The organism is Mycobacterium sp. NPDC051804 (genome assembly GCF_044452905.1).
GTDB lineage: Bacteria > Actinomycetota > Actinomycetes > Mycobacteriales > Mycobacteriaceae > Mycobacterium.
This window is the reverse complement of sequence record NZ_JBITCD010000008.1, coordinates 113,478-171,148: the sequence shown is the minus strand read 5'-3', so window position 1 is coordinate 171,148 and position 57,671 is coordinate 113,478. Positions and strand designations below refer to the sequence as shown.

Sequence of the window (57,671 nt, the reverse complement as noted above, 5' to 3'; positions counted from 1 at the left end):
ACGATCGGTGACGTCCAGCTCGTGCTTGTACCGCACCTGGCCGGCGAGCCGATCGGCGCCAAAGCGCTCGGCGAGCTGCTCGACGCCGCACGCAAGCGCGACGGTTCGCCGCCCCCGGGTCCGCTGCGGCCGATCGTGGACCGGGAATCCGGATCCGGTCTCGAAGCCGTCTACCGAATGCGGCTAGAGTTGCCGCAGGTCGACTCAGCCGCCCTTTCGCTCGGGCGCGTCGACGACGACTTGATCATCGGTGCCGGCGGAATGCGGCGCCGTGTTCGGCTGGCTTCTGTACTGCGTCGTTGCATCGTGATGGACGCGCAGCTGCGGGGCAGCGAGCTGACAGTGCGGTTCCGACCGAATCCGGAGGTGTGGCCTAAGTGAATGGCGAACACTCCGATATCGGTCCGGAGCTGCGTCAGTTGGCGCAGACCATCCTGGACCGGCTCGACCCCGCGCTGCGATTGGCCGCGGCGCGCGCGGCAGCCGCCGGGTCCAGTCCTGGCAAGTGCCAGCAGGTGTGGTGCCCGGTGTGCGCACTCGCCGCGCTGGCGTCCGGAGAGCAGCACCCCTTGCTGACGGTCATCGCTGATCACAGCGTCGCCTTGCTGGCGGTCGTGCGGGCGCTGATCGAGCAGCCGGAGTCGGGGCAGTCGGGTGGTGCACCACCTCCGCCGCCGGACGGACCGCCTCCGCCGCCACCGGAACCGCCTAACGGGGACGGGCCCACACCACCGGGTCCCGGGCGATATCAGCACATTCCGGTAACGGTCGAGGAGTAGCTGAGTTCATTCTCGCGTCGCCGAGGCTGTGTTGTGGTCGCATCCTCCAGTGCGTGGGTACAGTTGTCGCAGAACACCGGGGTGTGTTCGATCATCAGGAGGGGCCCATGTGGTATTGGCTGTTCAAGTACATCTTCATGGGTCCTTTGCTGTCGCTACTAGGCCGACCGAAAGTCGAAGGGCTGGACTATGTTCCGCGCTCGGGGCCGGTGATCCTCGCCAGCAACCACCTCGCCGTCGCAGACAGCTTCTACCTTCCGCTGGTGGTGAGCCGACGGATCACCTTCCTGGCCAAGTCCGAGTACTTCACCGGGACCGGGATCAAGGGCTGGTTTCAGCGCTGGTTCTACACAGTCGCGGGCCAGGTCCCGATCGACCGCTCCGATGCCGACAGTGCACAGGCCGCGCTGACCACCGCCGCCCGCGTCCTCGGTGAGGGCAAGCTCCTTGGCATGTACCCCGAGGGCACCCGCTCGCCCGACGGACGGCTTTACAAGGGCAAGACGGGCCTGGCGCGAGTGGCGCTGGAGACCGGTGTTCCGGTGATTCCAGTCGCGATGATCGGAACCGACGTCGTCAACCCACCCGGCAGCAAGATGTGGCGGTTCGGTCGGGTCGCCGTGAAGTTCGGCAAGCCCATGGATTTCAGCCGGTTCGAAGGCCTGGCAGGCAACAGGTTCATCGAGCGCGCGGTCATCGACGAGGTGATGTACGAGCTGATGCGGCTGTCCGGTCAGGAGTACGTCGACCTCTACGCCGCCGATATCAAGGGCGGCAAGGCCGAACTCACGGCCAAGCCGTCGGCCAGGATGCCCGAGGTCGCCGCGGGCTAGCTGACTGCAGGGACGCGCGCCTGATCGACCGCGGGGTCGTTGCGCAGCGCAGGGCGTAACGACACCGTGCCCGTCACGATGATCACCGCGATTGCCCACCACACGTAGGAACCGCCGACCAGCTGCCGCCATAGCGACGCCGCGGTTTCTTCGTGTTCGGGCATCAGCGCGATCGGCGTCCAGATCATCAGGGCGACGCCCGCCGCGGCGACGACACCAAGCGCCACGTGCCGTTGGCGATAGGCCACGATGCCGGTGACCAACACGGTGGGCAACACCCATACCCAGTGATGGGACCAGGACACCGGCGAGACCACCAGTCCGAACATCGCCACACAGATCAGCGCGAGGACCGGTTGCTCGGCTTTCAAGAGCCTCCGCACGGCCCACACTGTCAGCGCGAGCACCGCGAAACAGGCGACCGTCCACAACACGAACCGCACACTTTCGCCGAGGCCCAGCCGGGCGAGGGCTCCCGCGATGTTCTGGTTGGTGTTCAACGTCGCTGTGCCGATGCGATCGGTGTTGCGGACCGTCTCCGTCCAGTACTCGAACGAGTCGCGCCAGGCGAACGCCACCCCCGCCAGCGTGGCAACGACAGCCGACGCCGCGGTGACGAGCACCGCGCGGGTGTCCCGGCGGAGCACGAAGTACAGCAGGAACACCGCGGGGGTGAGCTTGAGGGCGATCGCCAAGCCCAGCAGCAAGCCGCGAGGCCACGGCGTCTTACGCGGGACGCAATCGGCGATGACCAGCGTCATCAACACGACGTTGATCTGGCCGAAGTCGAAGTTCGATCGGATCGGCTCGAAGTAGATGACCGCGGGAGCCACGATCGCGGCGGCCAGCCAGGTCCGGCGCAGCCAGGCCGGCTCGGAGGTGACGGCGCTCTTGCCTTCTGCCGGGTCCGGCCACACGTCCAGGCGGGTCAGCAGGATGGTCGTGGCGACTATCAGCAGGATCAGTGTGGAGAGCGTGATGGCGATGCTGGCCCCGTCCAGCGACAACAGCGCGAAGGGCGCGAACAGGACGGCGGCCAGCGGCGGGTACGTGAACGGCAGATCAAGCCCGCCGCGGGTGTGGAACATGACGCCGTCGGCGTACAGCGGCCTGCCGTCGAGCCAGGCTTGCCCGCCCATCCGATAAACGTCGATGTCGATGCGGTAGGGGACGTGCCCTAGCAGCCGCCAACCTGCCCAGACCAACGCCGCCACGGTGAGCACCTGAAACAGCCGCCAGGCGAGCATTCGTCCCCAATCAGGCCTGCTGGGAGACCGCCGAATACTCATTTGCCGACCAGACTATCTGTGGCCATCGGCGCGTCGAAGGGTATCCCGGGCGTGGCATGCGCAGGTCGGCGTAAGTTTTCGACCGTGCGCGCGACCTTCGATCTTGACATCGGCATCCCACATGGCCGCCTGCCGCTGGTGTTCTGCCTGGTCGCGTTCATTCTGACGTTCTTTGTGACACGCACCATCGTCCGGTACATCCGCAGCCATGCGGACTCCGACGCGCCGCGCAAATGGTGGCAGCCGCGCAACATTTCCGCGGGCGGCGGGTTACACATCCACCATGTGGTCATCGGCGTGATCCTTGTCATGATCTCCGGGGTATCGATGGTGACGTTGGGGGTCAACGGGGGAGTACCCGAATTCACGGTCGCGGCAACCTTTTTCGGAGTCGGGGCTGCGTTGGTGCTCGACGAGTTCGCGCTGATCCTGCATTTGGAGGACGTGTACTGGGCCGAAGACGGGCGAACTTCGGTCGATGCGGTGTTCGCCGCGGTCGCCGTCGCCGGACTGCTCGTTCTGGGGTTCAACCCGTTGTCGTTCTTCGATATCGGGATCTGGCAGAACGATCATTCGTTCGAGGCCAGGGCCAGCGTGATCGCCCTCGCGGCATTCACCCTGATGCTCGCCGTCATCGTGCTCTTGAAGGGCAAGGTATGGACGGGCCTGGTCGGAATGTTCATCACCCCACTGCTCTTCATCGGGGCGATCCGGCTGTCCCGCCCACACGCGCCGTGGGCCCGCTGGCGGTACGGTGATCGACCCAAGAAAATGCACCGAGCGCTCGAGCGCGAACGACGATTGCGGAGGCCGGTCGTGCAGGCCAAGCTGTGGTTGCAGCACGTGGTCGCGGGTGAGCCGCGCTTCCCCGAGGACAGCGAGGTCGATAGAGAACTCGATCGCGAGATCCACGCCGCCCCGGCGCCGGGGGGAACGCCGGCGGGAGTGTCGGGAGCGTGAGGTACTTCTACGACACCGAGTTCATCGACAACGGCAGGACGATCGAGCTGATCTCGATCGGCGTCGCGGCCGAGGACGGCCGCGAATATTACGGTATTTCAACGGAATTCGACCCTGAGCGCGCGGGCAGCTGGGTGCGCAAACACGTGCTGCCCAAGCTCCCGTCGCCGGCATCGCAGCTATGGCGGTCCCGGCGGCAGATCCGGTCGGACCTGGAGGATTTCTTCGGCGTCGACGGTGACGAGCCGATCGAGCTGTGGGCCTGGGTCGGGGCTTACGACCATGTCGTGCTGTGCCAGCTGTGGGGCCCGATGACCGATCTGCCGCCCGCGATTCCACGGTTCACCCGTGAGTTGCGGCAGTTCTGGGAGGAGCGGGGATCGCCGAGAATGCCGCCGCGGCCACGTGATGCTCACGATGCCCTGGTCGACGCACGTCACAACCTGATGCGGTTCCAGTTGATGACCACGGGGGAAGTGCCAGTCCAGCGGTAAAAACCGGTATCGGCGTCCAGTTACCATTGACGGGTGAACTGGACCGTCGACGTACCCATCGATCAGCTGCCATCGCTGCCGCCGCTGCCTGATGAGCTGCGGCAACGCCTGGACACCGCACTCGCCAAGCCCGCCGCACAGCAGCCCAGCTGGGACGCCGAACAGGCCAAGGCGATGCGGACCGTTCTGGAAAGCGTTCCGCCCATCACCGTGCCGTCTGAGATCGAGCGGCTCAAGGGCCTGCTGGCCGACGTCGCCCGCGGTGAGGCGTTCCTGCTGCAGGGTGGCGACTGCGCCGAGACGTTCGCCGACAACACCGAACCCCACATCCGGGGCAACATCCGGACTCTGCTGCAGATGGCAGTGGTGCTGACCTACGGCGCGAGCATGCCGGTGATCAAGCTGGCCCGCATCGCCGGGCAATACGCCAAGCCGCGTTCGTCGGACACCGACGCGCTGGGGCTGAAGTCCTACCGCGGCGACATGGTCAACGGTTTTGCACCCGATGCCGCGGTGCGCGAGCACGATCCGTCCCGGCTGGTCCGCGCGTACGCCAACGCGAGCGCCGCGATGAACCTGACTCGCGCCCTGACGGCAGGCGGACTCGCGTCACTGGATCTGGTGCACGACTGGAACCGTGAATTCGTCCGCACGTCGCCTGCCGGCGCCAGGTACGAGGCACTCGCGGGTGAGATCGATCGCGGTCTGCGCTTCATGAACGCCTGCGGTGTCAACGACCCCAACCTGCAGACCGCCGAGATCTACGCCTCGCACGAGGCGCTGGTGCTCGACTACGAGCGTGCGATGCTGCGACTGAGTGAGACCGACGAAGGTGAGCACGCGCTGTTCGACCTGTCCGCACACTATGTGTGGATCGGTGAGCGCACCCGCCAGCTCGACGGAGCCCACATCGCTTTCGCCGAAGTCATCGCGAATCCGATCGGCGTCAAGCTCGGCCCGACGATGACGCCGGAGCTCGCCGTCGAGTACGTCGAACGGCTGGATCCCAACAACGAGCCGGGCCGGTTGACTCTGGTGACGCGCTTCGGCAACAACAAGGTTCGCGACCTGCTGCCACCGATCATCGAGAAGGTGCAGGCGACCGGGCATCAGGTGATCTGGCAGTGCGATCCGATGCACGGCAACACCCACGAGTCGTCGACCGGCTACAAGACTCGCCACTTCGACCGGATCGTCGACGAGGTGCAGGGCTTCTTCGAGGTGCACCGCGCGCTGGGCACGCATCCGGGCGGCATCCACGTCGAGATCACCGGTGAGAACGTCACCGAGTGCCTCGGCGGCGCTCAGGACATCTCCGATTCGGACTTGGCCGGGCGCTACGAGACGACCTGCGACCCGCGGCTGAACACCCAGCAGTCGCTGGAGCTGGCCTTCCTCGTCGCGGAGATGCTGCGCGACTAGCTACAGCAGCGCACCGATGTTGCTGCCGATCGTCCACGCGCCCGCGGCCACCAGCCCGGTCAGCGTGACGACGGCGATCATCCAGAAGAGCAACACACGCTTGGCCCGTTGCCGCGCCCAGTAGAACTCGTCGAGATCGACACCGGCGAATTGTCCTGACACCGGCTGATATTCGGGTTCCTGGGGGCCGATACTGCCCAGCGTGAGTTCGCGCGTGTGCTGTGGTGGCACCTGGGACGCCGGCCTGGGCTTCCTGGCGGCGGTGACGACGGTGGCCGCCGCGGTGTGCTGGGCCGAGTTGCTCGGCGCCGGAACGCGGAAGGCGGGCAGGCCGAGGTCGTCGACGATCTCGGCGAGGTCGTCGGCCATGTCGCGGGCGTCCGTATAGCGTCGCTGCGGATCGCGGGCGGTGGCGTGCAGCACGAGCTCGTCGAATTGTGTTGGCACACCGGCAATCACCGTGCCCGGCGCGGGTACGTCGTGGTCCATCCGCTGGTATGCGATCGTGAGCGCGCTGTCACCGGTGAACGGGGTGACGCCGGTGAGTAGCTCATAGGCCAGGATGCCGACCGAGTACACGTCGCTGCGAGGATCGGCGTCGCCGGTGCTGACCTGTTCGGGTGACAGGTACGCGGCGGTGCCGAGGATGACGCTGGTCGATGTGATCTTCGCTTCGGCAACCGCGCGGACCAGCCCGAAGTCGGCGATCTTGACCTCGCCGTCGTCGGAGATCAACACGTTCTCCGGTTTGATGTCGCGGTGCACCAGACCGGCCGCGTGTGCGACCGCCAGCCCGCCAAGCACCGGTGCGAGTACCGCGGCGACGGCATGTGGTGGCATCGGCCCGCGTTCACGTAACAGCTCCCGCAGGGTTCCGCCTTCGACAAGCTCCATCACGAGATAAGGGGCCTGCCTGCCCGGTGTTCCAGCGCCTTGGTCGTAGACCGCGACCAGGCCGGGATTCTTGAGCCGGGCCACCGCGCGCGCTTCGCGCTGAAACCGCGTGAGGAACTGTTCGTCGCCTGCGTAGCGGGATTCCATGACCTTCAGCGCCACCGGTCGGTCGAGGCGGAGGTCCAGTCCGCGGTACACAGAGCTCGTCCCGCCGGTGGCGATCATGGTGTCGACGCGGTACCTACCGTCCAGGACGGTCCCGACGAGCGGGGCCGACTGCTGGGAGGTCTCCACGAAACACATGTTACGAGTCGGCCCCGTCGACTTAGACTCGATGGGGTGAGCAGCATTCCGGCCGCCGACGATGTTCTGGACCCCGGCGAGGCCGTCTACGACCTGCCCGCTGTCGCCGATTTACTTGGTGTCGCGGTGACCAAGGTGCATCAGCACCTGAGGGAGGGACACCTCATCGGCGTGCGCCGTGACGGCGCGGTGGTGGTACCGAAGATCTTCTTCGACGACTCCGGTCACGTGGTGAAAAGCCTGCACGGCCTGCTCGTCGTGTTGCACGACGGCGGATACCGCGAAACCGAGATCGTGCGCTGGTTGTTCACCCCGGATTCGTCGCTGACCATCAGCAGGGACGGGGAGACCGACAAGCAGGCTAATGCCCGGCCGGTTGACGCGCTGCACTCTCATCAGGCTCGTGAGGTGGTGCGTCGGGCCCAGGCCCTGGCTTATTGACCGCGCCGCGGTCGGGCTTGCTAGCTTCCGGCGCCCTGTACAGCGAATACCACGCCCCTGCGGCACATGCCGTGGCCAGCAGCACGTGCGGCCACGAGTACATGCCGTGTGCTCCGTCGGGTTTCCAGATCACCGTGATCCAGGTCGACAGGCCCGCGATGATCGCGATCGACTGTCTGCTCTGCGTCAGTGCCGAGATGACCGCCAGCGGCCAGGTGTAGTACCAGGGCAGTGCTGCGGGGACGAAAAGCACCACGACCGCCATCACCAGGGCGATACCAACGAGTGCCTCGCGATCGGTATGACGAAACCGCCACCACAGCAAGGGAAGTGAGATGGCGATGATCGCGATACCGAAGATCCGGGTGGCGTCGAGCACGGCGTAGAAGTTCACCTGCATGAAGAGGCTGCCGATGACGTTGATCAGGTTGGCTGCCGCGGTCGGCAATGTCAGCCAGTTGATGATCTTCACCGAACCGGCCAGCGCCGTCAGCCAGCCCAGGCCGACGCCTGCGGCCAGTGACAACACCGCGAACACCGCGACGAAGATGAGACCGGAGGCGACGGTCGCCGCCGTGAACGCTTTCGCGGGTCCGTAGCCGCGCCGTTGCCGTAGGTCCCGCGTCCACACCCACACCATGAACGGAAGGGCAAGCCCCGCCGTCGCTTTCACGGCGACCGCGACGGCGATCAGGCTGACTCCCCAGAAGTGGTGGCCGCTGAAGGTCAGCGCGATCGCGGCCATCATCAGCCCGACCATCAGCATCTCGTTGTGCACGCCACCCATCAGATGGATGATCACCAACGGGTTCAGCACGCATATCCATAGCGCCGCAGCACCGTTGGCGCCGACGTGCCGCGCCACCCGCGGCGCCGCCCAGATCAACAGCGCCAGACCGGGGAGCATGCACAGCCGCAGCAGCATCGTGCCCGCGACCACGTCCTCGCCTACCACCAACGTGACGAACTTGGCGACCAGGATGAAGGCGGGTCCGTACGGCGCCGTTGTGGTCGTCCAGATGGGACTGACGTTCTCCAGCAACGAGTTCGGATTCTCGATCGGGCCGACGACATAGGGGTCGAATCCGTCGCGCAGCAGTGCGCCCTGTGCCAGATACGAATAGGTGTCGCGGCTGAAGACCGGAACGCTCAACAGCAGTGGAGCCAGCCAGAACGCCGTCGTAGCGATCATGGTGTATTCGGTCGCGGTGCGGTCGATCACGCTGCGGCCCAATCGCAGCCAGGCCACCAGCATCAGCGCCACACCGACCCACAGCAGCACGGACGACAGCACCAGACCGTGACCGAAACGCAGCCACGACAGGTGTAGCGATTCCAGCAGCGGATCGTGCAGCCGCGTGCTGCCCGCGCCGAGTCCACCGGCGGCGATCAGGACAGCACCAAGCGCGCCCAGTCGTGCGGGTTTGGCCTCCGGTGACGTTGCAAACGTCGCGAGCCGCGAAATGCGTTGCACAAGAGCTGATTTCTTCGACGGTAGCGCCGTTGACGAGGGTGTCATTGTCAGGCGGACCGGTTGGCGGCCAATCTGGCGAGCTCGGAAAGACCGATCTTGGCCTGGTCGTCGATCGATGCGACGTTGAGTATCGCCAGCGCTCGACGGGTCAGCACGTCGATCCGGTTCTCGACGGCGGCGAGAGCGCCGACCGATTCGATGAGCAGGCACAGATCTTTGACCTGCGCATCGGAAAGCTCTGTACCGATCGATGTGCGGAGCATCTTGGCCCCTACCGGATCGTGTTTCTCGGCCAGCTCGACCGCCTCCGCCAGCAGCACCGTCCGCTTACCCGAACGCAGGTCGTCACCGGAGGGCTTACCGGTCACGGCGGGGTCGCCGAACACGCCGAGTACGTCGTCGCGCAGCTGAAACGCGACGCCGAGGTTGGTGCCGAGTTCGTGGAAGGCGGCCTGCACGTCCGGGCGGTCGGCCGCCGCGGCGACGCCCAGCTGCAACGGGCGCGAAATCGTGTACGACGCAGTCTTGTAGATGTTCACCGTCATTGCCGACGCGACCGATTCGGCACCGCTGGCTTCGGCCACGATGTCGAGGTATTGGCCGCCGAGGACCTCGGTGCGGATGGCGCCCCAGATCCGGTGCACGCGGCGGTGCGCCTCGATCGGCAGCTCTACCGTGGCGACGATGTCGTCGGCCCACACCAGTGACAGGTCGCCGAGCAGGATCGCCGCCGACAGTCCGAATTGGTCCGAGTTCCCGTGCCAATCGCTGGTGCGGTGTTTCTCCGAGAAGAGCCGATGCACCGTGGGCAGCCCGCGGCGGGTCGCCGATGCGTCGATGACGTCGTCGTGGACGAGGGCGCAGGCATGCAGTAACTCGAGCGCGGAGAACAGGCGCAACGCCTGCTCCTCGGCCCCGTCATCGGGGTCATCGGCCACGGCTCGCCATCCCCAGTATGCGAATGCCGGCCGCAGGCGCTTGCCGCCACGCAGTACGAACTCTTCGAGCGCCGCAGTCAGTTCGCCGTAATCGGTGCCCATGTAGGCACACTCGCTGCGACGCTCGGCGAGATAGGCGCGCAGTTGCTCGGTGACGGCTTTGGCCAACTCGACGGCTGACGGTGCCGCTGCGTACACGCTCAGCGGGCGCCCCTTTCTCTGTGCACTACTCGCCCCGAGTGCATCCAGAGTAGAGCCTGCGCCTGCTGGTTTAGCAAGTCAGAGCGTTGGATCACCGGGACTCTGCGGGGCGCTCGCCGACGCGCGGCGATTGGTCGCGGTTGTAGTAGGCGAGTCCGCCGATGATTCCGGCGACCAGGAATGACCCTATGGCGAGCCAGATCGCCGCCCCGGTGAACGAGCGGGCGCTCGGGTCGGTGTATCGGGCCTGCGCGTTCATCGTGCTGACCACGCCGGGCCGCAGTTTCCACTCGACGATCTCGGCGGACACCTGTGTCCCGTTGGTTGATGTCACCTCGCCGGGAAAAGACACCGACAGCGAGACGTCGGCTTCGGAGTCGCTCAGCGAGGTCAGGTCGACGCGGCCCTCGAGTATCACCAGGTCGCCGGCGCGCCGGAGCGCGATGTCCACGCCCGCGGCGTCGCGGTTCATATTGGCCAGCTGGGGGAGTTCGGCGAACGTGAGATCGGAGAACACTGCCTGTGAGCCGACGTAGTCGTCGCGGCTGTATTCCGATACCGCCACTTTGTTGGCGAACGTGAGGTTGTTGAGCAGTTGTGGGCCCTTGTCATCGGCGTCGCGCGGTTTGGCCGCCGCGATGATCTGCCCCGACACCCTGTCGTCGGGTGAGACCGTCATCGACGCTCTGATCCGAACGCATCCGACGAGCGACGGAAGGGCAATGAGGATCAGCAACATCACGGCGAGCAGCCGACGGTTCCGGGAATGCTGGGCGCGCACGTGGTCATCGTGCCAGACCGGAGCAGCCCAGAGAGGGGCAAAGAGGTTCAGAGAGGCAGAGACCGCCCGAGGATGGCAAACGCCCGCGGGTCGCCGGCGAAGTGGTAGCCCCGGATGATGTCGGCGAAGCCGAGGCGGCGGTACAACCGCCAGGCTCGGTTCGCTTCGCCGTTGATCTCCGGTGTCGACAACAGCACCTGCGATTCGGCGCGGTCGGCAAGCAACCTGCGGGCGAGTGCCTCGCCGAGTCCGCGCCCCTGGGCGCGGGGATGAATGTGCAGTTCGGTCAACTCGAAGTAGCTGGTCATCAGCTCGGCGATGCGTGCGGTGTCCGCGCCGACGCGGTGCAGACCGGCGACCACCTGCTGTTGCCACCACTGATCTGGCGCACCGCAATAGCCGTACGCGATGCCGAGGAGCGATGCCGAGGCCAACTCAACGTCCGAGAACGGAACCGCGTCGGGTCCGTCTCGGTCGGGGGCCTCTGGGACTTCGACGGCGGCAACCGCCTTCCAACCGCCGCGTCGGGTGTGCTCGAGCCACATCGATGCGCGTTGGTCTTCGGTGCCACGCGGGTATCGCATGGCGTCGACGTAGACGGCGAGCGCGTCACCGAGCCGGCGTTGCATATCGCTCGGCGACAGATCGACCAGAAATGTCGCCAACTTGCTCCTGTCCTGAGAACAACTTCGTGCGGTCACGTGCCACCCATTATCGAATGAGCACGGTGTTGCTCATCGGCGGCGGTGCACGTCATACAATCGGGCGTCGAACAAGGTGGTACGGCTCAGATTGACCTCGTATCATGACTGTTAGGCGCCCGTGATTGCGGGCGGACATCAGTTTGAACGATAGAGACCGGTCGCATCGGCTCCAGGGCCCCGAGGGAGGGACGAATGCCACTCTCCGATCATGAGCAGCGCATGCTCGATCAGATCGAGAGCGCGCTCTATGCCGAGGACCCGAAGTTCGCTTCGAGCGTCCGCGGTGGAACGCTCCGCGCGCCCTCCACCCGGCGTCGACTGCAGGGTGCAGCGCTTTTCGTGATCGGACTGGCCATGCTGGTCGCGGGTATCGCGATCCCGGCCACCCGGATCGGCGACTTCGCGATTTTGTCCGTGATCGGGTTCATCGTGATGTTCGGTGGCGTGGTCTTCGCGATCACGGGTCCGCGCGTGTCGGGCGGCCGTGACCGTTCAGCCACCACCGACCAGGTTGGACAGCAGCGGCAGAAGAAAGCCAAGGGCTCCGGCGGATCGTTCACGAGCCGCATGGAGGACCGGTTCCGGCGTCGTTTCGACGAGTAGCCCATACCGACCAACCCCAGGGGTAGCCCGCACCGGGCTACCCCTTATTTGTGCGTGTCGCGAGCTCACCCTGCTGGGTTGACGCCCCACCGCGCCCCACCAACTGTCACGGGCGTCCTACCTGGGGTTTTATCGTCGGCGCGACACCCCGATATCGGACCGTGTCATTGCGGTGACCTCGATTTCCCTGCTAAGTGGGGACGCGTGCACAAATCTTGTTATCAAATGGAGTGATGTGGGGGATTGTGGGGTAAAGTGGCGGTCAACGGAGCAACCGGGGCTCCGGAGTGGCGCGGGAGGTGGCGGGATGTTTCTCGGCACCTACACGCCAAAGCTCGACGACAAAGGGCGGCTCACACTGCCCGCCAAGTTCCGCGACGCACTGGCAGGAGGGTTGATGGTCACCAAGGGCCAAGATCACAGCCTCGCCGTCTACCCGCGCGCGGAGTTCGAAAAGCTGGCACGACGGGCGTCGCAGGCGTCCCGGAGCAATCCGGAGGCTCGGGCATTCCTGCGGAACCTGGCCGCGGCCACTGACGAACAGCACCCCGACACACAAGGCCGGATCACGTTGTCGGCCGATCACCGGCGCTACGCCAACCTCTCGAAGGACTGCGTGGTGATCGGATCGGTTGACTACCTGGAGATCTGGGATTCGGCCGCGTGGCAGGAATACCAGCAGACCCACGAAGAGAACTTCTCCGCGGCCACAGATGAAGCTCTGCACGACATCATTTGATGTTGCCGCTGATGCGGCGGCTGACCGGCTCGTTGCCCGTGCAACGTGGCCTCTGTCCGATTCGGCCCTGGCGTACTTCCCCGACGCCAGGTCCGCACACTCGGACAGGGACCTCGATGCATGGGCCTTCACCGGAGGGCTGGAGGGATTCACCGCGATGCCTGATCACATTCCCGTCCTGCTCGACCGCTGCGTCGAGCTCCTAGCCCCCGCGCTGACTCGCAACGCCGCAGACGGCAGCGGCGCTGTGCTCGTCGACGCCACACTCGGTGCGGGTGGGCATGCGGAGCGCTTCCTCACTCAGTTCCCCGCCCTGCGGCTGATCGGGCTGGACCGCGATCCGAATGCGCTGTGGATCGCCGGTGAGCGGCTGTCCGGTTTCGGCGACCGCGTGCTGCTGGTCCGTACCCGGTACGACGGGATCGAAGGCGCGCTCGAGCAATCCGGTTACTGGGTGGGCAGCGACGACTTCTCCGTGGCGGGCATCCTGTTCGACCTCGGGGTCTCCTCGATGCAGCTGGACCGCACCGACCGCGGCTTCTCCTATGCGTCGGACGCGCCGCTGGACATGCGGATGGACCCCGACGCGCCGCTGACTGCCGCGGAGGTCGTCAACACCTACGACGAACGGACGCTGGCGCGGCTGCTACGTGAGTTCGGCGAGGAGCGGTTCGCCAGCCGGATCGCCTCGCAGATCGCCCGCAGGCGCGCCAACCGGCCGTTCACGACCACCGGTGAGCTGGTCGAGCTGTTGTACCAGGCGATTCCGGCACCGGCCCGCCGGACCGGGGGACATCCCGCGAAGCGGACGTTCCAGGCGCTGCGCATCGCCGTCAACGGCGAACTGGACTCGTTACGCGACGCGCTGCCGGCCGCGCTCGGCGCGCTGTCGCCCGGCGGCCGGATCGTGGTGATGGCCTATCAGTCCCTGGAGGACCGCATCGTGAAGAACCAGTTTTCGGCGGCCACGGCATCCAGGACGCCGCAAGACCTACCCGTCGAATTGCCCGGTCATGAACCGGAATTCGTCGCCTTGACCCGTGGCGCCGAACGCGCCGCGGATGAAGAGATCGCATTGAACCCACGTAGCGCAAGTGTGCGGCTACGGGCGCTGGAAAAGGTGGGGGCACGTCGATGAAGAGCAAGCAGCAGGCCAAGCAAGGCAAGCCGGGCAAGCAGGTCAAGCGTCCAGTCAAGGCGCGTGGCAACGACGAGCGTCGCCGCAACCCCAGAAGCGGTGGTCGACCGGCGGAGGCGCCATCGCGCCGCAAGCCCACCCGTGACCAGCGCCCGCGCCGGTCGGCGCCCCAGACCAGCCCGATTCCACGGCCCACTAGTGCTCCGGCCCGGCCGAAGAACGCCAGCCAGGCCAAGGCTCGCGCTAAGGCACGTAAGGCCAAGGCGCCCAAAGTTATTCGGCCTCCGTTACGCGAGCGTATCCTCGTCAAGCTGTCCTCGGTGGACCTGCGCCCTCGCGCGCTGATCGCGCGGGTGCCGTTCGTCGTCCTGGTCATTGGATCACTCGGCGCCGGCCTGGGGACCACGCTGTGGCTGTCGACCGACGCTGCCGAACGCTCATACCAGCTCGGCACCGCTCGCGAGACGAATCAGGCTCTGCTGCAACAGAAGGAAGCGCTGGAACGGGATGTGCTCGAGGCCCAGGCCGCGCCCGCGTTGGCCGAAGCGGCCCGCGGCCTTGGGATGATCCCGTCCAGGGACACGGCGCATCTTGTGCAGGATCCCTCGGGCAATTGGGTCGTCGTCGGCACTCCCAAACCCGCAGAAGGTGTTCCGCCGCCGCCGCTGAACACCCCGCTGCCCGATGAGGTGCCCCCCGCACCCCCGCAGGCTCCGGCCGCGCGGGTGACGGAACCGCGCGAGCTCACCGTGCGTATCCCGGAGCGACCCGCCCTGATGCCGACGCCCGGTGCGTCCCAGCCGATCCCCGGCATAAGCCAGCCGATACCGATCCCCGCGGTCCCGCCGGTAGCCGCGCCCGGAGTCGAGGTGCCACACGCGGTACAGGGCACGCTGCCGGCGCTGGGGCCGCTGCCCGCCACGCCGGCCGCACCGTCGGCTCCGGTGATCCAGCAGCCGCTCCAAGTCCCACCCGCGCCCGGCGCCCCGGCATGAGCCGCGGCAAGGGCTCGGCACCCCGCAAGTCGACCGCCACTGCAAAGACGGTCAAGACACAGGAGCGGTCCGCACGGTCGCGGCGCACCCGCACGCCGTCGTCCGAAGGTGGCCTGCGCAGCGCGTCGTTCGTGTTCCGGCACCGCGTCGGCAACGCCGTCATATTCCTGGTGCTGACCGTCGCTGCCGCGCAGTTGTTCAACCTCCAGGTGCCGCGGGCCGAGGGTCTGCGCGCCGAGGCCGCGAGTCAACTCAAGGTCACCGACGTCGATCAGGCGGTACGCGGTGCGATCGTCGACCGCAACAACGACAAGCTCGCCTTCACCATCGAGGCCCGTGCGCTGACGTTCCAACCGGTCCGGGTGCGTAAGCAACTGGAAGAGGCGCGAGCCAAGACGTCGGAGGCGCCGAGTCCGGAAACCCGGCTGCGCGAGATCGCCGCCGAGGTGGCGCTGCGGATGAACAACAAGCCCAATGCGGCCGCGGTATTGAAGAAGCTCAAGAGCAACGAGACGTTCGTCTATCTTGCTCGCGCTGTCGATCCGGCCATCGCCGACGCCATCACCACCAAGTTCCCCGAGGTCGGCTCTGAGCGTCAGGATCTGCGCCAGTACCCCGGTGGTGCGCTGGCGGCCAACATCGTGGGCGGTATCGACTGGGACGGCCACGGTCTGCTGGGAATGGAGGATTCGCTGGATGCGGTCCTGGCCGGCACCGACGGTTCAGTCACCTACGACCGCGGCTCCGACGGTGTGGTGATCCCCGGGAGTTATCGCAACCGCCACGACGCGGTGGACGGGTCGACGGTCGTGCTGACACTCGACGACGACATTCAGTTCTATGTCCAGCAGCAGGTCCAGCAGGCCAAAGACCTCTCCGGTGCGAAGAACGCGTCGGCGGTGGTGCTGGACGCGAAAACAGGTGAAGTGCTGGCGATGGCGAACGACAACACGTTCGATCCGAGCCAGGACATCGGCAGGCAGGACAACCGTCAGCTGGGCAACCTCTCGGTGTCATCGCCCTTCGAACCGGGATCGGTGAACAAGATCATCACCGCGGCCTCGGTGATCGAATTCGGCCTGTCGAACCCCGACGAGGTACTGCAGGTGCCGGGCTCTATCGACATGGGTGGCGTCACCGTCGGTGATGCCTGGGAGCACGGCGTCATGCCGTACACCACCACCGGAATCTTCGGGAAGTCCTCGAACGTCGGCACGCTGATGCTGGCCCAGCGCATCGGTCCGGAGCGCTACGCCGAGATGGTGCGCAAGTTCGGCCTCGGCCAGCGCACCAACGTCGGCCTACCGGGTGAGAGCGCGGGCCTGGTCCCGCCGATCGACCAGTGGTCGGGCAGCACATTCTCGAACTTGCCTATTGGACAAGGTCTTTCGATGACGCTGCTGCAGATGACGGGTATGTATCAGGCGATCGCCAACGACGGGGTGCGCATTCCGCCGCGCGTCCTCAAGTCCACCGTCGCTCCCGACGGCTCCCGCACCGATGAACCGCGGCCGGAAGGTGTGCGGGTGGTGTCGGCTCAGACCGCGCAGACGGTGCGACAAATGCTTCGGTCGACGCTCCAGCGCGATCCCATGGGCGTACAACAGGGCACCGGGTCGCAGGGCGCTGTCGAGGGCTACCAGCTCTCCGGAAAGACCGGCACTGCGCAGCAGATCAACCCGGCATGCGGCTGCTACTACAGCGACGTCTACTGGATCACCTTCGCGGGCATCGCCACGACAGACGATCCCCGATACGTCATCGGCGTGATGATGGACCACCCGCAGCGCACCGCCGACGGGCGGCCAGGGACCACGGCGGCCCCGCTGTTCCACAACATCGCGTCCTGGTTGCTCCAGCGGGAGAACGTGCCGCTCTCGCCCGAGGGTCCGCGGCTGACGCTGCAAGCGGACTGAGCGCCCGAAGGGGCCGCGCACCGGGCCGGTAGGTTGTTTCTCGCTATGAACTTGCGTCCCAGCCACCCTGCCGGAAGCGCGCTCGGACTGCTTGCCGAGCAGGTCGCCGCGGTGCCGGCACGCGGAGTCGGGGTCGCTGACATCCGAATCACCGGGGTAACGCTGCGCAGTCAGGACGTGCGAGCTTCCGACCTGTTCGCCGCGTTGCCGGGCGCCTCGTCGCACGGTGCCCGCCACGCCGCCGAGGCCGTGTCGCGCGGGGCCGCCGCGATCCTCACCGACGCCGCCGGAGTCGCCGAGATCGGAGGTGACCTCGATGTTCCTGTCCTCATTCACCCCTCGCCGCGCTCGGTGCTCGGCGAGATCGCGGCCACGGTCTACGGACATCCGTCGGAGAAGGTGCGAGTCATCGGGGTCACCGGAACGTCGGGCAAGACGACCACCACGTATCTCGTCGAGTCCGGCCTGCGTTCGGCCGACCACATGCCAGGACTCATCGGCACGGTCGGCATCCGGATCGATGGCCGCGATCAGCCCAGCGCGCTCACCACACCGGAAGCCCCCGACTTGCAGGCGCTGCTCGCTGCGATGGTCGAACAGGGCGTCGACACCGTCGTCATGGAGGTGTCCAGCCACGCGCTGACCCTAGGGCGCGTCGACGGTGTCCGCTTCGCAGTCGGCGGGTTCACCAACCTGTCCCGCGACCATCTGGACTTCCATCCGACGATGCAGGACTACTTCGACGCCAAGGCTCAACTGTTCGACCCGCAATCCCCAACGCATGCAAGCGTTTCGGTGGTGTGCGTCGACGACGAGGCGGGTCGCGCGATGGCTGCGCTCGCACACGATCCGGTGTCGGTGAGCGTAGCCGGGGGAGAGGCCGACTGGCGGGTCGAAGACATCCGCACGACCGGTGGCGGCGCCCAGGAATTTCTGGCCGTCGACCCCGCGGGCGTGCACCACGGCCTGAGGATCGGCCTGCCGGGGCGCTACAACGTGGCGAACTGTCTGCTCGCGGTGGCTCTGCTGGACGCCGTCGGGGTGTCTCCGGAGCAGGCCGCGCACGGGCTGCGCACCGCGAGCGTGCCCGGACGCCTGGAATCCATCGATCGCGGGCAGCCGTTCCTTGCGCTCGTCGACTATGCCCACAAGCCGGGGGCTTTGGAAGCGGTGCTGCAGACGCTGCGGAGGCACGGCAAAGGCCGGCTAGCCGTGGTGTTCGGTGCGGGCGGCAACCGGGATGCCGGCAAGCGTGAGCCGATGGGCCGGGTCGCCACTGCGCTGGCAGACCTCGTCGTGGTCACTGACGACAACCCGCGCGACGAGGAGCCCGCGACCATCCGTGCCGCGATCGTCGCGGGGGCGACGGGCGCCGCAGAAGTCGTCGAGATCGGCGACCGTCGCGAGGCCATCGACTTCGCCGTCGCGTGGGCGCAGCCCGGTGACATCGTGCTCGTCGCGGGTAAGGGGCACGAGCCGGGGCAGACCAGCCATGGCGTGACCCGGCCGTTCGACGACCGCGTCGAGCTCGCCGAAGCCCTCGAGGCGCTGGGTCGTCGCGGGTGATCAACCTGACCATCGCCGAGATCGCCGACATCGTCGGTGGGCAGCTCGCCGACATCAGCCCCGAGCAGGCGGCCGCGACCCGTGTCACAGGAACCGTGGAGTTCGATTCGCGCGCCGTCGGGCCCGGCGGACTGTTCCTGGCGCTGCCCGGGGCACGCTCCGATGGCCATGACTTCGCGGTCGGAGCGGTCGAACGGGGAGCGGTCGTGGTGCTGGCAGCGCGGCCCGTCGGGGTGCCCGCGATCGTCGTCGAACCGTCGGCGGGCGATGTCACCGCCAGCGTGCTCGAACACGACACCGACGGATCGGGTGCCGCGGTGCTGGCCGGCCTGGCGCGTTTGGCCGGGGCCGTGGCCGCGCGGCTGGTCGAGGGCGGGCTCACGATCGTCGGTGTCACCGGTTCGTCGGGCAAGACGTCGACCAAGGATCTGCTGGCCGCTGTGCTCACTCCGCTGGGTGAGGTCATCGCGCCGCCGGGCTCCTTCAACAACGAACTCGGCCACCCGTGGACGGTGTTGCGTGCGACGGAGTCCACCGATTATTTGGTGCTGGAGATGTCGGCGCGGCACCGCGGCAACATCGCGGCCCTGGCCGCCATCGCACCGCCGTCGATCGCCGTCGTGCTCAACGTGGGCACCGCGCACCTCGGAGAGTTCGGATCGCGGGAGGCGATCGCGGAGACGAAAGCCGAACTGCCCCAAGCTGTTCCGTCCTCGGGAGCGGTGGTCCTCAATGTCGATGACACGGCGGTGGCCGCGATGGCGGATGTGACCGAGGCGCGCGTGGTGCGGGTCTCTCGGTCCGCGGAAGTCGATGTGTGGGCGGACTCCGTGACGCTGGACGAACTCGCCCGGCCGCGGTTCACGCTGCACGCCGGCAGCAGTCAGGTCGACGTCACGCTTGCCGTGCACGGCGACCATCAGGTGTCTAACGCATTGTGCGCGGCGGCCGTCGCGCTCGAATGCGGTGCGACCCTCGAACAGATCGCGACGGCGCTGGCCGCGGCGGGCCCGGCGTCTCGTCACCGCATGCAGGTCGCCACGCGACCTGACGGTGTGACAATCGTCAACGACGCCTACAACGCCAACCCCGACTCCATGCGCGCCGGGCTCAAGGCGCTGGCCTGGATGGCGCGGAGGGGACGTCGCAGCTGGGCGGTTTTGGGCGAGATGGCCGAACTCGGTGACGACGCGATAACGGAGCATGACAACATCGGCCGGTTGGCCGTGCGATTAGATGTGTCACGACTGATCGTCATCGGAACCGGGAGGGCTATGAGCGCCATGCACCACGGCGCGGTGATGGAGGGATCGTGGGGGCCCGAGGCCACCATGGTCGCCGACGCCGACGCCGCGCTAGCTGTGCTCAGGTCCGAGCTACGGGCCGGTGACGTGGTGCTGGTCAAAGGTTCCAACTCGGCTGGCCTGGGTGCGCTCGCCGATGTCCTGATCGCCGATCAGGGGGACCCGATCGCATGAGGCAGATCCTCATCGCCGTCGGAATCGCCCTGACGGTCTCGATCCTGCTGACTCCGGTACTGATCCGGCTGTTCACCAAGCAGGGCTTCGGTCACGAGATCCGCGAGGACGGCCCGCCCAGCCACCACAAGAAGCGCGGCACACCGTCGATGGGCGGCGTGGCCATCGTCGCGGGGATCTGGGCCTCCTATCTCGGCACCCACCTTGTCGGTGTGGTGATCGACGGCAGGGGCCCGTCGGCATCGGGCATGCTCGTGCTCGGCCTGGCGACCGCGCTCGGCTTCGTCGGGTTCGTCGACGATCTGATCAAGATCCGGCGGTCACGCAACCTGGGCCTGAACAAGACGGCCAAGACCGTCGGCATCCTGTCCGCCGCGGTGATATTCGGTGTGCTCGCGCTGCAGTTCCGCAACTCCGACGGGCTGACTCCGGGCAGCCCCGACTTGTCCTATGTCCGTGAAATCGCCACGGTCACACTGCCGCCCGCGTTGTTCATCCTCTTCTGCGTCACGATTATCTACGCATGGTCCAACGCGGTGAACTTCACCGACGGGCTGGACGGGCTCGCTGCGGGCGCGATGGCGATGGTGTGCGCGGCTTATGTGCTCATCACCTTCTGGCAGTTCCGCAACGCGTGCGCGATCAGTCCTGGGCTGGGCTGCTACAACGTGCGAGATCCGCTGGACCTCGCGATCGTCGCCGCTGCGACGGCGGGGGCCTGCATCGGCTTCCTGTGGTGGAACGCCGCGCCAGCCAAGATCTTCATGGGCGACACCGGATCGCTCGCGCTGGGCGGCATCATCGCCGGCCTGTCGGTGACCAGCCGCACCGAGATGCTCGCGGTCGTGCTCGGCGCCCTGTTCGTCGCCGAGGTCACGTCGGTCGTAGTGCAGATCCTGGCGTTCCGCACGACTGGGCGCCGGGTGTTCCGCATGGCGCCGTTCCATCATCACTTCGAGTTGGTGGGGTGGGCCGAAACCACGGTGATCATCCGCTTCTGGCTGCTGACCGCGATCGCCTGCGGGCTCGGTGTCGCACTGTTCTACAGCGAGTGGTTCACCACTGTCGGCGGGTGACGTGAGCGCTCTCTCGCTTCTGGTGCCGGGCGCGCGCGTCCTCGTGACGGGCGCGGGTATCACCGGCCGTTCGGTGAGCGCCGTGCTGGAGCCGACGGGTGTACGGCTGACGATCTGCGACGACGACCCACTGGCGCTGCAACGCCTCATTACACCTGCACGTGTGGTGACGACCGTCGACGCTCAGGCGCACATCGCCGACTACGACCTCGTCGTGACGAGTCCCGGATTTTCCCCGACCGCACCGGTGCTCGCTGCCGCGGCGACCGCCGGCGTGCCGATCTGGGGTGACGTCGAATTGGCCTGGCGGCTGGACAGTTCCGGCCACTTCGGCCCGCCGCGGCAATGGCTCGTCGTCACCGGAACCAACGGTAAGACCACGACGACGTCGATGCTGCACGCCATGCTGGTTTCCGGGGGACGTCGCGCGGTGCTGTGCGGCAACATCGGCAATCCCGTGATCGACGTGCTCGCCGAACCCTCCGAGATGCTGGCGGTCGAGCTGTCCAGCTTCCAGCTGCACTGGGCGCCGTCGCTGCGGCCTGCGGCGGGCGTGGTTCTCAACGTCGCCGAAGATCATCTCGACTGGCACGGCAGCCTGGCGGCCTATGCGAGCGACAAGGCCCGGGTGCTCACCGGTGAGATCGCAGTCGCCGGGCTCGACGACCCGATTGCCGCGGATCTGCTGGAAAAGGCTGCGGCCCCGGTGCGGGTCGGCTTCCGGCTGGGCGAACCCGCGGCGGGGGAGCTCGGCGTGCGCGACGGCATGCTTGTCGACAACGCGTTCGGGGAGCGGGTACCGCTGGCCCCAGTCGCATCAATTCCGGTAGCGGGCCCGGTCGGGGTTCTTGACGCGCTGGCGTCGGCGGCGCTGGCCCGCGCGGTCGGGGTGGCGCCGGAGTCCATCGCGGATGCGCTCGCGAGATTCCAGGTGGGCAGGCACCGCGCCGAGGTCATCGGCACGCATAACGGCGTGACGTACATCGACGACTCCAAGGCCACCAACCCGCACGCCGCGCAGGCCTCGATCGCCGCGTATCCGCGTGTGGTCTGGATCGCCGGCGGGCTGCTCAAGGGCGCCTCGGTCGACGAACTCGTCGCCGCGGTGGGGAATCGGCTGGTCGCAGCGGTGCTGATTGGCCGTGACCGGGAGCTGATCGCGAACGCGTTATCGCGACACGCCCCGGATGTCCCCGTCGTTGCGCCTGTGACGGGGGAGGATTTTGGGGTGCATGGGAAAGATGAGACTGGTGTGACTGGCGAGGCGGTGATGACAGCCGTCATCGAGGCCGCGTCGCGTCTCGCCGGACCTGGTGACACCGTCCTGCTGGCACCGGCCGGGGCATCCTTCGACCAGTTCAGCGGTTACGGCCATCGCGGCGACGCGTTCGCCGCGGCCGTGCGCGCCCTGTCCCGGTAGCAGCGATGAGCAACATCCTGACCCGATTGCGGCTCCGCAGGACGGGTGACGACCAACCGGCCGCTGCGGTCCCAACCGAGCCGGCGCCCCGCACCCGCTTCGGCGCTTGGCTGGGTAGGCCGATGACGTCGTTCCACTTGATCATCGCTGTGGCGACGTTGCTCGTGATCCTGGGCTTGACGATGGTGCTGTCCGCATCGGGCGTGTACTCCTACGACACCGACGGGTCGCCGTGGATGGTGTTCGCCCGGCAGGTGCTGTGGACCGTGATCGGCCTGTTCGCGTTCTACATCGCGATGCGGATGCCGATTCACCTGATGCGCAGCCTGGCGTTCTCCGGATTCGCCATCTCGATCGTCCTGTTGATCCTGGTGCTGATTCCGGGAATCGGCAAGGTAGCCAATGGTTCTCGAGGCTGGTTCGTCGTCGCGGGCTTTTCGATGCAGCCGTCGGAGCTGGCGAAGATCGCGTTCTTGCTCTGGGGCTCGCACCTGCTGGCCACCCGTCGTATGGATCGGGCTTCGCTGCGCGAGATGTTGATCCCGCTGGTGCCCGCGGCGGTCATCGCGCTGGCGCTCATCGTCGCCCAGCCCGACCTCGGGCAAACGGTGTCGTTGGGCATCATTCTGCTCGGGCTGCTTTGGTACGCCGGCCTGCCGCTGCGGGTCTTCCTGTCGTCGCTGGCCGCGGTGATCGTGTCGGCGGCCGCACTGGCCATGGCCGAGGGCTACCGCTCTGACCGCGTCATGTCGTGGCTCAACCCCGGCGCTGACTCCCAGGGGTCGGGCTACCAGGCGCGTCAGGCTCGATTCGCGCTGGCCAACGGCGGTTTCTTCGGCGACGGGCTCGGGCAGGGCACCGCGAAATGGAACTACCTGCCCAACGCGCACAACGACTTCATCTTCGCCATCATCGGCGAGGAGCTCGGCTTCATCGGGGCGGCGGGACTGCTCTGCCTGTTCGGCCTGTTCGCCTACACCGGCATGCGGATCGCTCGTCGCTCGGCAGACCCGTTCCTGCGACTGCTGACCGCCACGGCCACGCTGTGGGTGATGGGTCAGGTGTTTATCAACGTCGGCTACGTAGTGGGCCTGCTTCCGGTGACCGGGCTGCAGCTGCCGCTCATCTCCGCCGGCGGAACATCAACGGCGACAACGCTGTTGATGATCGGGGTCATGGCCAACGCGGCGAGGCACGAACCCGAAGCCGTTGCCGCGCTGCGCGCCGGGCGTGACGACCGGGTCAACCGGCTGCTGCGGCTGCCCCTGCCGGCGCCGTACGTGCCCAGCCGCACCGAGGCGCTGCGTGACCGACTGCGCACGCGCGGTAAGGACACGGCGGGGGCCAAGAAGGAACCGCGGCCGCGCCCGGCGGCGCGCACCAGGGGAGCGAGGGCGACCAAAGCCTCTAAGCCCGGTACCAGCAGAGCACGCACGCCCGCCGGGGAGAACCGGCGTCAAACCGCGACGGCTGCACGGGCCGTGCGAGCCCCAAGGCATCATGGAGACGGCCGAGATCGCAAGGGCCGACGGGTTCGCACATTGGAAGGTCAGCATTACGGGTGAGCAAAACGGTATCGGTGGTACTCGCGGGTGGTGGTACCGCGGGCCACGTCGAACCGGCGATGGCGGTGGCAGACGCGCTGCGCGCGATTGATCCCGACGTGCGGATCACCGCGCTGGGCACCGAACGTGGTCTCGAGACACGGCTGGTGCCCGAACGCGGTTATGACCTGGAACTGATCACGCCGGTCCCGCTGCCACGCAAACCATCCGCCGATCTGGCCCGGCTGCCGATGCGGATCCGACGGGCGGTGCGCCAGACCCGCGCGGTGCTCGACGACGTCGACGCCGACGTGGTGATCGGCTTCGGGGGCTACGTCGCATTGCCTGCATATCTGGCCGCCCGCAGGCGGGTTCCGGTGGTGGTCCACGAGGCCAATGCCAGTGCGGGCTGGGCGAATCGGGTCGGCGCTTGGTCCGCGCGACGGGTGCTTGCGGCGGTGCCGAATCCTGGCCTGCGTGACGTCGAGGTCGTGGGGGTGCCGGTGCGCGCCGCAATCACGTCGCTGGACCGCATCGCACTGCGCGCCGAGGCGCGCGCCCACTTCGGGTTCGACGACGACGCCAGGGTGTTATTGGTGTTCGGCGGTTCACAGGGTGCGCAGTCACTCAATCGCGCGGTCTCTGCCGCCGCCAAAGATCTTGCCGCGTCCGGTATCTCGGTGTTACACGCGCACGGTCCCAAGAACACCCTCGACTTGCGCGAGCCTGCTGACGGCGATCCGCCCTACGTCGCCGTTCCGTACCTCGACCGGATGGACCTCGCCTACGCGGCAGCCGATCTGGCGATCTGCCGGTCGGGCGCCATGACGGTCGCCGAGGTGACCGCGGTCGGACTGCCCGCGGTGTATGTGCCGCTGCCGATCGGCAACGGGGAGCAGCGACTCAACGCGCTGCCTGTCGTCAACGCCGGCGGTGGCCTCGTCGTCGACGATGCGGACCTGTCACCGCAATTCGTCGCCGATACCATCGCCGGCTTGTTCACTGAGCCAGGGCGATTGCAGGCCATGACGGCGGCTGCCGCCCTCGCGGGCCACCGCGACGCCGCGCAAAAGGTCGCCGAAGTCGCGCTCGACGTTGCGCGCGCTTCCTCCCGAAAAGGTGTGCGGTGAACGCGAAGTCGCTCCCGGAGGAGTTGCAGCGGGTGCATATGGTCGGCATCGGCGGAGCCGGCATGTCGGGTATCGCCCGCATACTGCTGGACCGAGGCGGCATGGTGTCCGGTTCGGATGCCAAGGAATCGCGCGGGGTGGTGGCGCTGCAAGCCCGCGGCGCCTCGATCCGCATCGGCCACGACGAGTCCTCGCTCGATCTGCTGCCAGGTGGACCGACGGCCGTCGTCACCACGCATGCCGCGATTCCCAAGACGAATCCAGAACTGGTCGAGGCGCGCCGTCGCGGCATCCCGGTGATCCTGCGCCCGGTCGTGCTGGCCAAGCTGATGGCCGGCGACACCACGCTGATGGTGACCGGCACCCACGGCAAGACGACAACCACCTCGATGCTGATCGTCGCCCTTCAGCACTGTGGGTTCGACCCGTCGTTCGCCGTGGGCGGGGACCTGGGCGAGGCAGGCACCAACGCACACCACGGCAGCGGCGACTGCTTCGTCGCGGAGGCGGACGAGAGCGACGGCTCGCTGCTGGAGTACAGCCCCGACATCGCGGTGGTCACGAACATCGACGCCGACCACCTCGACTTCTACGGCAGCGTGGAGGCCTACCGCGCGGTGTTCGACGACTTCGTCGAGCGCATCAAACCCGGTGGCGCACTTGTGGTGTGCGTCGACGACCCGGGTGGTGCCGCGCTCGCAGAGCGCACGGCCGCGTTGGGCATCCGCGTCCTGCGCTACGGCAGTGATCCGAACCTGGCGACCGACGCGGAGCTGTTGAGCTGGGAACAGTACGACACCGGCGCCGTCGCCCATGTCAGGTTGGCCGGTGACCCGCAGCCGTGGGTGCTGCGGCTGGCGGTGCCCGGCAGGCATATGGCGCTCAATGCGCTGGCCGCCCTGCTCGCCGCGGTGAACGTGGGGGCACCTGCCGACGCCGTACTGGACGGCCTGGCCGGCTTCGAAGGTGTGCGCCGACGTCTGGAGTTGGTCGGAACCGCCAGCGGTGTGCGGGTGTTCGACGACTATGCGCACCATCCGACCGAGGTGCGTGCCAACCTCAACACATTGCGAGCGGTGGCGGGGGCGGGCCGTTCGATCGTGGTATTTCAGCCCCACTTGTATTCGCGGACAGAGGCTTTCGCACGCGACTTCGGTGAGGCACTCAGCACGGCCGATGAGGTGTTCGTGCTTGATGTTTACGCGGCGCGTGAACAGCCCATCGCAGGCATCAGCGGTGCGAGCATCGCCGAACACGTGACCGTTCCGGTCACCTACCTTCCGGATTTCTCGGCCGTCGCGCAACGCGTCGCCGATGCTGTTCGCCCCGGCGATGTCGTCACCACCATGGGGGCCGGAGACGTCACGATGCTCGGCGCGGAAATCCTTGCGGCACTGCGGGTCAAGGCCAACCGCGGTACGCCCGGCGGGTCGGTGTGATGTCCGAGCCCCCGGAGCCCCCGGAGCAGACCGAGCCGCCCGCACCCGGCGAGCCGACGGAATCCGGCGACGAGACCGAGGCTGACGCCCCGGCGGAAGCTGAGGCCGAGCCGAAAGAAGCCGATTTCGAGGGACCGCGGCGCCGGGCTCGCCGGGAGCGCGAGGAACGGCGCGCTGCTCAGGCCCGCGCCACCGCCATCGAAGAGGCCCGTCGCGAGGCCAAGCGACGCGCCACCGGCGTCGTCAGCACGAAAAAGGTTGGGCGCGGAACGGTTCGGGGCCTGAAGGTACTGATGTGGTCGGCCCTGATCAGCGTCATCGTCGTCGGGCTCGGTCTGTTGCTGTACTTCACGCCGGTCATGTCCGCACGCAACATCGTGGTCGTCGGACTCGGCGCGGTGACGCAGGAAGAGGTGACCAGCGCGGCGGGCGTAGCGCCGGGTACGCCGCTGCTGCAGATCGACACCGATACGGTCGCGGAGAAGGTCGCCGCGATCCGGCGCGTCGCCAGCGTGCGGGTGCAGCGGGAGTATCCGTCGACGCTGCGCGTGACCGTCGAGGAGCGGGTGCCGGTGGTGGTCAAGGACTATCCGGATGGACCGCATCTCTTCGACCGTGACGGCGTGGATTTCGCGATCGGGGTGCCGCCGCCGGGCGTGCCGTACCTCGATACCAAGAATCCCGGACCCAACGATGCCCCGACGAAGGCCGCGCTCGAGGTCATGACGTCCCTGCGTCCGGAGGTCGCCGCCCAGGTGGCCCGCGTCGACGCGCCCTCGGTGGCAGCGATCACGCTCCAGCTCACGGATGGCCGCCAGGTGATCTGGGGGACTACCGACCGCACGGACGAGAAGGCGCTGAAGCTCGGCGCGCTGCTCACCCAGCCGGGGAAGACCTACGACGTCTCCAGTCCGGATCTGCCGACCGTCAAGTAATTGCGCAGAATTCTTTGCGTGCGTGTCGGCGCGCCTGCACGGATCGTCCGCGAGCGCGCCCTACCGTTCTGGTTGCGCGGAACAACTTGACATAACTATAACCCTCTGGTTGAGGTTGAGAGTTTGCCAAGCCGTCCCGCGTGTCGACAGCCAACCTGGGAGGAAAGGGCGTTCCGATGACCCCCCCGCATAACTACCTCGCCGTGATCAAGGTCGTCGGCATCGGCGGCGGCGGCGTGAACGCCGTCAACCGGATGATCGAACAGGGCCTCAAGGGCGTTGAGTTCATCGCCATCAACACCGACGCGCAAGCGCTGTTGATGAGCGATGCAGACGTCAAACTCGACGTCGGTCGCGATTCCACGCGTGGGCTCGGCGCCGGTGCCGACCCGGAGGTCGGGCGCAAGGCGGCCGAGGACGCCAAGGACGACATCGAGGAACTTCTGCGCGGTGCCGACATGGTGTTCGTGACCGCGGGCGAAGGCGGTGGCACCGGTACCGGTGGTGCGCCTGTCGTCGCCACCATCGCGCGCAAGCTCGGTGCGCTGACCGTCGGCGTGGTCACGCGGCCGTTCTCGTTCGAGGGCAAACGCCGGAGCAATCAGGCCGAGACCGGCATCACCGCGCTGCGCGAGAGCTGCGACACCCTGATCGTGATCCCCAACGACCGACTGCTGCAGATGGGCGATGCCGCGGTGTCGCTGATGGACGCGTTCCGCAGCGCAGACGAGGTACTCCTCAACGGCGTGCAGGGCATCACCGACCTGATCACCACGCCAGGCCTGATCAACGTCGACTTCGCCGACGTCAAGGGCGTCATGAGCGGAGCGGGTACCGCGTTGATGGGTATCGGGTCGGCACGCGGCGACGGCCGGGCGCTCAAAGCAGCCGAGATCGCGATCAATTCACCGCTGCTCGAGGCATCCATGGAGGGCGCTCAGGGCGTGCTGTTGTCGGTGGCCGGCGGCAGCGACCTCGGTCTGTTCGAGATCAACGAGGCAGCCTCGCTGGTACAGGAAGCGGCTCACGCCGAGGCGAACATCATCTTCGGCACCGTGATCGACGACTCGCTGGGCGACGAGGTTCGTGTCACCGTGATCGCCGCGGGCTTCGATTCCGCGGGGCCCGGCCGTAAGCCGGTGGTAGGTGCCGGGCAGGCCATCGCTCCCGCAGCCGCGGGCAAGGTGACCTCACAGCTGTTCGAGCCGGCCGACGCCGTGAGCGTGCCGGTGCACACCAACGGCGCGACGGTCAGTATCGGCGGGGACGACGACGATGACGTCGATGTGCCGCCGTTCATGCGCCACTAAGACCGCGATACTGGCGGACGTGACGGTTCGTATTCGGCGTGTGACCACAACCCGCGCCGGTGGTGTCTCTGCGCCGCCGTTCGACACGTTCAATCTCGGCGACCACGTCGGCGACGATCCGGCCGCGGTAGGGGCCAACCGCAAGCGACTCGCCGCCGCGGTCGGGCTTGGCGACGACGGTGTGGTGTGGATGAACCAGGTGCACAGCGATCACGTCGTCGTGGTCGACGAACACCAGGCCGCACCCGTGGACAAAACCGACGCCTTGGTAACCACCCGGCCGCGTTTGGCTTTGGCCGTGGTGACCGCCGATTGCGTTCCGGTTTTATTGGGTGACGCGCGTGCCGGTGTGGTGGCCGCCGCACACGCCGGTCGGGTGGGGGCGCAGAACGGCATCGTGGTGCGGACGGTCGAGGCGATGCTCGAGGCCGGTGCGCACACCGAGGACATCTCGGTGCTACTCGGCCCGTCGGTCAGCGGACGCAACTATGAGGTCCCCGAGGCCATGGCCGCTGAGGTGGAGGGGATGCTGCCCGGCAGCCGGACGACGACGACCAGGAACACGCCCGGACTGGACCTGCGGGCCGGAATCGCCCGGCAGCTAACGGATTTGGGCATCAGGGCCATCGACGTCGACCCACGCTGCACCGTCGAGGATCGCAACCTGTTCAGCCACCGGCGCGATGCGCCGACAGGACGGCTGGCATCCCTGGTGTGGATGGAATGACCCTCATGATGGCGACCACTCGCGAACGGGAGCTTGCCGAGGCGCTGGCTGCCGTCCAGGCCCGGCTCACCGCGGCAGCCGAGGCCGCCGGCCGCAATTCAGACGAAATTGAATTGCTGCCTATAACCAAATTCTTTCCGGCATCGGATGTAACAATTCTGCACCATTTAGGGTGCGCGGCTTTTGGCGAATCTCGCGAGCAGGAAGCGGCGAATAAAGCGGCCGAAGTCGCCAATAGTGTGGGCGATGCGCCCATTCGCTGGCACATGGTTGGACGCATCCAGCGCAATAAGGCGCGGTCGATCGCGGGCTGGGCGTACGCCGCGCACTCCGTCGACAGCGTGCGGCTCGTCAACGCGTTGAACCGCGCGTCTGCCCAGGCGCTCGCCGACGGCGAGCGGTCCGCACCGCTACGTGTCTACATACAGATCAGTCTGGACGGTGACACCGAGCGCGGAGGTGTGGACGTCGACGACCCCGATTTGATCGATGAGGTCTGCGCCGCGGCCCAGGCGGGCGAGGGTCTTGAGTTCGTTGGGCTGATGGCGATTCCGCCGCTGGGAGCGGACGCAGACGAGGCCTTCGGGCGTTTGCAATCCGAGCTCGCACGGGTACAACTCGACTATCCGCAACGCCTCGAACTGTCTGCCGGGATGTCCGGCGACCTCGAGGTGGCGGTTCAACACGGCTCGACCTGTGTGCGTGTCGGTACCGCGCTATTGGGACAACGTCCTCTAACGTCACCAGGAGTAGTCACTCCAGTCACATCTTCATCACAGACACCAGAGCGATCATGAGAAGGGTCGAGCGATGAGCACACTCCACAAGGTCAAGGCCTACTTCGGGATGGCCCCTATGGACGACTATGACGACGAGTACTACGAAGACGACGACCGCGGCACTTCGCGCGGCGGGTACTCGCGCCGTCCGCGTGAGGATCGGTTCGACGACCGGTTCGAGGGCGAGAGCTACAGCCGGGGCGGCTACGACGAGTACGACGAGGCACCCGCCGGATACCGCGGTGGATTCCGCGACGAGGAGCGGTTCGAGCCGAGGATGCGCGGTCCGCGCGACTTCGAGCGCGCATCCTCGCGGCTGGGCGCGCTGCGTGGGTCCACGCGCGGAGCACTCGCGATGGATCCCCGCCGCATGGCCGAGCTGTTCGAGGCGGGCAGCCCGCTGTCGAAGATCACCACGCTGCGTCCCAAGGATTACGGCGAGGCCCGCACCATCGGCGAGCGCTTCCGCGACGGCACCCCGGTGATCATGGACCTGGTGACCATGGACAACGCCGATGCCAAGCGGCTGGTCGACTTCGCGGCCGGGCTGGCGTTCGCCCTGCGCGGCTCGTTCGACAAGGTCGCCACCAAGGTCTTCCTGTTGTCACCCGCCGACGTGGACGTCACTGCCGAGGAGCGACGCCGGATCGCCGAAGCCGGGTTCTACGCGTATCAATAGGCGCAACCAGCGCGGTGATCGGCGGTAGCGCCGGCACTGAACGTGGCAGGTAGGCTGGCGGCGTCGCGCCAGCGCCCCGGCTTCAGGCGTGCGAGGCCTTGTGCCTGTATCGAATGTCACACCTGTAGTGAGGTCGGCTCCGTTGTCGCAATTCTTCTCGATCCTGGGCTTCGCCCTGTTCGTGTTCTGGCTGCTGCTGATCGCCAGGGTCGTCGTCGAATTCATCCGTTCGTTCTCCCGGGATTGGCAACCCAAAGGGGTGACGGTGGTGATCCTGGAGCTGATCATGACCGTGACCGATCCGCCGGTGAAGCTGCTGCGCCGGCTGATTCCGCAGCTCACGATCGGCGCCGTCCGGTTCGATCTGTCGATCATGGTGCTGCTGCTCGTGGCGTTCATCGGCATGCAGCTGGCATTCGGCGCAGCGGTTTGAGATCGGCCAGCGCGCCACGGATTTGGCGTTAGCGGCGGCCGCCACCGAGGGTTTGCCGGGGTCGTTATTCGTTCACCGAATCGCTGCGAACGTGCGCGTTGAACTTGCGCGGGCACTTGGGTAAAAGTTGAAATTCGCTCTTAATTATTGGGCTCTCCCGCAACCGCCGGGTCAGGTGTGACAGGATGGACGCCAGTTACGTTCCAGCGAGGCTCTACACTTTGAGATCGGTTTACGGTCCAGACTTCAAGGGGGCAGAGAATGCCGCTTACACCAGCCGACGTTCACAACGTCGCGTTCAGCAAGCCGCCCATCGGCAAGCGCGGCTACAACGAGGACGAGGTCGACGCCTTTCTCGATCTGGTTGAGAACGAGCTGACCCGGCTCATCGAGGAGAACGCCGATTTGCGCCAGCGTGTCGCCGAGCTGGACCAGGAGCTGACCTCCGGTGGCGGCGGTGGCGGCCAGTCGACTCAGTCGATTCCGCAGTACGAGGCCCCCGCTCCCACACCCCCGCCCGCACCGGAGCCGGCCCCGCAGCCCGTTTACGAGGCCCCGGCCCAACAGCAATCGAACAGCGAAGAGCAGGCCATCAAGGCTGCCCGCGTGCTGGCGCTGGCCCAGGACACCGCCGACCGGTTGACGGGGACCGCCAAGGTCGAGTCCGACAAGATGCTCGCCGACGCCCGCGCGCAGGCCGACGCCATGGTCAGCGAGGCGCGGCAGACCGCCGAGACCACGGTCGCCGAGGCCCGTCAACGTGCCGACGCCATGCTGGCCGATGCCCAGACCCGGTCCGAGACCCAGCTGCGGCAGGCCCAGGAGAAGGCCGACGCGTTGCAGGCCGACGCCGAGCGCAAGCACTCCGAGATCATGGGCACCATCAATCAGCAGCGCACCGTGCTGGAAGGCCGCCTCGAACAGCTGCGTACGTTCGAGCGCGAGTACCGCACCCGGCTCAAGACCTATCTGGAATCGCAGCTCGAGGAACTCGGACAGCGTGGTTCTGCGGCCCCGGTGGACTCCAGCGCCAACAACGAGTCCGGCAGTTTCAACCAGTTCAACCGCGGCAACAACTAGCCAACGGCCATTTGTCCCGTCGACCCAGGGTTGATCCATGTTGATCGTTGCGCTCGTGCTCGCAGTCATCGGTCTGGCGGCATTGGTGACGGCGGTTGTCACCAGCAATGAGCTGATCGCGTGGGTGTGCATCGCTGCCAGCGTCATCGGCGTGGTGCTGCTGATCGTCGATGCGATTCGGGACCGCTCCCGCAACGACGCGAGCGAAACTGAAAGCCGGCACGACGCGGAATTCGACGAGGAGTATCCGGACGAGTCGGGAGCGCCCCAGGGGCAACCCACCGACGAGCCCGATTACGAAGCGGAGACGACAGTCGTCGAGCAGGCCGACGATTTCGGAAGCGACGACCGCAACCGCTAAACCGTTCCGGACGAGAGCAATTCGCGTACCTCGTCATCGGTGACCTGGTGGAAGTCTTCATACACCTGGCCGACGGCTTCGAACCCCGGCGGCGTCATCGCGCACACCACATCATCGGCTTCGGTCGCGAGTTCGCGGCATGTCGACTGCGGCCCGACGGGCACCGCGACCACGACGGCAGACGGGGCATCGGCACGCACCGCACGCACCGCGGCGAGCATGCTGGCGCCGGTGGCGATACCGTCGTCGACCAAAATCACCGTTTTGTCGGCCAATTCGAGCGGTGGACGGTCGCCGCGGTATGCGTGTTCGCGCCGGTGTAGTTCGTTGGTTTCGCGTTCGATCGCGGCCTGCACCTGGGTGTCGCTGATGCCGAGACTGCGGACCAGGCTTTCGTTGATCACCACGCCACCCCCGGAGGCCAACGCGCCCATCGCCAGTTCCTCCCACTGCGGGACGCCCAGTTTGCGGACCAGGAAGACGTCCAGCGGTGCGCGCAATGCGAGCGCGACCTGCGAGCCGACCGGTACACCGCCTCGGGCCAGCCCCAAGACCTGCACGTTGCTCCGGTCGCGGTAGGACGCCAACTTCTGCGCCAGGACGTCGCCGGCCTCCCGGCGGTCCCGGAACACACGACCCGCGTCTCGGCGGGTCAGCCCGCGCATTCCGCTCATCGAAATCTCCGAAATTTCAGCCTACGACCGTGGATACCCAGCCGGTGGGGCAATCCGTCACCGCAGCGGGTACGAATATCGGTATATGGGCATCGAGCTGGAAACCGTCGTCGACCATCCGCTGGCCGAGGTATTCGATTGGCACTCGCGAAGCGGTGCAATGCGGCGGCTCGTGCCGCCATGGCAGCCGATGACGGTGGTGAGCGAGGCCGACTCCCTGGCCGACGGCCGCGCCGTACTCGGACTGCCGGGAGGGTTGCGCTGGGTGGCGCAGCACGACCCCGACCAGTACGAAGCGGGGCGCCGGTTCGTCGACGTGCTGTCGTCCGACGGCGTGCGATCGTTGCCGCCACGCATCGTCGGACGCTGGACACACACCCACGAATTCGGTGAGGTCGCTTCGGGGACGCGGGTTTACGACCGCATCGACGCGCCTGTGCCCGCGGCTGCCCTGCGCCCGATGTTCACCTACCGGCACCGACAGCTCGCCGACGATCTCGCCGCCCACCGCGACGCGCGGGAGGCGGGCCTGGGTCCGCTCGTAGTCGCGGTCACCGGCGCGAGTGGCCTGGTCGGCACCGCACTGTCGGCGTTCCTGAGCACCGGCGGGCATCGGGTTATCCGGTTGGTGCGGCATGCGGCGCAGTCACCCGACGAGCGGCACTGGGATCCCGACCGTCCCGCGCCGGATCTGCTGTCGGGTGTCGACGCCGTGGTGCACCTGGCGGGGGCGTCGATCGCGGGTCGGTTCACGGCCGCGCACAAGAAAGCCATCCGCGACAGTCGGATCGGCCCCACGCGCCGGCTGGCCGAAGTCGCCGCCAGAAGTGCGTTCGACGGGCCGTTCGTCAGCGCCTCCGCGGTCGGCATCTACGGCTATGACCGCGGCGACGCCATCCTGTGCGAGGACAGTGTGCGCGGCGACGGTTTCCTCGCTGACGTCGTCGCGGACTGGGAGGCCGCGACCGCGCCCGCGGCCGAGGCGGGACTTCGGGTGGTCAACGTACGCACCGGAATCGTGCAGTCGGCCAACGGCGGAACGCTGCGGTTGTTTCGTCCGCTGTTCGCCGCCGGTCTGGGCGGCCGCGTCGGCGATGGCCGCCAGTGGCTGTCCTGGATCGCGTTGGACGACCTGCTCGACGTGTACTACCGCGCGCTGTACGACGACCGGTTGTCCGGTCCCGTCAACGCCGTCGCGCCCGCGCCGGTGCGCAACGCCGACTACACCAAGGCGCTCGCCGGGGTGCTCCACCGGCCAGCGCTGCTCCCGGTGCCGTCGCTGGGCCCACGGCTGTTGTTGGGGCAGCAGGGGTCACGAGAACTGGCCGAGGCCGATCAGCGGGTGGCCCCAACCAAGTTGGAGACGGTCGGCCACCGCTTCCGGCACCCGCACATCGAGGGTGCGCTCGCTCACGAACTGGGGCACGGCTGACGGACGACATGCGTGACGAAGCCGCGCACCAGATCGCGCACCCGGGAGGCCGCGCTTTCGGCAAGTTCCGTTGTACGGGAACGCAATTCATCATGCGTGCGACCGATGCTCGCGACTTCGCCGTCATGGTCGTCGGCCAACCACCGCTCGAGTAACTCGGCGTCGACCTCCGGGTGGAACTGCAGCGCGAGTGCGCGGCCGAGCACGAACGCCTGCGACGCGTTGGCGGTGTGGGCGATCTCGATCGCGCCGGGAGGCAGGGTCCAGCGGTCGAAGTGCCACTGAAACCATGGCCCGCCAGGGATCAGATCCGGTCTTTCGCTCGCGATGTCGTACCAGCCGATCTCCGGATCCGACGAGCGCGCCACCGATCCGCCGAATGCCTGCGCCAGCAATTGGCCGCCGAAGCACACGCCCAGCAGTGCCACCCCCGCATTGGCGGCAGCGCGCACCAACTGTGTCTCCTCGCCCACCCAGCTGCGACGTAACGCATCGTCGTACACCGGCCACCGCGCACCCAGCGGCACGATGACGTCGTAGCCGCCCGGAGCGGGGAACGTCACGTCAACGGCAGGATCGTCGACGCGCGCTTCGGGTACGACCGCGAACACCTCGACGTCGAAACCCTGGTCGGTGAACGCCTCGCCGAGTAGGGCTTCGGTCGCGAGGTGCTCGTTGCGGAGGAACAGAACTTTCGGAGCCACACCACACCCTATTTCGGCGCGGGCGTCGGTGGCGCGTCGTCAGGGGCCATCACGGCGCCGATCTTGCGGAACAGGGTGTCCGCGGCGTTGGTGTAGATCCCCTGATCGTCGAACGCCTCGGGAAGATAGGTGGTGGCGACGGCGATCGAGATCTTCTGCGACGGCAGGTAGGCCGCGACCGCGGAGTACCCCGACATCAACGGGTTCTGCAGGAGCCAGTTGCCCGAGATGACGATGCCGAGACCGTAGGTGTACCCGTCGGTCATCTCGTCACATGTGGTGCACCCGGGCTGTTTACGCGTCTTGCCGCGCAGATCCGTCGAGACCATCTTTTTGTACGAATCAGCGGACAGCAGCTTGCCCGACCCGATGCCGGCAGCCGTCGCCTCCATGTCGTAGATGTTGGTCGTCTGGATCGCACCGTGGGTGATGGTCCACGAGGGATCCCAGAAGGTGCTTTCCTCGTAGAACGGGGTGCCGGACGGGATCTTCAGGAATTCGCGACGCTCTGAGCTGAACGCGTGCAGCACGGGTGCCGGAATTTCGGGTGTCAGCGAGTTGACGGTGTTGGTAAGTCCGAGTGGGCGAAGCACCTTCTCGGACAACAGCTTCGACATCGGTTGGCCGGTCGCCTTCTCCAGCGCCAGCCCGAGCAGCAGGTAGTTGGTATGCGCGTAGTTCCAGTTGGTTCCCGGCTCGTAGAGCAGCGGCTTGTTGACAGCGAACTGCAGCAGCTCGTGAACCGTCCAGCGCCGGAACGGGTTGGCGTACAACGCGTCGTTCATCTCGGTGTTGCCGATGACGTAATCGACATAGCCTGAGGTCATCTGGGCCAGCTGGCCCAGTGTGACGCGGTCCGCGTGCGGGATTTCGGGCAGGAACTCCGAGAGCTTGTCGTCGAGAGTGACCTTCTGTTCGTCGACAAGCTTGAGAAGGAGCGTCGACACATAGGAGATAGCGACCGCGCCGTTGCGAAAGTGCATGTTGGTGTCTGCGGGTACCCCGGTCATTGACTCGCCGACAGCGTCGGTGACGACTTCCTGCCCGTTGATCGTGACCCGGACGATCGCCGACTTCAGGTGTTCTGAGGCCATCACGTCGCGCACGACACGCATCACCTCGTCGGCTTTGGCGGTATCGGTGCCGGCGCTTGTCGCAGGCGGTTCGTCCGGCAACGCACCGGGAGTGCACGCCGGGGCCAGGGCTATGACGCAGAGCGCGATGAATAGGCGCCGTAGAACAGGCATGCCCGGATTTTTGCATATTGGCGTTGTGCGTAAATAACCGCGGAAGTGGGCATCCAGGTGCGTGTCTGTGCTGGCCGAATGGTTCCTCACGTCGGGTGAACGTGGCAATCCGGATTGGGATCTGTCCGCCTGGAGTGAGGGCAACGAGGCGGAGGCGCTCATTCATGGGGCCTCCTACTTCGAACGCCTCGTCACCGAGGTGGAGCAGCTTGGACCAGGTGATCACCTGTTCTTCGCCGACTGGCGGGGCGATGCTGACCAGCGGCTGCGCGAGGACGGCCCCACGGTTGCCGAACTGTTCCGTGGCGCGGCCGAGCGTGGTGTGCTCGTCAAGGGACTGATGTGGCGGTCGTACCCGAACAGGCTGCAGTTCAACGAGGAGCAGAATCGCCATCTCGCCGAGACCATCGAGCGCGCGGGCGGGGAGGTGCTGCTCGACCAGCGAGTGCTGCTGGGCGGGTCCCACCATCAGCGACTGGTGCTGTTGCGTCATCCCGAAGCGCCGGAACGCGACGTCGCCTTCCTCGGCGGCATCGACCTGTGCCACTCGCGCCGCGACGACGAGTCGCATCTCGGCGATCCGCAGGCGGTGCAGATGTCCGCTCGCTACGGTGAGCACCCGCCGTGGCATGACGTGCAGCTGCAGGTGCGCGGTCCCGTCGTCGGCGCGCTGGACACCACGTTCCGCGAGCGCTGGACGGCCAGGGCGCCGCTGGACCTCTTCAATCCGCTGGCCTGGCTGCGGGACAGGTTCGTGGGCCCGACCGCCGATCGGCATCCGTTGCCGGAGCAGCCCCCGGATCCGCCGCCGTGCGGATCGCACGCCGTGCAGGTACTTCGGACCTATGGCGACGCCTTGATCCAGTACGAGTTCGCCAAAGACGGCGAGCGCACCATCGCCCGCGGCTACACCAAGGCGGTGCGGCGGGCCCGGCGCCTGATCTACCTCGAGGATCAATACCTGTGGTCGGAGGAGATCGCCACCTTGCTCGTCGAGGCGCTGACGTCGAATGAGAATCTGCATCTGGTAGCAGTCGTCCCGCGGTATTTCGATCTCGAGGGTGGCCTTGGCCGGCCGCCGACCCTGGTGGGTCGCCAACTGGCTGTGGACGCGTGCCGGCGCGCCGCGCCGGGCCGGGTGCACCTCTTCGACGTCGAAAACGGCGAGGGCACACCGGTGTATGTGCACTCCAAGGTGTGTGTCATCGACGACACCTGGGCTTGCATCGGCAGCGCCAACTTCAACCGGCGCTCCTGGACCCACGACAGCGAGCTGGCGGGCGCGGTGTTGGATTCCGACAATGTGTTTGCGCGCGATCTCCGGTTGCGCCTGCTGCGTGAGCATCTGGACCGCGCCGCCGATGGCAGCGAGGATGGCGAGCTCGTCGACCCTGCCGCAGCCATCGGCGAAATCACCGCCTCCGCACAGACTTTGGAGGACTGGCACCAATCCGGCTGTCACGGACCTCGTCCGCCAGGTCGGCTGCGTCCGCACGAGGTCGAGAAGGTCGATCCGCTGACCCGGCTGTGGGCCGAGCCCGCCTACCGGGTGATCTTCGATCCGGACGGGCGCTCCTATGCCGATCGACTGCTGGGCCGGAAGCCATGAATCTCGCGGACTGGTTCCTCACCGACGAGGAACGCGGCAACCCGGACGCCGCGGTGCCTGCCTGGTGCGAAGGCAACCTGGCAGAGCCGCTGATTCACGGCTCGACATACTTCGATGCGCTCGTCACGGAAGTGGAAGCACTGACCGCGGGCGACCATCTGTTCTTCACGGACTGGCGCGGGGATCCCGACCAGAAGATGCGTGACGGTGGGCCGACCATCCGTGAACTGCTCTGCCACGCCGCCGAACGCGGTGTCGTCGTAAAGGGTCTGGTCTGGCGATCCCACCTGGACAAGCTCGCGTACAGCGAAGAAGAGAACCGGCATCTCGGCGAGGCCATCGAGGATGCAGGCGGTGAGGTTCTGCTCGACCAGCGTGTCCGCATCGGCGGATCACATCACCAGAAGCTGGTCGTCATCAGGCATCCCGGTGCGCCTGAGCGTGATGTCGCGTTCGCGGGCGGCATCGACCTGTGTCATTCGCGTCGCGACGACGCGTCGCACCACGGTGACCCACAGGCCGTACAGATGGCCAAGCGCTATGGCGAGCACCCGCCGTGGCACGACGTTCAACTGCGGGTGCAAGGGCCTGCAGTCGGCGCGCTCGACACGACGTTCCGGGAGCGCTGGAACGACCCCGCGTCGCTGGACATGCTCAACCCTCTGGCCTGGCTGCGGGACAAGTTCGGGGGCGCCGACATGGACGCGGATCCGTTGCCCGAACAACCGCCGGATCCGCCACCGTGCGGGCCACATGCGATTCAGGTGCTGCGCACGTATCCGGATGCGCATTTCGCGTATGACTTCGCGCCGCGCGGTGAGCGAAGTATTGCCCGTGCCTACAACAAGGTGGTGCCGCGCGCTCGCCGGCTCATCTATGTCGAAGACCAGTATCTGTGGTCCAAACGTGTGGCCAAGCTGTTCGCCCAGGCGCTGACCGACAACCCGGACTTGCATCTCGTCGCCGTGATTCCACGCTATCCGGACGTCGACGGACGACTTGAGCTGCCGCCCAACCTCATCGGCCGTTGGCAGGCGCTCGAGACCTGTCACGCGGCGAGCCCGGAGCGGGTGCATATCTTCGACGTCGAAAACCTCGAAGGCACGCCGGTGTATGTGCACGCCAAAGTGTGTGTCATCGACGACATCTGGTCGTGTGTCGGCAGCGACAATCTCAATCGACGATCCTGGACTCACGACAGCGAACTGACGTGCGCGGTACTCGACACCGAAGGCGAGTTCGCGCGTGATCTGAGGCTGCGACTGCTGCGTGAACACCTCGATCGCGCCGATAACGGCAGCGAGGATCGCGGATTGGCCGATCCGGCCACGGCCGTTGACGAGATCGTTGAGGCGGCAGAGGAATTGGAGCGTTGGCACGAGTCCGGCCGGCACGGATCACGGCCCCCGGGGCGCCTTCGGCCGCACAAGGCCGAACAGCCGAGCCTCTTCACGCGACTGTGGGCCGAACCCGTGTACCGCTTGACCTACGACCCGGATGGCCGGTCCTACCGTGATCGTCTCAGTGGCAGGTTGTGAACTCGATCGGCAGGCTGGCCGGGCCGCTGATACCGGTGATGGACTTCCACGACACGGCGCCGGCGAGACGCATGTCGGGCATGCGGCGCACCATTGTCGTCAGGGCCTCGGCGAGTTCGATCCGCGCGAGGTGTGCGCCCAGGCAGTAGTGGATGCCGCCGCCGAATGTCAACATGGTCGGGGCGTTATCGCGGGTGATATCAAACCGGTCAGGATCCGTATAGACATCCGGATCACGATTGGCCGCAGTGGTATTGGCGATCACCATCGTTCCGGCGGGAAATCTGACGCCGGCGAGTTCCACGTCGTCGACCGCCACGCGCATCGTCGAGAAGATGATCGGGGAGAAGCGCATCGCCTCTTCCACTGCCTTGGGCGCCAGCTCGGGACGTTCGGCGAGCAGGGCCCACTGCTCGGGATGTTCGCAGAAGACCTGCAACGCCGCAGCCAGTTGATTACGCGTGGTGTCCGTGCCGGCCATCAGCAAGGTGGCGGCCAGCATCAACAGTTCGTCGTGCGTCAGCCGGTCGCCGTCGACCTCCGCGCGGATCAGGTCGGACAGTAGATCGTTGCCGAGCGCGTCGCGCCGCGCGATGACCATGCCGTCGAGGTAATCCTTCATCGCGTTCCAGGCGGCCACGATGACGGCCTCGTCGTTCACGACATTCCAGTCGAACACTTTGAACACGTCGTCGGCCCAGTCGGAGAACAGATGCCAATCCTCCGATGGCGTGCCGAGCATCGCGCAAATGATCGGAATGGGGTAGCGCCTGGCGATGTCGGCCACCGCATCGCACCGGCCCGCCTCCGCGTAGGCGTCGACGAGGTCGCTGATGATGTCCGTGCACGTCGACCTCAGTCGTTCGGCCGCCCGTGGCGTGAACGCCTTTGACACCAGCCGTCGCTGCCGATGGTGTGCGGCGCCGTCCAGACTGAGTAGTCCCTGGACGGCAATGTCCCACAGCTCACCAGAGGTGATGCCCTGCGCGGCGAGCGTCAGTCCTTTGGGCATGGCGAACCGGTCGTCGCGCAGCACGGTCCGGACCAGGTCGTAGGACAGAACCTCGGGGCCGTGCGGTCCCATGGCGATCGGCCCCTGTAGGCGGGCCTGGCGGATGAGGTCGTGTGCCTCCGCCGGGCTCCGGGCGTGTTCGTAGGCGATGGTCGGCAGGTCGGTCGCAATCGTTGTGGTCATGGTTCGACTATCTGGTTTCGCGGCGCCGACAAGATCGGCCGAACGTCGTATATCTGCAGCGGGGAGGGTCGTATATACGCGTATTCGCTGATGTATTGCCGCACGTCAGCGCTGCATGCTGGCTAGCATGAGCGCGACTGAGTGGAGCGAATTCGCGGTGACGGGGCTGCCGACGGGGACGGTGACGCTGCTGTTGGCAGACGTCCAGGGTTCAACACGGTTGTGGGAGACCCAGCCTGCGGAGATGAGCTCGGCGATCGCGCGCCTCGACGAGACGCTGGCGAGGCTCGCCGCAGCCCACAACGGGGTCAGACCAGTCGAGCAGGGTGAGGGCGACAGTTTCGTGCTGGCCTTCGCACGTGCCAGTGATGCGGTGGCCTGCGCGCTGGCGCTTCAGCGGGCTCCGTTGGCGCCGATCCGGCTGCGCATCGGCATCAACACTGGCGAGATCCAATTGCGCGACGAGGGCAACTACATCGGTCCGACGATCAACCGAACGGCTCGCTTACGCGATCTCGCGCACGGCGGGCAGACGGTGCTCTCCGGTGCGACCGAGCCGATGGTGCTCGACCACCTGCCCAACGACGCATGGCTGACAGACCTGGGGACACATGCACTTCGAGACCTGCCGCGTCCCGAACGGGTCGTGCAGCTATGCCATCCAGACGTTCACAACGATTTCCCGCCGCTGCGCGTCGTCGATAGTCCTGCGACACAGAATCTTCCGGCTCAGCTGTCCAGTTTCGTCGGTCGGACGGCCGAGATGGCGAATATTCGAGAGCTCCTTTCGCAGAATCGGCTCGTGACTCTGACGGGTGCCGGAGGCTCCGGGAAGACACGGCTCGCCGTCGAGATGGCCGCGGCGATAGCCGGCGAATTCGCAAGTGGTGTCTGGTTTGTGGATCTCGCGCCGATTGCCAACCCGGGGGTGGTGCCTGTCACGGTGGCACGTGCTCTCGGTCTGACCGACCAGCGGGGAAGTTCCTCCACCGACAGCGTGGTTCGCTACATCGGCGACCAACGGATGCTCATCGTGCTCGACAATTGCGAACACGTTCTGGACGCCGCGGCCGCCATCGTCGGCGACCTACTTCGGGGTTGTCCATCGGTGTCGCTGCTGGCCACCAGCCGTGAGCCGATCGGGATGCCTGGCGAATCAACGTGGCGGGTGCCGTCATTGCCGGTGGAGACCGACGCTGTCGACCTGTTCGCCGAACGCGCCCGCAAGGTGAGGTCCGACTTTCGCATCACCGACGAGAACGCCTCAGCCGTCGCCGAGATATGCCGTCGGCTCGACGGAATGCCACTGGCGATAGAACTCGCGGCCGCCAGGGCGCGCGCCCTGTCGATCGCCGACCTGCTCGCCAGCCTCAACGACCGGTTCCGGCTGCTCACCGGTGGTGCCCGGACGTCAGTTCAGCGGCAGCAGACGCTGCGGGCGTCGGTCGACTGGTCGCACGCACTCCTGACCGGACCCGAGCACGTCCTGTTCCGCCGGTTGGCGGCGTTCATGGGTGGGTTCGACCTCGACGCGGCAGAAGCCGTGGGAGGCGGTGTCGAGGTGGAGCGCTACCAAGTGCTCGACCAGCTCACGCTGCTCGTCGACAAATCGCTAGTGGTGGTCGAAAGCGCCACGGAACCAACGCGATACCGGTTGCTGGAAACCGTGCGCCAGTACGCGCTGGAGAAGCTGGGGGAGTCCGGCGAGGCCGACGTGGTGCGGACCCGCCATCGTGACCACTACGCTGCGATGGCGGCTCGGCTCGACACCCCGGCCGGCGACGGTCACGAACGTCATCTGGACCAGGCGGCCCTGGAAATCGACAACCTGCGGGCCGCATTCCAATGGTGTCGCGAAAACTCCGATGTCGAGCAGGCACTGTCACTCGTCACCTCGCTACAAGCTCTGTGGCTCGCACGTGGTCGGCTTCGGGAAGGCCTTGCAGGGCTCGAAATTGCGATCGCAGACCGTGACGCAGCGGGAGACGTAGCAACGGCCGAATATGCACGAGCTGTCGCCGACAAGGCGATGCTCGAATCGTGGCTCGGTGTCCACAGTCCAGCGCTGGCTGAGACGGCCTTGCGCATCGCGCGTGGTTCAGACGATGTCACGCTGTTGATTCGCGCCCTGATCGCGACCGGTTGCGTCAATGGACACAGCAGCGTCACCTCGAAGCCGTACTTCGACGAAGCGCTCGACCTGGCTCGGGCAGCGGGTGATGCGTGGCGAATCAGCCAGGTTCTGGGATGGCGGGCATACGGCGCGATGATGAGCGGCGACTGCTCGCAAGCAGAGACGATCGCCCGTGAGGGCGCTGATTTCGCCGGTGGGATCGGCGACAAGTTCGTGGCACGGCAGTGCCGCTGGATCCTCGGGCTCGCGCAGATGTGGTGCGGTGAGTTGACCGGCGCCGCGGCGCAGTTCGCGTCGGTGGCCGAAGAGGCGGAGACCGCACATGACTGGCTGTGGGCCGAGATGCCCCTCGGGTCCATGAGTTACGTCCTCGCCTACCTTGGTGACACGGACGCTGCCCAAGCCGCGGCGAGGAGGGCGATCGAGCTCGGAACCGACCTCGGGGGACTTCAACTTGCGCACGGCTTCAACGGTCTCGCGCTCGCCGCCTTCGCAAAAGGTGACGAACGCGAAGCCGCGGACGCCATCGAGCTTGCCTCGCCACTGTGGCGCCTACTACCCGAAACATGGGCGATGCATCTGGAAGTGCAGTCCCGCATCGCTTTTCTGAATAACGACGTCGACAAAGCGCGTCGTCTCGCTGACGAGGCAGTCCCGGCGACCAAGGGCAGGGGTTGCCACCACGCGGCGGCACTACTGGCGCGTGCTCGGATAGCCGTCACCGATGGTGCCCTCACGCAGGCGGAGGACGATCTCCATGCGGCCGTCGGGGAAGCGACTGCAGTGGGCTCTTATCTCGATGTCCCTGAGATGCTCGAGTACCTGGCACACCTCGCGGCGGTCGGCGAGAGTCCGCGGGAGGCAGCCCGGTTGTTCGGTGCTGCGGAGACTCTGCGCACCGCGACCGGAGCCGTAGCGTTTTCGGACGTTCGCTCGCGCTCCGCTGCCTGGATTTCGGCGCTTCGGGACATGCTGGAGGACAAAGCCTTCGACGCGGCGTGGGCAGAGGGCGCTGCGTTGTCGACGGAGGAGGTGATCGCGTATGCGCAGCGGGGGCGAGGGGAGCGTAAGCGGCCGTCGAGCGGTTGGGCGTCGATGACGCCGACCGAGCTCAATGTGGTGCGGTTGGTCAGTGAGGGGTTGGCCAACAAGGACATCGCCGCGCGGCTGTTCATCTCGCCGCGGACGGTGCAGACGCATCTGACGCATGTGTACACGAAGCTCGGTCTGACGTCGCGCGTCCAATTGGCGCAGGAGGCGGCTAAGCATGACTGAGATGCGCGACGTCGGCGTCAGCGGGCTGCCCACCGGGACCGTGACGCTGCTGCTGGCGGATATCGAGGGTTCAACGCGGCTGTGGGACAACCACTCCGACGAGATGAGAGCCGCCGTCGCACGACTCGACCGGACTCTTGCGGAGGTCGTCGTCGCGCACCGCGGGGTGCGCCCCGTCGAGCAGGGTGAAGGCGACAGTTTCGTCATCGCCTTCGCCCGGGCCAGCGATGCGGTGGCGTGCGCAGTCGCGGTGCAGCGCGCACCGCTGGCGCCGATCCGTCTGCGCATCGGTCTACACACCGGCGAGGTGCAGTTGCGCGATGAGGGGAACTACATCGGCCCGACCATCAACCGCACCGCCCGTCTGCGCGACCTCGCCCACGGCGGACAGACGCTGGTGACCTCGACCACCGAAGACCTGGTACTGGACCACCTTCCGGAGGGTGCGTGGCTGATCGACCTCGGACAGCATGCTCTTCGGGATCTGCCCCGCCCGGAACGGGTGCGGCAGCTGTGTCACCCCGATCTTCTCAACGACTTCCCGCCGCTGCGCGCCGGTAACGGGGCTGTGGCACAGCATCTTCCGGTGCAGCTGACCAGCTTTGTCGGCCGTGAGGGGCAGATCGCGGAGGTCCGCGAGCTGTTGGCGACCAATCGGCTGGTGACGCTGACCGGCGCCGGGGGTGTCGGTAAGACGCGGATGGCTGTCCATGTGGCGTCGATGATCACCGGTGAATTCGGCCACGGCACAAGGTATGTCGACTTGGCGCCGATCACCGATCCCGACGTGCTACCGGTCGCGGTGGCGCGCGCGTTGGGCCTGCCAGATCAGCCGGGACGGTCCACCGTGAACACGATCGTGCGATCGATCGGCGAGCACGAGCTGCTCATGGTGCTGGACAACTGCGAACATCTCCTGGACTCCAGTGCCGAAATGATCCAGACGATGGTCGGTGCCTGTCCGAATGTGACGCTGCTGGCGACGAGCCGTGAACCGATCGGGCTGGCTGGGGAGGTGACGTGGCGGGTCCCGTCGTTGTCGCTGACCGACGAGGCTGTCGTGCTGTTCGCCGACCGTGCGCGCCTCGCCAGATCTGAATTCGCTCTCACAGAGGACAGCTCGGCCCTCGTGACCGAGATCTGCCGACGGTTGGACGGCGTTCCGTTGGCGATTGAACTTGCCGCCGCACGCGTTCGCGCCTTGTCGCTGCAGGAGATCAATGACAGCCTCCATGACAGGTTCCGGCTGCTGACCGGTGGTTCGCGGACTGCGGTGCGTCGTCAGCAGACACTGCGGGCGTCGGTGGACTGGTCGCATGCGCTGCTCAGTGAACCCGAGCGGGTGCTGTTTCGCCGACTCGCCGTTTTCGCCGGCGGATTCGATCTCAACGCGGCGCAGATGGTCACCGGGTCAAGCGATGTGGAGCGCTATCAGGTGCTCGATCAGCTCACGCTGCTCGTCGACAAGTCGCTGGTGGTGGCCGATAGCGCACATGGCCAAACGCGATACCGACTCCTGGAGACGGTGCGTCAGTATGCGGCGGAGAAGCTCGGGGAATCCGAAGAGTCAGCTGACATTCGTGCGCGGCATCGCGGTTACTACACCTCGCTGGCAGCGGAGCTGGACAATCCGCCTGCCGGACAGCACGAGCAGCTTCTCGCACAAGCGGAAGTGAACATCGACAACAGCAGGGCAGCGTTCGCGTGGAGTCAGGACAGCGGGGATACCGACGCCGCGATGCAGCTGGCGTCGGCACTGCTGCCACTGTGGCTGGCACGCGGACGCATCATGGAGGGCCTGTCCTGGTTCGATGCAGTGCTCACCGATTCAGTTGACGCAGAGGGAGATGTCACTCCCGCAGTCCTCGCGCGAGCGTTGGCCGATAAGGCGCTGCTCGATGCGTGGGGCATCACCACCGACAGGATGGACCAGGCCGAGAAGGCGCTGGCCATCGCGCGCCAGGTCGGCGATCCGGCGTTGGTGGTACGGGCGTTGACGGCATGCGGGAGCATCGCTGCCTACGAATTCGAGGTGGCGCAGCCGTATTTGGCCGAGGCGAGCGCACTCGCACGCGAGTTGGGAGACCGATGGCGGCTGAGCCAGATTCTCTGCTGGCAGAGCTATGCGGCGTTCTGGACGGGTGATCCGAGAGCGGCCTACGCGGCGGGCGTCGAAGGCCGCGATCTGGCCGACTCGATAAATGACCGCTTCAGCTCGCGCTTCTGTCGCGCCTGGGGCATCGTCGCCCAGCTGATCACGTGCGGGGATTTGGCGGGCGCGACGCGAGTCTGCACCGAACTGCTCGAGGAGGCGGACGCCGCGTCCGATGTGCTGTGTAGGTACATCGCCGTTCAGCATCTCTGCATCATCGCGACATACCGCGGCGAGGCTGCTACCGACTACGCCGACGCGCTGGCAGAGGCGGGAGCCGAGCTCGGAGGGTTCTTCGCGGGCTCCGGAACGATGCTGTCTGGTTGGACGGAGCTCGCGGCGGGCAATGTGTCGGCCGCGAAGCGTGCGCACGATCTGGGATGGCCGATCGTCAGCGTTCATCCGGTTGCGTGTGCAGTGTTCGTCTCGTGGCGTGGCGAGGTCGCGCTGGCCGCAGGCGAACTGGACGAAGCGCGCCGATGGGCGGACGATGCGGTGGTCGTGACGAGAGGATGGCATCGAGCCACGGCGCTGGCGACCCGCAGTCGGGTCGGGATCGAGACGGGCGAACTCGAGCAGGCTGAGCGGGACGCGTACGACGGGCTTGCGGTTGTTTCGGAGATGGAAGCGCATGTCATCACGCCTGAAGTCTTGGAGTGCCTCGCCCGCGTGCTCGTCCTGACGGATCGCCACCGAGAGGCGGCGCGGATATTCGGCGCGACGGAATCCTTATGGCAGCGCACCGGGGCCGCCCGGTCCCGTGTTCATCAGGAAGGTGTCGAGAAGTGCATCGCCACGGCCCGTGATGCTCTGGGAGACAGTGACTTCAAGGCTACCTGGGCCGAAGGTGCCGCGTTGTCGACAGAGGAGGCGATCGCGTATGCGCAGCGCGGTCGCGGGGCGCGCAAGCGGCCGTCGAGCGGTTGGGCGTCGTTGACGCCGACCGAACTCGACGTGGTGCGGTTGGTCAGTGAGGGGTTGGCCAACAAGGACATCGCGGCGCGCTTGTTCATTTCGCCGCGCACTGTCCAGACGCATCTGACGCATGTGTACACCAAGCTGGGTCTGACCTCTCGCGTTCAGCTGGCGCAGGAGGCCGCTCGACGGAGCTGACGGAACTTGTCAGACCCATTTGGCATAGTCGAACACATGTTCGAGTGCGATCGGGACCGGGATCTCATCGAGGTGATGGGTGAGGCGACGCGCTACGAGTCGATGTCCATGGCGCAGCGGTTGTTAGCAGTGGCCGATCTTTATGAACGGCGTGAAGGGGCGTTGGCCGATCTGGAATGGCACCTGGTCGACTACTGTGCCGCGGTTGCCGCCGAAGTCTCGGCGGTGCAGAACATCAGCCATTCCCGTGCGGTGAGTCAGGTGCAGTTCGCCTGCACCCTGGCCCATCGGCACCCCATGGTGGCCAAGGTCTTTCTACGCGGCACCATCGACTACCGAATGGTGTCGACGATCATCAACCGCACCGACAACGTCGAGGATGCGCTGATGCCGGAGTTGGACGAGGCGATCGCGCGGCACTGCGAAAAGTGGATGAAATTCTCCAAGAACAAGTTGCGTGATCGGGTCGATCAGTGGGTGGCCAAGTTCGACCCGGCCGGGGTACGCGTGCCGCCCAAGGTGGACGAGAACCGGTATTTCGACGTCGACGAAGCCGGTCCGGGGATGGCGTTCGCCTCGGGTCATGTGCGGGCCACCGACGCCGCCGCACTTGATGCGCGGTTGGATGCATTGGCGGCCACGGTGTGTGAACACGACCCTCGCAGCCGAAGTCAGCGTCGCGCCGATGCCGCCGGCGCGCTGGCCCGAATGGAAACCACCCTGGCATGCGAGTGCGGACGCCCGGAGTGCACAGCGGCAGCAGCACAGATTGCCGCCTCGGCAGCAGTGATCCATGTGCTCGCCGAACAGGGAACGCTCGACGGGTCAAGTGATAATCCGGGGTATCTACGCGGTTTCGGCATTCTGCCCGCCGAATCGGTGCGCAACGTGGCGAAGACCGCGACGCTCAAGCCTCTGACCGTGCCTACCGGTGTGGCGCCCGATCCCGGGTATCGGCCGAGTGCGAAGACCAAAGAATTCATTCAGTGGCGCGATCTGACGTGTCGTTGGCCGGGCTGCGACAAGCCGGTCGAGAAGTGCGATATCGACCACACGGTGCCCTATCCGCAGGGGTCGACGCATCCGTCGAACATGAAGCTTTACTGCCGAATCCACCATCTGGTGAAGACGTTCTGTGGGTGGAGCGATCAGCAGTTGCCCGACGGCACGATCGTGCTGACCTCGCCGACCGGGCACACTTACACCACCGAGGCCCACGGTGCGGCGATGTTCGCCGCCCTAGCCCAGCCGACCGGTGAACTCGATCTGCCACCGCACGTCATCGATCCGGACACCGATCGCACGGTGATGATGCCGCGGCGCAAACAAACCCGCGCTCAGGACCGCCAGGACCGGATCAACGCCGAACGCCGTGAACGCACCGAACTCATCGCCGAACAAGAACGGCAGCACCAAGCCTGGCTCGCCGCCAACTACAAACCCCCACCCTTCTGAAGATGGAAGTCGCGGTCATCGGGTCGGTGCAGCATCGCCGTCATCGTCTTACGGTCGTAGGGCCACAGGTCGACGTTGCCGTCGTCGGTGAGATACCAAGAGTTGCAACCGGTATTCCACACCGTGGGGCCCAACGCAACGCTCACGTCGTCGTTGAACTTCGCGGTGGCTTCCTCGGTGACCTCGACTGTATCGACTTCGCCGGCGCGGAACCGGCGCAGCCAATGTGTGATGTACCGGGCCGTCAGCTCGGCAGGATATTGCGGAATTATCGAACCCGTCGGCGAATTGGGACCCAAGACCGTGAAGAGGTTGGGGAAGCCCGGAATCGCCGTCATCCGGTACGCTCGCGGCCCCTTGGCCCACGCATCGTCGATCGAGATACCGTCGCGCCCGCGCAAGTTCATGGGCCGCATGTAGTGATGCGTGTGAAATCCGGTTGCCAAAATCAGTACGTCAAGCGCGATCTCGCGGCCGTCGGCCAGCCGGATGCCGCCCGATGTTACCCGCTCGATCGCCGAGGTGACCAGCTCGGCGTTCTTCGCGCGGATAGCGCGATAGTACGAACTCGACACCACCTGCCGTTTGCACAGCGGCTGATAGTCGGGGGTGAGGCGATCGCGCAGTTCCGAATCGCGGACCTGCGCGCGCAGCGACCGCCGCGCGTACGCCTGCACCAGCCTTCGACGCCAGCTTGGCCGGGTCGCGATGTCGGGGAGAATGGCCGACCCCCAGAGCAATACGCCATACAGCTTCCGGTGCACCGAAGGCCGCCGCCGCAGCAGCTTGCCCAGAAAAGCCGGCTGGCGAAGCCCCATCGGCACCCAGATGACCCACTGCGGCGACCGCACCAGATGGCTGATTTGTGCCGCGCCCGGTTGCAGCGCGGACACCACCTGCACGCCGGTCGACCCCGTGCCGATCACCGCGATCCGTCGTCCGTCGGTGGCCACACCGTCGTCCCAGCGCGCGGTGTGGACGACATCGCCGGCGAAAGTGTCCAGTCCCGGGATATCCGGCGTAAACGGGTGATGCAGTACCCCCGTCGCCGAGATCAGAAAGTCCGCTTCCAAATCCGCACCATCGGAAGTCGTTATATGCCAAGACGATCCGGTGAACACCGCTGACTCAACCTCAGAATCGAGTCTGAGTCGCCCGGCAAGACCATGGTCGTCGACGACGTCGCGAAGATAGCGCTGAATCTCCGAGCCGGGCGCGAACAGGCCCGACCAATCAGGCTTCGGCGCGAACGAGAACTGGTACAGCTGCGACGGCACGTCGCACGTGAGACCGGGATAGCGATTCCAATGCCACACCCCGCCGACATCGGAACCTTTTTCCAGGATCGTGAAGTCGTTGAAGCCGGCCTGCTGCAACGTCACTGCGGTCGCGATGCCTGCCACGCCCGCACCGATGATGACGACCCGAGGCTCCCGCGTCATCGGCCCAACGCCTGCGCCGCGATCGTCTCCTCGTAGGCAGCACGTACATCCTGCTGCACAGACGTCAGCGCCCGGCGGTCACCGATCAGCTTGCGGCCCAGCCGCATCGCTGGCTCCGGCACCGCCGCATTCACCAGATCCCAACCCGCCAGATATCGGGGCACGGTGATCTCGGCGCGCCGACGCCGGACGCTGCCGACGATTGCCCGCGCGACATCGTCGGGGTCAACGGTCGGCATCCCGTGTCCCAGCGGCACTCCCGACGCAAGCCGCGTCCGCACCGCACTCGGCAGCACCGCGCTGACGCTGACACCCGTACTCCGGTATTCCTCACGGACCGCGGCCGACAGCCCCACGGCGCCGAACTTGCTCGCGTTGTAGACCGCCATTCCCGGAACCACCAGCTTGCCCGCCATCGACGCGACGTTGACCACATGCCCTCGGCCGCGTTCGACCATGTGCGGCATCACGGCCCTCATTCCGTGAATCAGGCCCCACACGTTCACCTCGAGCGTCGTGCGGCTGATCGCGTCGTCTTCGGAAAGGAAGTCGCCCAGCGGCATTACCCCGGCATTGTTGACGAGGATGTCGATGCGGCCGTGCCGAGAGAGCACGGAGTCGACGAACGTCCCGAACGATTCGCGCGACGTGACATCGAGGGCGAGCGCACCCGGTGAGTCCGCGGTGTCGAGGTCGCCGACGCAGACCGTCGCGCCTTTGGACGTGAACAGCGAGGCGGTTGCCCTGCCGATTCCGCGTGCGCCGCCCGTCACCGCGACGACAGCGCCGTCCAGCGCGATCTTGGGATAGGGCATACCGTGCTCCCTTCATCGAAAAACCGACAGTATTTAGATACCAACAGAATGTCAACGGAGTACGATGACACCGTGACTCGGATGACTCGCGCCGAAAGCCAGGCCCAGACCAGGACTCAGCTGGTCAAGACGGCCAGGCAGCTGTTCTTCGACGACGGTTATCACCCGACATCGCTGGAGAAGGTCGCCGACGCCGCGGGCTTTTCGAAGGGTGCGGTGTACTCCAACTTCCGCAACAAGGACGAGCTGTGCATCGCCGTGCTCGACGAGGTCCGCGGTGAACGTCTCGCCGAGATACTCGAGATCATGGCGAAGCCCACCACCGCGTCCCGTGTCGAGGGGCTGCAGGCCTGGGCCGAGAAGGTCATCGGCGATCCGGCGTGGACATCGCTGGAGGTCGAGTTCGCCGCGCACGCCCGTCACAACGAGCAATTGCGCAACGAACTCGCATCCCGACTCAAGGGCATACTCCAAATGCTCACCGGGGCAGCGGATTCCGTCGATGACACCGCGCCCGCGTTGCCGGGTGGCGAAACGGCGATCGTGATGCTTGCGCTCGGTGTCGGCCTCGGGCTGCTCCGGTCGATCGATCCGTCGGTGCCGGTCGACGGCCTTGTCGACATCCTTCGCCTGGTAAGCGGCCAAACCTGAAGTAATGGCGGCATTTCTGGCATGCTGTGGGGCATGACTGAGCCGCAGTTCGGTGGCAATGAGTATGGAAGCCAGCCAACTCCGCCGCCCCCGCCGCAGCCTGGCTATGCACCGCAATATCCGCCGCCCGGCGGCCAGTATCCGCAGGCCTACATGGACCCGAGCGCGCCCTTCGGCCGCCACCCCATGACGGGTGAGCCGTACTCGGACAAGTCGAAGGTCGTCGCGGGCCTGCTGCAGCTGCTGGGCCTCTTCGGGCTCGTCGGTATCGGCCGCATGTACATCGGCGAGACCGGACTCGGCGTCGCCCAGCTTCTCGTCGGCCTGGTGACCTGCGGTATCGGCGCCGTGATCTGGGGGATCATCGACGCGATCCTGATGCTCACCGACAAGGTGCGCGATCCGCAGGGCCGCCCGCTGCGCGATGGCACCTAGTACGACGGACACGACCCCGAATCGGGGGCGGCTGTACACCGCCCTCGGCACGGGCGCCGTGCTGGTGGGCAGCCTGGCCTATATCGGCCTCGCCGACCCCCATCGGCCGAACTTTCTGTTTCCCGCATGCCCCTTCCATGCGGCCACGGGTCTGTTCTGCCCGGGTTGCGGCGGTCTGCGGATGGTCCATGACGTTCTCAACGGCGATCTGGCCGCGGCGGTCGTCGACAATGTGGTCGCTCTGATCGGCCTGCCGCTGCTGTTGATATGGATTCTGCTGTGCCGCCGAAATGACCGGTCATGGTTGACGCCGGTCTCCGGCGCCGTCATCGTCGCGATCGCCGTGGGGTGGACCGTGGTACGAAATCTGCCTGGGTTCCCGCTGGTCCCGACGCTTCTCACTGGGTAGCTGGCACGTTGCGCTGATACAATCAAGTACGGGCCGGTGCAGTCCCGGGACATGATTTCCCCGGACTGCGGAGGTTGCCACCTCAATGCTCTACTCGGCATTTCCCGAGCCTCAAGGGCTCTACGACCCGAATAACGAGTCGGACTCCTGTGGCGTCGCCATGATCACCGATATCCAAGGCCGCCGGTCGCACGCCATCGTCGTCGACGGACTGGTCGCTCTGGAACATCTGGAGCACCGCGGCGCCGCGGGCGCCGAACCCAACAGCGGCGACGGGGCGGGCATCCTCATCCAGCTGCCCGTCGAACTGTTGCGCGACGTCGTCGACTTCGAGCTGCCGCCGCCCACCGACGAGGGTGCCAACACGTTCGCCGCAGGCATCTGTTTCCTGCCGCAGGACGCCGCTGACCGCGCGGACGCACGCGCGAACGTCGAAGCCATCGCCGCCGACGAAGGGCTCACCGTACTGGGCTGGCGTGAGCTCCCCACCGATCCAGCTGGGGCCGAGGTCGGAGCGACGGCGCTCGGCTGTATGCCGCGCATGGAGCAGCTGTTCGTCGCCTCGCCGAAACAGCTCGGTGGCATCGACCTCGACCGTTATGTGTATCCGCTGCGCAAACGTGCCGAGCGCAACGGCGTGTACTTCCCGTCACTGTCCAGCCGTACCATGGTGTACAAGGGCATGCTGACCACAATGCAACTGCCCCAATACTTTCCGGATCTGCGTGACGAACGGTGCCGCAGCGCGATCGCGATCGTGCACAGTCGCTTCTCGACGAACACGTTCCCGTCGTGGCCGTTGGCGCATCCCTTCCGCTTCGTCGCGCACAACGGTGAGATCAACACCGTGCGCGGGAACCGCAATCGGATGCACGCGCGCGAGGCGATGCTCGCCAGCGCCAAGATTCCCGGCGACCTGTCGCGTCTGTCACCGATCTGCACTCCGGAGGCGTCCGATTCGGCGTCGTTCGACGAAGTCCTCGAACTCCTGCACCTGGGTGGCCGCAGCCTGCCGCACGCCGTGCTGATGATGATCCCCGAGGCGTGGGAGAACAACACGACCATGGACCCTGCCGAGCGGGCGTTCTGGCAGTTCCACGCCTCGCTGATGGAGCCGTGGGACGGGCCCGCGTGTGTCACGTTCACCGACGGCACGCTCGTCGGAGCGGTGTTGGACCGCAACGGTTTACGGCCAGGGCGCTGGTGGCGCACCCTGGATGACCGCCTCATCCTGGCCAGCGAGAGCGGCGTGCTCGACGTGCCGTCGGCGCAGATCGTCGCCAAGGGCCGTCTGCAGCCGGGCAAGATGCTCCTCATCGACACCGCCGCCGGCCGCATCGTCGCCGATGACGAGATCAAGGAGTCGCTCGCCGGGCAGGAACCTTACGGGGAGTGGCTGCATTCGGGACTTCTCGACATCAAGACGCTCGCCGACCGCGTCCGTTTCCAGCCGAATCACGAGACGGTTGTCCGCAGGCAGGTCGCCTTCGGCTATACCGAAGAAGACCTGCGCATTCTGCTCACCCCGATGGCCGCCTCGGGTGCGGAGCCACTGGGCTCCATGGGCACCGATACTCCGACGGCCGTGCTGTCGCAGCGATCTCGGCTGCTCTACGACTACTTCGTGGAACTCTTTGCGCAGGTGACCAATCCGCCGTTGGATGCCATCCGCGAGGAGGTCGTCACCTCGATGGCCCGCATCATGGGTCCGGAGCAGAACCTTCTGGAACCGACCGCGGCGTCATGCCGCCAGATCGTGCTGCGCTGGCCGGTTCTCGACAACGACGAACTCAACAAGATCGTCCACATCAACGACGACGGCGAGTACGGCGGGCTGCGGACCGCGGTGCTGAAAGCGCTCTACGACGTCGAGCGCGGTGGCGAAGGCCTCGCCGAAGCCGTGGAGGATCTGCGCTTGCGGGCATGCGACGCCATCGCCAAAGGCGCACGCACCCTGGTCATCTCCGATCGCGACTCCGACCACACGAGGGCACCCATACCCTCGCTACTGGCGGTTTCTGCCGTGCATCATCATCTCGTCCGCACGAAGGAACGCACCACGGTCGCGCTGGTGGTGGAGAGCGGCGACGCCCGCGAGGTGCACCACATCGCGATGCTCATCGGTTTCGGTGCCGCCGCCGTCAACCCGTATCTGGCGTTCGAGTCGATCGAGGACCTCGTCCGCGAAGGTGAGCTCACCGGCATCGAACCCGCTGCCGCAGTGCGCAACTACCTCAAGGCGCTCGGCAAGGGCGTCACAAAGGTGATGAGCAAGATGGGCATCTCGACCGTCGCCTCCTACACCGCGGCGCAGGCGTTCGAGGCGGTCGGCATCGACAAGCAAGTCATCGACGAATATTTCACCGGTACGCCCAGCCAGCTCGGCGGCGTTGCACTGGACGTGCTCGCCGAGGAGGTCAAGGTCAGGCACCGGCGGGCGTATCCGGAGAATCCGACCGAGCGGGTGCACCGGCGGCTCGAGGTCGGCGGCGAATACGCATTCCGCCGTGAGGGCGAACTGCATCTGTTCACCCCGGAAGTGGTTTTCCTGCTGCAGCATTCGACCCGTACCGGCCGCCATGACATCTTCCAGCAGTACTCCGACGAGGTGAACCGTCTCTCCGCCGATGGTGGCACCCTGCGCGGCCTGTTCGGCTTCAAGAAGCTGAGGCCGCCGGTCCCGCTGGAGGAAGTCGAATCGGTCGACTCCATCGTCACGCGGTTCAACACCGGTGCGATGAGCTACGGCTCCATCTCCGCCGAAGCGCACGAGACCATGGCCATCGCCATGAACAACCTCGGTGGCCGTTCGAACTCCGGGGAGGGCGGTGAGGACACCGAACGTCTCTACGACCCCCGTCGTCGTAGCGCCGTCAAACAGGTCGCCTCCGGCCGGTTCGGCGTCACCAGCGACTATCTGCTGAACGCCACCGACATCCAGATCAAGATGGCTCAAGGCGCCAAACCCGGTGAGGGCGGGCAACTCCCGGGCTACAAGGTGTACCCGAACATCGCCAAGACTCGGCACTCGACGCCAGGCGTCGGCTTGATCTCGCCGCCGCCGCACCACGACATCTACTCGATCGAGGATTTGGCTCAGCTCATCCACGATCTCAAGAACGCCAACGCCGACGCGCGTATCCACGTCAAGCTCGTCAGCAGTGTCGGCGTCGGCACGGTTGCGGCGGGTGTGTCCAAGGCGCACGCCGACGTGGTGCTGATCTCCGGATACGACGGTGGCACCGGCGCCGCGCCGCTCACCAGCCTCAAGCATGCGGGCATGCCGTGGGAGATCGGATTGGCCGACACCCAGCAGACGCTGATGCTCAACGGACTGCGCGACCGCATCACCGTGCAGTGCGACGGCGGAATGCGCACCGCACGCGACGTCGTCGTCGCGGCGCTGCTCGGCGCCGAAGAGTACGGCTTCGCCACTGCGCCCTTGGTGGTTTCGGGCTGCATCATGATGCGGGTCTGTCACCTCGACACATGCCCGGTCGGTGTCGCGACGCAGAACCCCGAGCTGCGGGCACGATTCAACGGCAAGCCGGAGTTCGTCGAGAACTACTTCCGATTCATCGCCGAGGACATTCGTCAGTACCTTGCCGAGCTCGGCTTCCGCAGCATCGACGAGGCGGTGGGCCACGCCGAAGTCCTGGACACCGACGAGGGCGTTGCCCACTGGAAGAGCCGGGGTCTGGACCTGACGCCGGTGTTCGCGGTGCCGAGCGATGGCGGGGCGCGTCGCCGAACGAGGGCGCAAGAGCACGGCCTCGAAGAAGCGTTGGACCGCACGCTGATCCAACTCGCCGAGGGTGCCCTGGAGGACGCGCATCCGGTCCGGCTCGAACTGCCGGTGCGCAACGTCAACCGCACCGTAGGAACCCTGCTGGGTTCCGAGGTCACTCGGCGTTATGGCGCCGCGGGGCTGCCCGACAACACGATTCACATCACGCTGACCGGATCCGCGGGCCAGTCTGTCGGAGCATTCCTGCCGCCGGGCGTCACCTTGGAATTGGTCGGCGACGCGAACGACTATGTGGGCAAGGGCCTGTCCGGCGGACGGGTCATCGTCAGACCGCCGGACGACGTGCTGTTCCTGCCCGAGGACAACGTGATCGCGGGAAACACGCTGCTTTTCGGCGCCACATCCGGCGAGCTGTATCTGCGGGGACGGGCCGGGGAGCGCTTCGCCGCCCGCAATTCGGGTGCGCTGACCATCGTCGAGGGTGTCGGTGACCACGCCTGCGAGTACATGACCGGCGGCCGCGTGGTGGTGCTCGGCAAGACGGGCCGCAACATGGCGGCCGGAATGTCCGGCGGTATAGCGTTCGTGCTCGGCCTCGATCCGAAGAAGGTCAACACCGAGATGGTCGATTTGCAGCGCCTCGAACCTGAGGACCTGACCTGGCTGCGCGACGTCATCGCCACGCACGCCAAGTACACCGGAAGCACGCTGGCCACGAGCGTGCTGTCCGACTGGCCAAGGCGCAGTGCGCAGTTCACCAAGGTGATGCCTCGCGACTATCA

49 protein-coding genes (2 of these 49 cut by a window edge) are annotated in these 57,671 nt (G+C 66.5%); 37 read left to right on the top strand and 12 right to left on the bottom strand.

Features of this window, described 5'->3' with window-relative positions; all coding sequences use genetic code 11:
• The 3 genes from ACIA48_RS29665 to ACIA48_RS29655 all read left to right on the top strand — a co-directional run.
• On the top strand, positions 1-381 hold the 3' portion of the coding sequence (locus ACIA48_RS29665; protein WP_396739915.1) for an ArsA family ATPase. It extends 870 nt beyond the left edge of the window; 381 of the gene's 1,251 nt are visible here — the last part of the coding sequence; the start codon falls outside the window, past its left edge; the stop codon is at positions 379-381.
• Positions 378-779 carry a hypothetical protein gene (locus ACIA48_RS29660; RefSeq protein WP_396739800.1) on the top strand — a complete coding sequence of 134 codons (402 nt, stop codon included), beginning with the start codon at positions 378-380 and terminating at the stop codon, positions 777-779. Before ACIA48_RS29665 ends, ACIA48_RS29660 begins: the two co-directional genes overlap by 4 nt.
• Positions 780-886: 107 nt before the next feature.
• Positions 887-1,612 carry a lysophospholipid acyltransferase family protein gene (locus tag ACIA48_RS29655; protein ID WP_396739913.1) on the top strand — a complete coding sequence of 242 codons (726 nt, stop codon included), beginning with the start codon at positions 887-889 and terminating at the stop codon, positions 1,610-1,612.
• On the opposite strand, the gene ACIA48_RS29650 is transcribed toward ACIA48_RS29655, so the two are convergent.
• Entirely contained in the window at positions 1,609-2,901 is a 1,293-nt protein-coding gene (locus tag ACIA48_RS29650) for a glycosyltransferase 87 family protein (protein WP_396739798.1), read from the bottom strand. The genes ACIA48_RS29655 and ACIA48_RS29650 overlap by 4 nt on opposite strands.
• 84 nt (positions 2,902-2,985) lie before the next feature.
• On the opposite strand from ACIA48_RS29650, the gene ACIA48_RS29645 reads away from it, so the two are divergent.
• Genes ACIA48_RS29645 through ACIA48_RS29635 form a run of 3 tightly spaced genes read left to right on the top strand, consistent with a single transcriptional unit; the run spans position 2,986 to position 5,777 of the window.
• Complete coding sequence (locus ACIA48_RS29645) at positions 2,986-3,861, top strand: hypothetical protein (protein WP_396739797.1); 876 nt, start codon at positions 2,986-2,988, stop codon at positions 3,859-3,861.
• A complete protein-coding gene (locus tag ACIA48_RS29640) occupies positions 3,858-4,355 on the top strand; it encodes a polyadenylate-specific 3'-exoribonuclease AS (RefSeq protein WP_396739796.1) in 498 nt (165 codons plus the stop codon). Before ACIA48_RS29645 ends, ACIA48_RS29640 begins: the two co-directional genes overlap by 4 nt.
• A 33-nt stretch (positions 4,356-4,388) precedes the next feature.
• Positions 4,389-5,777 carry a class II 3-deoxy-7-phosphoheptulonate synthase gene (locus ACIA48_RS29635; RefSeq protein ID WP_396739794.1) on the top strand — a complete coding sequence of 463 codons (1,389 nt, stop codon included), beginning with the start codon at positions 4,389-4,391 and terminating at the stop codon, positions 5,775-5,777.
• On the opposite strand, the gene ACIA48_RS29630 is transcribed toward ACIA48_RS29635, so the two are convergent.
• On the bottom strand, positions 5,778-6,974 hold the full coding sequence (locus ACIA48_RS29630; RefSeq protein WP_396739792.1) for a protein kinase: 1,197 nt from the start codon (positions 6,972-6,974) through the stop codon (positions 5,778-5,780). It lies immediately after the preceding gene.
• Between the two features lie 36 nt (positions 6,975-7,010).
• On the opposite strand from ACIA48_RS29630, the gene ACIA48_RS29625 reads away from it, so the two are divergent.
• Positions 7,011-7,415, top strand: a complete 405-nt coding sequence (locus ACIA48_RS29625; RefSeq protein ID WP_396739790.1) for an Rv2175c family DNA-binding protein — start codon at positions 7,011-7,013, stop codon at positions 7,413-7,415.
• Here ACIA48_RS29625 and ACIA48_RS29620 read toward each other — a convergent pair.
• The 4 genes from ACIA48_RS29620 to ACIA48_RS29605 form a co-directional block, all read right to left on the bottom strand.
• Positions 7,336-8,934, bottom strand: coding sequence for an alpha-(1->6)-mannopyranosyltransferase A (locus ACIA48_RS29620; protein ID WP_396739788.1), 1,599 nt, complete (start codon positions 8,932-8,934; stop codon positions 7,336-7,338). The two genes, ACIA48_RS29625 and ACIA48_RS29620, sit on opposite strands and share 80 nt — an antisense overlap.
• Positions 8,935-8,936: 2 nt before the next feature.
• A complete protein-coding gene (idsA2, locus tag ACIA48_RS29615) occupies positions 8,937-10,025 on the bottom strand; it encodes a bifunctional (2E,6E)-farnesyl/geranyl diphosphate synthase (protein ID WP_396739786.1) in 1,089 nt (362 codons plus the stop codon).
• Between the two features lie 94 nt (positions 10,026-10,119).
• Positions 10,120-10,767 carry an LppM family (lipo)protein gene (locus ACIA48_RS29610; RefSeq protein ID WP_396739911.1) on the bottom strand — a complete coding sequence of 216 codons (648 nt, stop codon included), beginning with the start codon at positions 10,765-10,767 and terminating at the stop codon, positions 10,120-10,122.
• A gap of 89 nt (positions 10,768-10,856) precedes the next feature.
• On the bottom strand, positions 10,857-11,474 hold the full coding sequence (locus ACIA48_RS29605; protein ID WP_396739784.1) for a GNAT family N-acetyltransferase: 618 nt from the start codon (positions 11,472-11,474) through the stop codon (positions 10,857-10,859).
• 231 nt (positions 11,475-11,705) lie between these two features.
• Here ACIA48_RS29605 and ACIA48_RS29600 point away from each other — a divergent pair, with 231 nt between their 5' ends.
• The 20 genes from ACIA48_RS29600 to ACIA48_RS29505 all read left to right on the top strand — a co-directional run bounded on the left by ACIA48_RS29600 (position 11,706) and on the right by ACIA48_RS29505 (position 32,861).
• Positions 11,706-12,116 carry a DUF3040 domain-containing protein gene (locus ACIA48_RS29600; RefSeq protein ID WP_396739782.1) on the top strand — a complete coding sequence of 137 codons (411 nt, stop codon included), beginning with the start codon at positions 11,706-11,708 and terminating at the stop codon, positions 12,114-12,116.
• 307 nt (positions 12,117-12,423) lie between these two features.
• Complete coding sequence (gene mraZ / locus ACIA48_RS29595; protein WP_396739780.1) at positions 12,424-12,855, top strand: division/cell wall cluster transcriptional repressor MraZ; 432 nt, start codon at positions 12,424-12,426, stop codon at positions 12,853-12,855.
• Positions 12,856-13,012: 157 nt separating this feature from the next.
• Positions 13,013-13,993, top strand: coding sequence for a 16S rRNA (cytosine(1402)-N(4))-methyltransferase RsmH (rsmH, locus tag ACIA48_RS29590; RefSeq protein ID WP_396739779.1), 981 nt, complete (start codon positions 13,013-13,015; stop codon positions 13,991-13,993).
• A complete protein-coding gene (locus ACIA48_RS29585) occupies positions 13,990-14,988 on the top strand; it encodes a hypothetical protein (RefSeq protein WP_396739777.1) in 999 nt (332 codons plus the stop codon). Before rsmH ends, ACIA48_RS29585 begins: the two co-directional genes overlap by 4 nt.
• Positions 14,985-16,904: a peptidoglycan D,D-transpeptidase FtsI family protein gene (locus ACIA48_RS29580; protein WP_396739775.1), complete on the top strand. Its 1,920-nt coding sequence runs from the start codon at positions 14,985-14,987 to the stop codon at positions 16,902-16,904. Before ACIA48_RS29585 ends, ACIA48_RS29580 begins: the two co-directional genes overlap by 4 nt.
• Positions 16,905-16,949: 45 nt before the next feature.
• The gene (locus ACIA48_RS29575; protein ID WP_396739773.1) at positions 16,950-18,470 is read left to right on the top strand and encodes a UDP-N-acetylmuramoyl-L-alanyl-D-glutamate--2,6-diaminopimelate ligase; all 1,521 of its coding nucleotides are present in this window, start codon (positions 16,950-16,952) and stop codon (positions 18,468-18,470) included.
• Positions 18,467-19,948 (top strand): UDP-N-acetylmuramoyl-tripeptide--D-alanyl-D-alanine ligase, encoded by a 1,482-nt coding sequence (murF, locus tag ACIA48_RS29570; RefSeq protein WP_396739771.1) that lies wholly within the window; start codon positions 18,467-18,469, stop codon positions 19,946-19,948. Before ACIA48_RS29575 ends, murF begins: the two co-directional genes overlap by 4 nt.
• Positions 19,945-21,024: a phospho-N-acetylmuramoyl-pentapeptide-transferase gene (gene mraY / locus ACIA48_RS29565; RefSeq protein WP_396739769.1), complete on the top strand. Its 1,080-nt coding sequence runs from the start codon at positions 19,945-19,947 to the stop codon at positions 21,022-21,024. The genes murF and mraY overlap by 4 nt, the downstream gene beginning before the upstream one ends.
• A 1-nt stretch (position 21,025) precedes the next feature.
• Positions 21,026-22,444: a UDP-N-acetylmuramoyl-L-alanine--D-glutamate ligase gene (murD, locus tag ACIA48_RS29560; RefSeq protein ID WP_396739767.1), complete on the top strand. Its 1,419-nt coding sequence runs from the start codon at positions 21,026-21,028 to the stop codon at positions 22,442-22,444.
• A 5-nt stretch (positions 22,445-22,449) separates the two neighbouring features.
• Positions 22,450-24,009 carry a putative lipid II flippase FtsW gene (ftsW, locus tag ACIA48_RS29555; protein WP_396739765.1) on the top strand — a complete coding sequence of 520 codons (1,560 nt, stop codon included), beginning with the start codon at positions 22,450-22,452 and terminating at the stop codon, positions 24,007-24,009.
• Positions 24,006-25,118 (top strand): undecaprenyldiphospho-muramoylpentapeptide beta-N-acetylglucosaminyltransferase, encoded by a 1,113-nt coding sequence (murG, locus tag ACIA48_RS29550; protein ID WP_396739763.1) that lies wholly within the window; start codon positions 24,006-24,008, stop codon positions 25,116-25,118. Before ftsW ends, murG begins: the two co-directional genes overlap by 4 nt.
• A gap of 38 nt (positions 25,119-25,156) precedes the next feature.
• A complete protein-coding gene (gene murC / locus ACIA48_RS29545; protein WP_396739910.1) occupies positions 25,157-26,557 on the top strand; it encodes a UDP-N-acetylmuramate--L-alanine ligase in 1,401 nt (466 codons plus the stop codon).
• Positions 26,557-27,492 carry a cell division protein FtsQ/DivIB gene (locus ACIA48_RS29540; protein WP_396739761.1) on the top strand — a complete coding sequence of 312 codons (936 nt, stop codon included), beginning with the start codon at positions 26,557-26,559 and terminating at the stop codon, positions 27,490-27,492. Before murC ends, ACIA48_RS29540 begins: the two co-directional genes overlap by 1 nt.
• Before the next feature lie 176 nt (positions 27,493-27,668).
• Complete coding sequence (ftsZ, locus tag ACIA48_RS29535) at positions 27,669-28,802, top strand: cell division protein FtsZ (RefSeq protein WP_163690324.1); 1,134 nt, start codon at positions 27,669-27,671, stop codon at positions 28,800-28,802.
• A gap of 19 nt (positions 28,803-28,821) precedes the next feature.
• A complete protein-coding gene (pgeF, locus tag ACIA48_RS29530) occupies positions 28,822-29,529 on the top strand; it encodes a peptidoglycan editing factor PgeF (protein ID WP_396739759.1) in 708 nt (235 codons plus the stop codon).
• Positions 29,530-29,534: 5 nt separating this feature from the next.
• On the top strand, positions 29,535-30,326 hold the full coding sequence (locus tag ACIA48_RS29525) for a YggS family pyridoxal phosphate-dependent enzyme (protein WP_396739757.1): 792 nt from the start codon (positions 29,535-29,537) through the stop codon (positions 30,324-30,326).
• Positions 30,327-30,339: 13 nt separating this feature from the next.
• Positions 30,340-30,987, top strand: a complete 648-nt coding sequence (locus ACIA48_RS29520; RefSeq protein ID WP_396739755.1) for a cell division protein SepF — start codon at positions 30,340-30,342, stop codon at positions 30,985-30,987.
• A gap of 142 nt (positions 30,988-31,129) precedes the next feature.
• Complete coding sequence (locus ACIA48_RS29515) at positions 31,130-31,420, top strand: YggT family protein (RefSeq protein ID WP_396739753.1); 291 nt, start codon at positions 31,130-31,132, stop codon at positions 31,418-31,420.
• Positions 31,421-31,681: 261 nt separating this feature from the next.
• Positions 31,682-32,500 carry a DivIVA domain-containing protein gene (locus tag ACIA48_RS29510; protein ID WP_396739751.1) on the top strand — a complete coding sequence of 273 codons (819 nt, stop codon included), beginning with the start codon at positions 31,682-31,684 and terminating at the stop codon, positions 32,498-32,500.
• Between the two features lie 37 nt (positions 32,501-32,537).
• The gene (locus ACIA48_RS29505; protein ID WP_396739749.1) at positions 32,538-32,861 is read left to right on the top strand and encodes a phage holin family protein; all 324 of its coding nucleotides are present in this window, start codon (positions 32,538-32,540) and stop codon (positions 32,859-32,861) included.
• Here ACIA48_RS29505 and ACIA48_RS29500 read toward each other — a convergent pair.
• A complete protein-coding gene (locus ACIA48_RS29500) occupies positions 32,858-33,535 on the bottom strand; it encodes a phosphoribosyltransferase (RefSeq protein WP_396739747.1) in 678 nt (225 codons plus the stop codon). The genes ACIA48_RS29505 and ACIA48_RS29500 overlap by 4 nt on opposite strands.
• Before the next feature lie 85 nt (positions 33,536-33,620).
• On the opposite strand from ACIA48_RS29500, the gene ACIA48_RS29495 reads away from it, so the two are divergent.
• Positions 33,621-34,967 carry a TIGR01777 family oxidoreductase gene (locus tag ACIA48_RS29495; protein WP_396739745.1) on the top strand — a complete coding sequence of 449 codons (1,347 nt, stop codon included), beginning with the start codon at positions 33,621-33,623 and terminating at the stop codon, positions 34,965-34,967.
• Here the strand turns inward: ACIA48_RS29495 and ACIA48_RS29490 are convergent.
• Together ACIA48_RS29490 and ACIA48_RS29485 are read right to left on the bottom strand one after the other, a co-directional pair.
• The gene (locus tag ACIA48_RS29490; protein WP_396739743.1) at positions 34,946-35,671 is read right to left on the bottom strand and encodes a type 1 glutamine amidotransferase; all 726 of its coding nucleotides are present in this window, start codon (positions 35,669-35,671) and stop codon (positions 34,946-34,948) included. The two genes, ACIA48_RS29495 and ACIA48_RS29490, sit on opposite strands and share 22 nt — an antisense overlap.
• A gap of 8 nt (positions 35,672-35,679) precedes the next feature.
• Positions 35,680-36,918, bottom strand: coding sequence for a serine hydrolase domain-containing protein (locus tag ACIA48_RS29485; protein ID WP_396739741.1), 1,239 nt, complete (start codon positions 36,916-36,918; stop codon positions 35,680-35,682).
• A 61-nt stretch (positions 36,919-36,979) separates the two neighbouring features.
• Between ACIA48_RS29485 and ACIA48_RS29480 the strand changes: the two genes are divergently transcribed.
• Positions 36,980-38,527, top strand: a complete 1,548-nt coding sequence (locus ACIA48_RS29480) for a phospholipase D family protein (RefSeq protein ID WP_396739739.1) — start codon at positions 36,980-36,982, stop codon at positions 38,525-38,527.
• On the top strand, positions 38,524-40,065 hold the full coding sequence (locus ACIA48_RS29475) for a phospholipase D family protein (RefSeq protein ID WP_396739737.1): 1,542 nt from the start codon (positions 38,524-38,526) through the stop codon (positions 40,063-40,065). The genes ACIA48_RS29480 and ACIA48_RS29475 overlap by 4 nt, the downstream gene beginning before the upstream one ends.
• Here ACIA48_RS29475 and ACIA48_RS29470 read toward each other — a convergent pair.
• Positions 40,049-41,260, bottom strand: a complete 1,212-nt coding sequence (locus ACIA48_RS29470; protein ID WP_396739735.1) for a cytochrome P450 — start codon at positions 41,258-41,260, stop codon at positions 40,049-40,051. The two genes, ACIA48_RS29475 and ACIA48_RS29470, sit on opposite strands and share 17 nt — an antisense overlap.
• A gap of 127 nt (positions 41,261-41,387) precedes the next feature.
• On the opposite strand from ACIA48_RS29470, the gene ACIA48_RS29465 reads away from it, so the two are divergent.
• The 3 genes from ACIA48_RS29465 to ACIA48_RS29455 are packed head-to-tail and all read left to right on the top strand — an operon-like array spanning position 41,388 to position 49,389.
• The gene (locus ACIA48_RS29465) at positions 41,388-44,669 is read left to right on the top strand and encodes a LuxR C-terminal-related transcriptional regulator (RefSeq protein WP_396739733.1); all 3,282 of its coding nucleotides are present in this window, start codon (positions 41,388-41,390) and stop codon (positions 44,667-44,669) included.
• Positions 44,662-47,934, top strand: a complete 3,273-nt coding sequence (locus tag ACIA48_RS29460) for a LuxR C-terminal-related transcriptional regulator (protein ID WP_396739731.1) — start codon at positions 44,662-44,664, stop codon at positions 47,932-47,934. The genes ACIA48_RS29465 and ACIA48_RS29460 overlap by 8 nt, the downstream gene beginning before the upstream one ends.
• A gap of 36 nt (positions 47,935-47,970) precedes the next feature.
• The gene (locus ACIA48_RS29455; protein ID WP_396739729.1) at positions 47,971-49,389 is read left to right on the top strand and encodes a DUF222 domain-containing protein; all 1,419 of its coding nucleotides are present in this window, start codon (positions 47,971-47,973) and stop codon (positions 49,387-49,389) included.
• On the opposite strand, the gene ACIA48_RS29450 is transcribed toward ACIA48_RS29455, so the two are convergent.
• Together ACIA48_RS29450 and ACIA48_RS29445 are read right to left on the bottom strand one after the other, a co-directional pair.
• Entirely contained in the window at positions 49,368-50,831 is a 1,464-nt protein-coding gene (locus tag ACIA48_RS29450; protein WP_396739727.1) for a flavin-containing monooxygenase, read from the bottom strand. The genes ACIA48_RS29455 and ACIA48_RS29450 overlap by 22 nt on opposite strands.
• On the bottom strand, positions 50,828-51,646 hold the full coding sequence (locus tag ACIA48_RS29445; RefSeq protein WP_396739725.1) for an SDR family oxidoreductase: 819 nt from the start codon (positions 51,644-51,646) through the stop codon (positions 50,828-50,830). The genes ACIA48_RS29450 and ACIA48_RS29445 overlap by 4 nt, the downstream gene beginning before the upstream one ends.
• Positions 51,647-51,727: 81 nt before the next feature.
• Here ACIA48_RS29445 and ACIA48_RS29440 point away from each other — a divergent pair, with 81 nt between their 5' ends.
• The 4 genes from ACIA48_RS29440 to gltB all read left to right on the top strand — a co-directional run.
• Complete coding sequence (locus tag ACIA48_RS29440; RefSeq protein ID WP_396739908.1) at positions 51,728-52,297, top strand: TetR/AcrR family transcriptional regulator; 570 nt, start codon at positions 51,728-51,730, stop codon at positions 52,295-52,297.
• A gap of 33 nt (positions 52,298-52,330) precedes the next feature.
• A complete protein-coding gene (locus tag ACIA48_RS29435) occupies positions 52,331-52,732 on the top strand; it encodes an NINE protein (protein WP_396739723.1) in 402 nt (133 codons plus the stop codon).
• Positions 52,722-53,141, top strand: coding sequence for a DUF2752 domain-containing protein (locus ACIA48_RS29430; RefSeq protein ID WP_396739721.1), 420 nt, complete (start codon positions 52,722-52,724; stop codon positions 53,139-53,141). Before ACIA48_RS29435 ends, ACIA48_RS29430 begins: the two co-directional genes overlap by 11 nt.
• A gap of 85 nt (positions 53,142-53,226) precedes the next feature.
• Positions 53,227-57,671, top strand: the 5' portion of a protein-coding gene (gene gltB / locus ACIA48_RS29425; RefSeq protein WP_396739719.1) for a glutamate synthase large subunit. The gene runs 82 nt beyond the window's last position; 4,445 of the gene's 4,527 nt are visible here — the first part of the coding sequence; the start codon lies at positions 53,227-53,229; the stop codon falls past the right edge of the window.

What these genes read in the sequence shown, in the direction of transcription:
- ACIA48_RS29455 (WP_396739729.1), top strand. Translation starts at nt 47,971, where the DNA reads ATGTTCGAGTGCGATCGGGACCGGGATCTCATCGAGGTGATGGGTGAG.
- ACIA48_RS29540 (WP_396739761.1), top strand. Translation starts at nt 26,557, where the DNA reads ATGTCCGAGCCCCCGGAGCCCCCGGAGCAGACCGAGCCGCCCGCACCC.
- ACIA48_RS29575 (WP_396739773.1), top strand. Translation starts at nt 16,950, where the DNA reads ATGAACTTGCGTCCCAGCCACCCTGCCGGAAGCGCGCTCGGACTGCTT.
- ACIA48_RS29460 (WP_396739731.1), top strand. Translation starts at nt 44,662, where the DNA reads ATGACTGAGATGCGCGACGTCGGCGTCAGCGGGCTGCCCACCGGGACC.
- ACIA48_RS29580 (WP_396739775.1), top strand. Translation starts at nt 14,985, where the DNA reads ATGAGCCGCGGCAAGGGCTCGGCACCCCGCAAGTCGACCGCCACTGCA.
- ACIA48_RS29585 (WP_396739777.1), top strand. Translation starts at nt 13,990, where the DNA reads ATGAAGAGCAAGCAGCAGGCCAAGCAAGGCAAGCCGGGCAAGCAGGTC.
- ACIA48_RS29430 (WP_396739721.1), top strand. Translation starts at nt 52,722, where the DNA reads ATGGCACCTAGTACGACGGACACGACCCCGAATCGGGGGCGGCTGTAC.
- ACIA48_RS29630 (WP_396739792.1), bottom strand. Translation starts at nt 6,974, where the DNA reads ATGTGTTTCGTGGAGACCTCCCAGCAGTCGGCCCCGCTCGTCGGGACC.
- ACIA48_RS29500 (WP_396739747.1), bottom strand. Translation starts at nt 33,535, where the DNA reads ATGAGCGGAATGCGCGGGCTGACCCGCCGAGACGCGGGTCGTGTGTTC.
- mraY (WP_396739769.1), top strand. Translation starts at nt 19,945, where the DNA reads ATGAGGCAGATCCTCATCGCCGTCGGAATCGCCCTGACGGTCTCGATC.
- ACIA48_RS29610 (WP_396739911.1), bottom strand. Translation starts at nt 10,767, where the DNA reads ATGTTGCTGATCCTCATTGCCCTTCCGTCGCTCGTCGGATGCGTTCGG.
- ACIA48_RS29525 (WP_396739757.1), top strand. Translation starts at nt 29,535, where the DNA reads ATGATGGCGACCACTCGCGAACGGGAGCTTGCCGAGGCGCTGGCTGCC.
- ACIA48_RS29470 (WP_396739735.1), bottom strand. Translation starts at nt 41,260, where the DNA reads ATGACCACAACGATTGCGACCGACCTGCCGACCATCGCCTACGAACAC.
- ACIA48_RS29465 (WP_396739733.1), top strand. Translation starts at nt 41,388, where the DNA reads ATGAGCGCGACTGAGTGGAGCGAATTCGCGGTGACGGGGCTGCCGACG.
- ACIA48_RS29655 (WP_396739913.1), top strand. Translation starts at nt 887, where the DNA reads ATGTGGTATTGGCTGTTCAAGTACATCTTCATGGGTCCTTTGCTGTCG.
- ACIA48_RS29445 (WP_396739725.1), bottom strand. Translation starts at nt 51,646, where the DNA reads ATGCCCTATCCCAAGATCGCGCTGGACGGCGCTGTCGTCGCGGTGACG.
- ACIA48_RS29475 (WP_396739737.1), top strand. Translation starts at nt 38,524, where the DNA reads ATGAATCTCGCGGACTGGTTCCTCACCGACGAGGAACGCGGCAACCCG.
- ACIA48_RS29435 (WP_396739723.1), top strand. Translation starts at nt 52,331, where the DNA reads ATGACTGAGCCGCAGTTCGGTGGCAATGAGTATGGAAGCCAGCCAACT.
- ACIA48_RS29650 (WP_396739798.1), bottom strand. Translation starts at nt 2,901, where the DNA reads ATGAGTATTCGGCGGTCTCCCAGCAGGCCTGATTGGGGACGAATGCTC.
- ACIA48_RS29620 (WP_396739788.1), bottom strand. Translation starts at nt 8,934, where the DNA reads ATGACACCCTCGTCAACGGCGCTACCGTCGAAGAAATCAGCTCTTGTG.
- ftsZ (WP_163690324.1), top strand. Translation starts at nt 27,669, where the DNA reads ATGACCCCCCCGCATAACTACCTCGCCGTGATCAAGGTCGTCGGCATC.
- rsmH (WP_396739779.1), top strand. Translation starts at nt 13,013, where the DNA reads ATGCCTGATCACATTCCCGTCCTGCTCGACCGCTGCGTCGAGCTCCTA.
- ACIA48_RS29510 (WP_396739751.1), top strand. Translation starts at nt 31,682, where the DNA reads ATGCCGCTTACACCAGCCGACGTTCACAACGTCGCGTTCAGCAAGCCG.
- mraZ (WP_396739780.1), top strand. Translation starts at nt 12,424, where the DNA reads ATGTTTCTCGGCACCTACACGCCAAAGCTCGACGACAAAGGGCGGCTC.
- ftsW (WP_396739765.1), top strand. Translation starts at nt 22,450, where the DNA reads ATGAGCAACATCCTGACCCGATTGCGGCTCCGCAGGACGGGTGACGAC.
- ACIA48_RS29495 (WP_396739745.1), top strand. Translation starts at nt 33,621, where the DNA reads ATGGGCATCGAGCTGGAAACCGTCGTCGACCATCCGCTGGCCGAGGTA.
- ACIA48_RS29505 (WP_396739749.1), top strand. Translation starts at nt 32,538, where the DNA reads ATGTTGATCGTTGCGCTCGTGCTCGCAGTCATCGGTCTGGCGGCATTG.
- ACIA48_RS29485 (WP_396739741.1), bottom strand. Translation starts at nt 36,918, where the DNA reads ATGCCTGTTCTACGGCGCCTATTCATCGCGCTCTGCGTCATAGCCCTG.
- ACIA48_RS29600 (WP_396739782.1), top strand. Translation starts at nt 11,706, where the DNA reads ATGCCACTCTCCGATCATGAGCAGCGCATGCTCGATCAGATCGAGAGC.
- ACIA48_RS29440 (WP_396739908.1), top strand. Translation starts at nt 51,728, where the DNA reads ATGACTCGCGCCGAAAGCCAGGCCCAGACCAGGACTCAGCTGGTCAAG.
- ACIA48_RS29450 (WP_396739727.1), bottom strand. Translation starts at nt 50,831, where the DNA reads ATGACGCGGGAGCCTCGGGTCGTCATCATCGGTGCGGGCGTGGCAGGC.
- murC (WP_396739910.1), top strand. Translation starts at nt 25,157, where the DNA reads ATGGTCGGCATCGGCGGAGCCGGCATGTCGGGTATCGCCCGCATACTG.
- ACIA48_RS29520 (WP_396739755.1), top strand. Translation starts at nt 30,340, where the DNA reads ATGAGCACACTCCACAAGGTCAAGGCCTACTTCGGGATGGCCCCTATG.